This is a genomic window from Mycobacterium barrassiae (assembly GCF_025822765.1).
Taxonomy (GTDB): domain Bacteria; phylum Actinomycetota; class Actinomycetes; order Mycobacteriales; family Mycobacteriaceae; genus Mycobacterium; species Mycobacterium barrassiae.
On record NZ_JACKUK010000016.1, the window covers coordinates 56,943 to 113,573 of the forward strand.

The 56,631-nt window shown below is 65.5% G+C and carries 58 protein-coding genes (2 of these 58 running past the window's edge); 35 read left to right on the plus strand and 23 right to left on the minus strand.

From position 1 onward, the window contains the following. The 4 genes in view from H7J93_RS06125 to H7J93_RS06140 are tightly spaced (each overlapping or abutting the next) and all read left to right on the plus strand, a layout consistent with a single transcriptional unit that may run on beyond the window. Positions 1-534 carry the 3' portion of a class I adenylate-forming enzyme family protein gene (locus H7J93_RS06125; protein ID WP_267305406.1) on the plus strand. The gene continues 864 nt to the left of window position 1, outside the view, so 534 of the gene's 1,398 nt are visible here — the last part of the coding sequence; the start codon falls outside the window, past its left edge; it ends in the stop codon at positions 532-534. After that, positions 519-1,334, plus strand: a complete 816-nt coding sequence (locus tag H7J93_RS06130) for an acyl-CoA dehydrogenase family protein (protein ID WP_267305407.1) — start codon at positions 519-521, stop codon at positions 1,332-1,334. The genes H7J93_RS06125 and H7J93_RS06130 overlap by 16 nt, the downstream gene beginning before the upstream one ends. Beyond that, positions 1,321-2,418: an acyl-CoA dehydrogenase family protein gene (locus H7J93_RS06135; protein WP_267305408.1), complete on the plus strand. Its 1,098-nt coding sequence runs from the start codon at positions 1,321-1,323 to the stop codon at positions 2,416-2,418. Before H7J93_RS06130 ends, H7J93_RS06135 begins: the two co-directional genes overlap by 14 nt. After that, positions 2,419-3,186, plus strand: a complete 768-nt coding sequence (locus H7J93_RS06140) for an enoyl-CoA hydratase/isomerase family protein (RefSeq protein WP_267305409.1) — start codon at positions 2,419-2,421, stop codon at positions 3,184-3,186. It abuts the gene before it with no gap. Positions 3,187-3,257: 71 nt separating this feature from the next. On the opposite strand, the gene H7J93_RS06145 is transcribed toward H7J93_RS06140, so the two are convergent. Further along, a complete protein-coding gene (locus H7J93_RS06145) occupies positions 3,258-4,004 on the minus strand; it encodes an SDR family NAD(P)-dependent oxidoreductase (RefSeq protein ID WP_267305410.1) in 747 nt (248 codons plus the stop codon). Continuing rightward, positions 4,001-4,765 (minus strand): SDR family NAD(P)-dependent oxidoreductase, encoded by a 765-nt coding sequence (locus tag H7J93_RS06150; protein WP_267305411.1) that lies wholly within the window; start codon positions 4,763-4,765, stop codon positions 4,001-4,003. The genes H7J93_RS06145 and H7J93_RS06150 overlap by 4 nt, the downstream gene beginning before the upstream one ends. 95 nt (positions 4,766-4,860) lie before the next feature. Here H7J93_RS06150 and meaB point away from each other — a divergent pair, with 95 nt between their 5' ends. Next, positions 4,861-5,730, plus strand: coding sequence for a methylmalonyl Co-A mutase-associated GTPase MeaB (gene meaB, locus H7J93_RS06155; RefSeq protein WP_267305412.1), 870 nt, complete (start codon positions 4,861-4,863; stop codon positions 5,728-5,730). Here the strand turns inward: meaB and H7J93_RS06160 are convergent. The 3 genes from H7J93_RS06160 to H7J93_RS06170 form a co-directional block, all read right to left on the minus strand. Beyond that, positions 5,727-6,191, minus strand: coding sequence for a nuclear transport factor 2 family protein (locus H7J93_RS06160; protein ID WP_267305413.1), 465 nt, complete (start codon positions 6,189-6,191; stop codon positions 5,727-5,729). The genes meaB and H7J93_RS06160 overlap by 4 nt on opposite strands. Then, positions 6,188-6,772: a TetR/AcrR family transcriptional regulator gene (locus H7J93_RS06165; RefSeq protein ID WP_267305414.1), complete on the minus strand. Its 585-nt coding sequence runs from the start codon at positions 6,770-6,772 to the stop codon at positions 6,188-6,190. Before H7J93_RS06165 ends, H7J93_RS06160 begins: the two co-directional genes overlap by 4 nt. A gap of 103 nt (positions 6,773-6,875) precedes the next feature. After that, positions 6,876-7,532 carry a TetR/AcrR family transcriptional regulator gene (locus H7J93_RS06170; RefSeq protein WP_267305415.1) on the minus strand — a complete coding sequence of 219 codons (657 nt, stop codon included), beginning with the start codon at positions 7,530-7,532 and terminating at the stop codon, positions 6,876-6,878. A 53-nt stretch (positions 7,533-7,585) separates the two neighbouring features. Here H7J93_RS06170 and H7J93_RS06175 point away from each other — a divergent pair, with 53 nt between their 5' ends. The 5 genes from H7J93_RS06175 to H7J93_RS06195 all read left to right on the plus strand — a co-directional run bounded on the left by H7J93_RS06175 (position 7,586) and on the right by H7J93_RS06195 (position 11,387). Beyond that, positions 7,586-8,893, plus strand: coding sequence for a glycosyltransferase (locus H7J93_RS06175; RefSeq protein WP_267305416.1), 1,308 nt, complete (start codon positions 7,586-7,588; stop codon positions 8,891-8,893). A gap of 75 nt (positions 8,894-8,968) precedes the next feature. Beyond that, positions 8,969-9,670: a hypothetical protein gene (locus H7J93_RS06180; protein ID WP_267305417.1), complete on the plus strand. Its 702-nt coding sequence runs from the start codon at positions 8,969-8,971 to the stop codon at positions 9,668-9,670. Beyond that, positions 9,667-10,494, plus strand: coding sequence for a hypothetical protein (locus H7J93_RS06185; protein ID WP_267305418.1), 828 nt, complete (start codon positions 9,667-9,669; stop codon positions 10,492-10,494). The genes H7J93_RS06180 and H7J93_RS06185 overlap by 4 nt, the downstream gene beginning before the upstream one ends. Further along, positions 10,491-11,087: a cytochrome c oxidase subunit 3 gene (locus tag H7J93_RS06190; RefSeq protein WP_267305419.1), complete on the plus strand. Its 597-nt coding sequence runs from the start codon at positions 10,491-10,493 to the stop codon at positions 11,085-11,087. The genes H7J93_RS06185 and H7J93_RS06190 overlap by 4 nt, the downstream gene beginning before the upstream one ends. Before the next feature lie 3 nt (positions 11,088-11,090). Continuing rightward, a complete protein-coding gene (locus tag H7J93_RS06195; protein WP_267305420.1) occupies positions 11,091-11,387 on the plus strand; it encodes a cytochrome C oxidase subunit IV family protein in 297 nt (98 codons plus the stop codon). Positions 11,388-11,457: 70 nt separating this feature from the next. Here H7J93_RS06195 and H7J93_RS06200 read toward each other — a convergent pair whose 3' ends face one another. Together H7J93_RS06200 and H7J93_RS06205 are read right to left on the minus strand one after the other, a co-directional pair. Next, positions 11,458-13,068: an FAD-dependent oxidoreductase gene (locus tag H7J93_RS06200; protein WP_267305421.1), complete on the minus strand. Its 1,611-nt coding sequence runs from the start codon at positions 13,066-13,068 to the stop codon at positions 11,458-11,460. Positions 13,069-13,097: 29 nt separating this feature from the next. After that, positions 13,098-13,826, minus strand: coding sequence for an IclR family transcriptional regulator (locus H7J93_RS06205; RefSeq protein WP_267305422.1), 729 nt, complete (start codon positions 13,824-13,826; stop codon positions 13,098-13,100). A 136-nt stretch (positions 13,827-13,962) separates the two neighbouring features. Between H7J93_RS06205 and H7J93_RS06210 the strand changes: the two genes are divergently transcribed. The 10 genes from H7J93_RS06210 to H7J93_RS06255 all read left to right on the plus strand — a co-directional run bounded on the left by H7J93_RS06210 (position 13,963) and on the right by H7J93_RS06255 (position 24,678). Further along, on the plus strand, positions 13,963-14,856 hold the full coding sequence (locus H7J93_RS06210; protein WP_267305423.1) for an alpha/beta fold hydrolase: 894 nt from the start codon (positions 13,963-13,965) through the stop codon (positions 14,854-14,856). Continuing rightward, positions 14,853-16,541, plus strand: a complete 1,689-nt coding sequence (locus H7J93_RS06215; RefSeq protein WP_267305424.1) for a bifunctional 3-(3-hydroxy-phenyl)propionate/3-hydroxycinnamic acid hydroxylase — start codon at positions 14,853-14,855, stop codon at positions 16,539-16,541. The genes H7J93_RS06210 and H7J93_RS06215 overlap by 4 nt, the downstream gene beginning before the upstream one ends. Further along, positions 16,465-17,409 (plus strand): 3-carboxyethylcatechol 2,3-dioxygenase, encoded by a 945-nt coding sequence (locus tag H7J93_RS06220; RefSeq protein WP_499892191.1) that lies wholly within the window; start codon positions 16,465-16,467, stop codon positions 17,407-17,409. The genes H7J93_RS06215 and H7J93_RS06220 overlap by 77 nt, the downstream gene beginning before the upstream one ends. After that, a complete protein-coding gene (locus tag H7J93_RS06225; RefSeq protein WP_267305425.1) occupies positions 17,406-19,178 on the plus strand; it encodes an FAD-binding protein in 1,773 nt (590 codons plus the stop codon). The genes H7J93_RS06220 and H7J93_RS06225 overlap by 4 nt, the downstream gene beginning before the upstream one ends. Then, entirely contained in the window at positions 19,175-20,512 is a 1,338-nt protein-coding gene (locus H7J93_RS06230; protein WP_267305426.1) for an LLM class flavin-dependent oxidoreductase, read from the plus strand. The genes H7J93_RS06225 and H7J93_RS06230 overlap by 4 nt, the downstream gene beginning before the upstream one ends. A gap of 35 nt (positions 20,513-20,547) precedes the next feature. Further along, the gene (locus H7J93_RS06235; RefSeq protein ID WP_267305427.1) at positions 20,548-21,366 is read left to right on the plus strand and encodes a coniferyl-alcohol dehydrogenase; all 819 of its coding nucleotides are present in this window, start codon (positions 20,548-20,550) and stop codon (positions 21,364-21,366) included. Positions 21,367-21,376: 10 nt separating this feature from the next. Further along, a complete protein-coding gene (locus H7J93_RS06240) occupies positions 21,377-22,366 on the plus strand; it encodes a cyclase family protein (RefSeq protein ID WP_267305428.1) in 990 nt (329 codons plus the stop codon). A gap of 7 nt (positions 22,367-22,373) precedes the next feature. After that, positions 22,374-22,964 (plus strand): NADPH-dependent FMN reductase, encoded by a 591-nt coding sequence (locus H7J93_RS06245; RefSeq protein WP_267305429.1) that lies wholly within the window; start codon positions 22,374-22,376, stop codon positions 22,962-22,964. A gap of 101 nt (positions 22,965-23,065) precedes the next feature. Continuing rightward, the gene (locus H7J93_RS06250; protein WP_267305936.1) at positions 23,066-23,869 is read left to right on the plus strand and encodes an alpha/beta fold hydrolase; all 804 of its coding nucleotides are present in this window, start codon (positions 23,066-23,068) and stop codon (positions 23,867-23,869) included. After that, complete coding sequence (locus H7J93_RS06255) at positions 23,866-24,678, plus strand: SDR family NAD(P)-dependent oxidoreductase (protein WP_267305430.1); 813 nt, start codon at positions 23,866-23,868, stop codon at positions 24,676-24,678. Before H7J93_RS06250 ends, H7J93_RS06255 begins: the two co-directional genes overlap by 4 nt. Here H7J93_RS06255 and H7J93_RS06260 read toward each other — a convergent pair. Continuing rightward, positions 24,675-25,394, minus strand: coding sequence for an alpha/beta fold hydrolase (locus H7J93_RS06260; protein WP_267305431.1), 720 nt, complete (start codon positions 25,392-25,394; stop codon positions 24,675-24,677). The genes H7J93_RS06255 and H7J93_RS06260 overlap by 4 nt on opposite strands. A gap of 15 nt (positions 25,395-25,409) precedes the next feature. On the opposite strand from H7J93_RS06260, the gene H7J93_RS06265 reads away from it, so the two are divergent. Genes H7J93_RS06265 through H7J93_RS06305 form a run of 9 tightly spaced genes read left to right on the plus strand, consistent with a single transcriptional unit; the run spans position 25,410 to position 35,426 of the window. Beyond that, the gene (locus tag H7J93_RS06265; protein WP_267305432.1) at positions 25,410-26,156 is read left to right on the plus strand and encodes a TetR/AcrR family transcriptional regulator; all 747 of its coding nucleotides are present in this window, start codon (positions 25,410-25,412) and stop codon (positions 26,154-26,156) included. Further along, positions 26,153-26,347, plus strand: a complete 195-nt coding sequence (locus H7J93_RS06270) for a ferredoxin (protein WP_267305433.1) — start codon at positions 26,153-26,155, stop codon at positions 26,345-26,347. Before H7J93_RS06265 ends, H7J93_RS06270 begins: the two co-directional genes overlap by 4 nt. Positions 26,348-26,357: 10 nt before the next feature. Further along, positions 26,358-27,593, plus strand: a complete 1,236-nt coding sequence (locus tag H7J93_RS06275) for a cytochrome P450 (RefSeq protein WP_267305434.1) — start codon at positions 26,358-26,360, stop codon at positions 27,591-27,593. 42 nt (positions 27,594-27,635) lie between these two features. Next, on the plus strand, positions 27,636-28,811 hold the full coding sequence (locus H7J93_RS06280) for an amidohydrolase family protein (RefSeq protein ID WP_267305435.1): 1,176 nt from the start codon (positions 27,636-27,638) through the stop codon (positions 28,809-28,811). 59 nt (positions 28,812-28,870) lie between these two features. Beyond that, the gene (locus H7J93_RS06285; RefSeq protein ID WP_267305937.1) at positions 28,871-30,049 is read left to right on the plus strand and encodes a M24 family metallopeptidase; all 1,179 of its coding nucleotides are present in this window, start codon (positions 28,871-28,873) and stop codon (positions 30,047-30,049) included. After that, a complete protein-coding gene (locus tag H7J93_RS06290; RefSeq protein ID WP_267305436.1) occupies positions 30,046-31,182 on the plus strand; it encodes a M24 family metallopeptidase in 1,137 nt (378 codons plus the stop codon). Before H7J93_RS06285 ends, H7J93_RS06290 begins: the two co-directional genes overlap by 4 nt. A 9-nt stretch (positions 31,183-31,191) precedes the next feature. Further along, positions 31,192-32,160: an enoyl-CoA hydratase/isomerase family protein gene (locus H7J93_RS06295; protein ID WP_267305437.1), complete on the plus strand. Its 969-nt coding sequence runs from the start codon at positions 31,192-31,194 to the stop codon at positions 32,158-32,160. A 26-nt stretch (positions 32,161-32,186) separates the two neighbouring features. Further along, the gene (locus H7J93_RS06300) at positions 32,187-34,619 is read left to right on the plus strand and encodes a CaiB/BaiF CoA-transferase family protein (RefSeq protein WP_267305438.1); all 2,433 of its coding nucleotides are present in this window, start codon (positions 32,187-32,189) and stop codon (positions 34,617-34,619) included. 9 nt (positions 34,620-34,628) lie between these two features. Further along, positions 34,629-35,426, plus strand: coding sequence for an SDR family NAD(P)-dependent oxidoreductase (locus H7J93_RS06305; protein WP_267305439.1), 798 nt, complete (start codon positions 34,629-34,631; stop codon positions 35,424-35,426). 56 nt (positions 35,427-35,482) lie between these two features. On the opposite strand, the gene H7J93_RS06310 is transcribed toward H7J93_RS06305, so the two are convergent. Continuing rightward, complete coding sequence (locus H7J93_RS06310; RefSeq protein ID WP_267305440.1) at positions 35,483-36,316, minus strand: SDR family NAD(P)-dependent oxidoreductase; 834 nt, start codon at positions 36,314-36,316, stop codon at positions 35,483-35,485. A gap of 18 nt (positions 36,317-36,334) precedes the next feature. Next, positions 36,335-37,411 (minus strand): NAD-dependent epimerase/dehydratase family protein, encoded by a 1,077-nt coding sequence (locus tag H7J93_RS06315; RefSeq protein WP_267305441.1) that lies wholly within the window; start codon positions 37,409-37,411, stop codon positions 36,335-36,337. Positions 37,412-37,512: 101 nt separating this feature from the next. On the opposite strand from H7J93_RS06315, the gene H7J93_RS06320 reads away from it, so the two are divergent. After that, positions 37,513-38,316 carry a lysophospholipid acyltransferase family protein gene (locus H7J93_RS06320; RefSeq protein WP_267305442.1) on the plus strand — a complete coding sequence of 268 codons (804 nt, stop codon included), beginning with the start codon at positions 37,513-37,515 and terminating at the stop codon, positions 38,314-38,316. Between the two features lie 6 nt (positions 38,317-38,322). Beyond that, positions 38,323-39,915, plus strand: a complete 1,593-nt coding sequence (gene fadD12 / locus H7J93_RS06325; RefSeq protein ID WP_267305443.1) for an acyl-CoA ligase FadD12 — start codon at positions 38,323-38,325, stop codon at positions 39,913-39,915. A 1-nt stretch (position 39,916) separates the two neighbouring features. On the opposite strand, the gene H7J93_RS06330 is transcribed toward fadD12, so the two are convergent. From H7J93_RS06330 to H7J93_RS06355, 6 genes are all read right to left on the minus strand, one after another. Beyond that, positions 39,917-41,350 (minus strand): WS/DGAT/MGAT family O-acyltransferase, encoded by a 1,434-nt coding sequence (locus H7J93_RS06330; protein WP_267305938.1) that lies wholly within the window; start codon positions 41,348-41,350, stop codon positions 39,917-39,919. A 70-nt stretch (positions 41,351-41,420) separates the two neighbouring features. Continuing rightward, positions 41,421-42,506 (minus strand): phosphotransferase, encoded by a 1,086-nt coding sequence (locus H7J93_RS06335; RefSeq protein ID WP_267305444.1) that lies wholly within the window; start codon positions 42,504-42,506, stop codon positions 41,421-41,423. Positions 42,507-42,517: 11 nt separating this feature from the next. Beyond that, entirely contained in the window at positions 42,518-43,357 is an 840-nt protein-coding gene (locus H7J93_RS06340) for a mycofactocin-coupled SDR family oxidoreductase (protein WP_267305445.1), read from the minus strand. A 37-nt stretch (positions 43,358-43,394) separates the two neighbouring features. Beyond that, positions 43,395-44,594, minus strand: coding sequence for a cytochrome P450 (locus H7J93_RS06345; RefSeq protein WP_267305446.1), 1,200 nt, complete (start codon positions 44,592-44,594; stop codon positions 43,395-43,397). Between the two features lie 141 nt (positions 44,595-44,735). After that, entirely contained in the window at positions 44,736-45,554 is an 819-nt protein-coding gene (locus H7J93_RS06350; RefSeq protein WP_267305447.1) for an acyl-CoA thioesterase, read from the minus strand. A 58-nt stretch (positions 45,555-45,612) separates the two neighbouring features. Continuing rightward, complete coding sequence (locus H7J93_RS06355) at positions 45,613-46,338, minus strand: TetR/AcrR family transcriptional regulator (protein ID WP_267305448.1); 726 nt, start codon at positions 46,336-46,338, stop codon at positions 45,613-45,615. A 133-nt stretch (positions 46,339-46,471) separates the two neighbouring features. Between H7J93_RS06355 and H7J93_RS06360 the strand changes: the two genes are divergently transcribed. Beyond that, on the plus strand, positions 46,472-47,647 hold the full coding sequence (locus H7J93_RS06360) for an acyl-CoA dehydrogenase family protein (protein ID WP_267305449.1): 1,176 nt from the start codon (positions 46,472-46,474) through the stop codon (positions 47,645-47,647). A gap of 8 nt (positions 47,648-47,655) precedes the next feature. After that, complete coding sequence (locus tag H7J93_RS06365) at positions 47,656-48,438, plus strand: enoyl-CoA hydratase (protein ID WP_267305450.1); 783 nt, start codon at positions 47,656-47,658, stop codon at positions 48,436-48,438. A 14-nt stretch (positions 48,439-48,452) separates the two neighbouring features. On the opposite strand, the gene H7J93_RS06370 is transcribed toward H7J93_RS06365, so the two are convergent. Genes H7J93_RS06370 through H7J93_RS06400 form a run of 7 tightly spaced genes read right to left on the minus strand, consistent with a single transcriptional unit; the run spans position 48,453 to position 54,236 of the window. Further along, positions 48,453-49,244, minus strand: coding sequence for an acyl-CoA dehydrogenase family protein (locus tag H7J93_RS06370; protein ID WP_267305451.1), 792 nt, complete (start codon positions 49,242-49,244; stop codon positions 48,453-48,455). Positions 49,245-49,246: 2 nt separating this feature from the next. Further along, on the minus strand, positions 49,247-50,380 hold the full coding sequence (locus H7J93_RS06375; protein WP_267305452.1) for an acyl-CoA dehydrogenase family protein: 1,134 nt from the start codon (positions 50,378-50,380) through the stop codon (positions 49,247-49,249). Then, a complete protein-coding gene (locus H7J93_RS06380) occupies positions 50,377-50,811 on the minus strand; it encodes a nuclear transport factor 2 family protein (RefSeq protein WP_267305453.1) in 435 nt (144 codons plus the stop codon). The genes H7J93_RS06375 and H7J93_RS06380 overlap by 4 nt, the downstream gene beginning before the upstream one ends. Then, positions 50,798-52,021, minus strand: a complete 1,224-nt coding sequence (locus H7J93_RS06385; protein WP_267305454.1) for a metal-dependent hydrolase family protein — start codon at positions 52,019-52,021, stop codon at positions 50,798-50,800. Before H7J93_RS06385 ends, H7J93_RS06380 begins: the two co-directional genes overlap by 14 nt. Positions 52,022-52,023: 2 nt before the next feature. Then, positions 52,024-52,353, minus strand: a complete 330-nt coding sequence (locus H7J93_RS06390) for a hypothetical protein (RefSeq protein ID WP_267305455.1) — start codon at positions 52,351-52,353, stop codon at positions 52,024-52,026. Next, positions 52,346-53,689 (minus strand): aromatic ring-hydroxylating oxygenase subunit alpha, encoded by a 1,344-nt coding sequence (locus H7J93_RS06395; protein ID WP_267305456.1) that lies wholly within the window; start codon positions 53,687-53,689, stop codon positions 52,346-52,348. Before H7J93_RS06395 ends, H7J93_RS06390 begins: the two co-directional genes overlap by 8 nt. Before the next feature lie 7 nt (positions 53,690-53,696). Next, positions 53,697-54,236 carry a carboxymuconolactone decarboxylase family protein gene (locus H7J93_RS06400; RefSeq protein ID WP_267305939.1) on the minus strand — a complete coding sequence of 180 codons (540 nt, stop codon included), beginning with the start codon at positions 54,234-54,236 and terminating at the stop codon, positions 53,697-53,699. A gap of 260 nt (positions 54,237-54,496) precedes the next feature. Here H7J93_RS06400 and H7J93_RS06405 point away from each other — a divergent pair, with 260 nt between their 5' ends. Continuing rightward, positions 54,497-55,792 (plus strand): amidohydrolase family protein, encoded by a 1,296-nt coding sequence (locus tag H7J93_RS06405; protein WP_267305457.1) that lies wholly within the window; start codon positions 54,497-54,499, stop codon positions 55,790-55,792. Positions 55,793-55,885: 93 nt separating this feature from the next. Continuing rightward, positions 55,886-56,631: the 5' portion of an acyl-CoA dehydrogenase family protein gene (locus H7J93_RS06410; protein ID WP_083154687.1), read on the plus strand. It continues 421 nt past the right edge of the window; 746 of the gene's 1,167 nt are visible here — the first part of the coding sequence; the start codon lies at positions 55,886-55,888; its stop codon lies beyond the right edge, outside the window.

A 56,631-nucleotide genomic window follows, 5' to 3' on the forward strand; every position in this document is an offset into this window, starting at 1 on the left:
GTGGGGCGTGCCGTCCCGGGTGTCGACCTGCGAGTGGTGTCGCTGGAGACCGGCCAGGTGGTGGCGCCGGGCGAACCCGGGGAGATCCAGGTGCGGTCCGACACCGTGATGGCCGGGTATCTGCCGGATTCGGCCACCCCCGAAGCCTTTTCGGACGGCTGGTATAGGACAGGCGACGTCGGCTACCTAGACGCCGAGGGCTGGTTGCGGATCACCGACCGCTCAAAGGAAATGATCAAGGTGCGCGGCTTTCAGGTCGCACCTGCCGAGATCGAAGCCGTGCTGCACAGCCATCCGGCGGTCGAGGATTGCGCTGTGTTCGGCGTACCCGATCCGGCGAACGGCGAGGCGATCGTCGCTGCGGTCAAGACGTCCGCCTCCGTCGACGCCCAGGAGCTTGCTGCCCTCATCGGCGATCGGCTCGCCTCGTACAAACGACCCAGCCAAATCACGTTCGTGGACGAAATACCTCGTCTGCCATCAGGAAAGGTATTGCGTCGAGTGTTGAAGGAGCGTCTGTGGACGTCCGTCTGACAAGTGAACAACAACAGTTGCGCGACGCCGCGGCCAAGCTCGCCGACGATCTCGGCCCTGGCTCGGTCGCCGACCTCGACGACGAGAGTCGGCGCGTTCGGCTGGAGAAGGCCGTCGAGGACACGGGTTTTCGCACGCTGCGCTCCGATGGCGCATCCGGTGTCGAGGTGGCCATCGTCGCCGAGGAGTTCGCACGCGGCCTGGTCGACGTGCCGTTCATCGGACCGGTGCTTGCCGACGACCTGCGGCGTGCACTGGGGCACGAGCCGTCGGCCGCCCCGGCGGATGATGAAGCCGTCGACCTGACGAAAAGCCTTGCCGGAGTGATCGAATCGCCCCTCGAACTCGGCGAGTTGACGGAGGAGGACGCCGGCCGGTGGCGTGCACTCGCACTCACCGTGACCTGTGCCGACCTGGTGGGCGCCGCGCGCGGCGCGCATACGCTGGCGTGCGAGTACGCCAAGGTCCGCGAACAGTACGGCGCGACCATCGGCTCCTATCAGGCGATCGGCCACCTGCTGGCCGAGAGCCTTGCTCTCATCGAGGGATCGATCAGTGTGCTGCGCCACGCCGCGTGGGCGGTCGATGAACTGCCGAGCGCGGAGGCCATCGAGGTGGCGCGGGTGGCCAAGATCTACTGTGCGCGTGCGGCGCTGACCGTGTGCGAAACTTCGATCCAGGTGCACGGCGGTATCGGCAACACCTGGGAGTGCCTTGCCCACGTCTACCTACGGCGGGTGCTGTCCGCCACCGAGACGTGGCCCGTCAAGCTGGAGGAGCTGACCATTGGATTTCCGTGATTCGCCGGAGGAAGCCGCGTTCCGGGAACGGCTGCGCGCCTGGCTGATCGAACAGAAGGGCAAGTTCCCGACGTCGGGCGACGAATACTGGGCCGCCCAAGGCGAGTGGCACCAGGCGCTGTATCAGGCCGGCTTTTTCGGTACGTCGTGGCCGAAGGAATACGGTGGCCAGGATCTGCCTCCGGTGTACGACGTCATCGTCGACGAGGAGATCGCCAAGGCGGGGGCCCCCGCGCGCCCGAGCCTGGGGTATCTGGTCGTGGCGTTTGGCCATCATGGAAGCAAGGAACTGCAGCAGCGATTCCTGCCCGGCATGATCAACGGCACCGAGCGGTGGTGCCAGGGCTTCTCGGAGCCCGGCGCCGGTTCGGATCTCGCCTCGCTGACCACGACGGCCACCCGCGACGGCGGGGATTCCGGGGAGTACGTGATCCACGGTCACAAGATCTGGACGAGCTACTCCGATGTCGCCGACTGGTGTCTGTTGCTGGCGAGGACTGACAAGGATGTGCCGAAGCATCGCGGGATCTCGGCGTTCGTCGTTTCGATGCATCAGCCCGGTGTTGAGCAGCGGCCTCTGAAGATGATCAGCGGCGTCACCAAGGAATTCGGCCAGGTGACCTTCGACGGCGCGCGTGTCCCGGCCGAGAATCTGGTCGGCAGCCTCGGGGAGGGCTGGAAGCTCGCGATGACGGTCGTCAGCCATGAGCGCGAACCGTCGACGCTTGGCTTCTCCGCGCGCTATGGGAAACTGGTGCGCCAGTTGGCATCCCGGGTGGACGGCACGCCGCCCGAAGAGTTGGCATGGGCGTGGGTGCAGACCGAAATGCTCAGGTTGCACGTGCGCCGACGGCTCTCCGAACAACTCGACGGCATGACGCACGGGCCGCAGGGCTCGCTGGACAAGCTGTTGATGACCTGGGTCGAGCAGTCCGTCGGCCATGCGGCGCTCGCTACTGTGGGCACCAGTGATCCCGAACTGTTCGGCGCCTACATGTACAGCCGTGCGCAGAGCGTGATGGGCGGAACGTCACAGATTCAGAAGAACATCATCGCTTCGCGGATTCTCGGATTAGGAGTCTAGATGTACGGAATGCCGGACGAGATCGACGTCAAGGCCGACGGCGGCCTGCGGATCATCACGCTCAACCGCCCGGATGAGCTCAATGCGGTCAACGATCCGTTGCACGTGGGATTGGCCAAGATCTGGGAAGAGCTCAATGAGGACACCTCCGCCCGGGCCGCGGTGATCACCGGTGCGGGACGGGCCTTTTCGGCCGGCGGCGACTTCAACTACCTCGACGAGTTGCGCAACGACGAAGCGCTGCGTCAGAAGACGATCAAGCATGGGCGCGACCTCGTCATCGGTATGGTGCGATGCCGGATCCCGGTGATCGCCGCCGTCAACGGTCCAGCCGTCGGGCTGGGCTGCAGCCTGGCGGCCCTTTCGGACATCGTGTACATGGCCGAGAACGCATTCTTCGCCGATCCGCATGTGTCGATCGGGTTGGTGGCCGCCGACGGTGGGCCCTTGGTGTGGCCGTCGCAGATAAGTCTGTTGCACGCCAAGGAATTCGCGTTCACCGGCATCCGGATCAAGGCCGCGCGAGCGCTCGAACTGGGAATGGCCAACCACGTCGTTGCCGATCCGCTGGCCGAGGCGATCGCGTGCGCGACGAAGATCATGGAGTTGCCGCAGCAGGCGCTCGAGAGCACCAAGCGGCTGATGAACCTGCAACTCGAGAAGTCGGTGATGGCGTCACTGGACTACGCGAACCTCTCCGAATACGTGTCGTTCGGGACTGCCGACTTCAACAAGATCGTCGACGGGCTGATCGCGAAGGACAAGTAGCGGATCCCGCGAGAAGACGCGAACACACCCAATTTGGGGGCATTTTAGGGGGATTTCGCGTCTGCTCGCCGTTAAAAGGTGAGCTCTTCGGAACGCTGGATGGTGCCGGTGACACCGCCTGCGTCCTGCTGGGCCAGCCGCACCGCGGCGTCGGCCATCGCCTCCGGTGGCTCGACCATCTCGGGCGGGATCTCCATGCCGCCGCCTCCGGCCTGCCATCCCTCGGTGAGGACGACCCGCGACGGGCTCAGGCAGTTCACGGCGATGTTGTCGGCCTTGAGGTCGGCGGCCAAGCCGAGGTACAGGCGCTCGACCCCGGCCTTGGACACCCAGTAGGCGTTGGCGCCGTGCTCGATCATCCCGACGCCGGTCGTGGTGATCGCCACCAGCGAGCCGCCGCCGCGCGCTTTCACATGCGGTATGACGGCCTTCGTCACCAGGAACACCCCGGTGAGGTTGACGTTGAGGCACAACTGCCACCGCTTCAGCGGCGTCGACTCGATCGGGCCGAGCCCCAGCACCCCGGCGTTGGCGATCAGGATGTCGATGCCGCCGAACTCCGAAACCGTTGTAGCGACGGCATTCTCTACAGACTCCTCGCTGGAGACGTCGCAGTGCACCGGCAGGGCTCGGCCGCCGGCTGAGGCGATGCGCTCGGCGACGCCATGAATCGTGCCGGGTACCTTGCCCTCCTGCTCCGAACGCGCCGCGACGGCCACCGCCGCACCCTCGCGGGCCAGCGCCGTGGCGATCGTCGCTCCGATACCGCGGCTGGCTCCGGCGACGAAGGCCACCTTGCCTGCCAGCGATCCGGTCACTTCGGCGGGAACCGTAATGCTCCGTCGAGGCGAATGATCTCGCCGTTGAGGTAGTCGTTCTCGACGATGCTCTGGGCCAGTTGGGCGTATTCCGTCGACCGGCCCATGCGCTTGGGGAATGGCACCTGCGGACCCCAGTACTGCTCGAGTTGGTCGGCCGCCTTGCCGTACGCAGGTGTGTTGATGGTGCCTGGCGCAATGGTGACGACGCGGATACCCAACGGCGAGAGGTCGCGTGCCGCAACGAGTGTCATGCCGAGCACGCCACCCTTGGCTGCCGAGTAGGGGAGTTGGCCGATCTGCCCCTCAAAGCCGGCGATCGAGGCGGTGTTGATGATGACGCCCCTGCCGCCCTCGTCGAGCGGCTCCGACTTGGCGATCTCGGCCGCCGACAGGCGCATCACGTTGAAGACTGCGGTCAGATAGAACTCGATCGTCTTCTTGAAGCCATCGAGATCGAGCGGCGACCCGTCCTTACCGATGAGCCTGCCGCCACTGGCGGGGCCGCCGTGGGTGTCGACCGAGATGCGCAGCGGGGCGAGGGAGGCGGCTTCGGCGATGGCCGCATTGACCGACTCCTCGGACGTGGCGTCGGTGCGGACATAGCGCACACCGAGTTCACCCTCCAACTCCTTGCCCTTGTCGTCGGCCAGGTCGGCGACCACGACCTTGGCGCCAGCACCGTGCAGGCGCCGGACCGTCGCCTCGCCAAGGCCACCTGCGCCTCCGACAACAATCGCCGAGCTACCTGCGATTTGCATGTGATTCCCCTTCTTGCAACTGGCACTCTCGGACTGTGAGAATATCATTCTCATGTGTTCCGAGACAGAGATGCCTGCTCCGTAAGCTGTACGGAATGACCATCGACGAGCTCATCGAGGCGGCGCGCAGTGGGTCCACCCGCGCGGCCGGCCGACTGCTGAGCCTGGTCGAAAGTCCGAGGCGCGGCGAGGTGCTCGATTCGCTCGGCCCGGTCCAGGCCCCACGCGTGATCGGGGTGACCGGCCCGCCCGGAGCGGGGAAGTCGACGACGGTCGGGGCACTGGTCAGCGCGTACCGCGAACGCCAGATGCGCGTGGCGGTACTCGCGGTTGATCCGTCGTCGCCCTACAGCGGGGGAGCGCTGCTGGGCGACCGGATCCGAATGGCCGCGCACATCAACGACTCCGACGTGCTCATTCGATCGGTGGCGGCGCGCGGCCACCTCGGTGGGTTGGCCGCCGCGGTGCCGGCCGCCATCCGGCTGCTCGCCGCGTTGTCCTACGACCTGGTGGTGTTGGAGACGGTCGGTGTCGGCCAGTCGGAGATCGAGATCGCCGCCATCGCGGACCCGACGATCGTCATCCTCAATCCCGGTGCGGGCGACGCGGTTCAGGCGGCCAAAGCCGGCCTGCTCGAGGTCGCCGACATCGTGGTCGTCAACAAGGCCGATCGCGAGGGGGCCGACCAGACGGTGCGCGACCTGAAGGCGGAGACCAAGGCGCCGATCCTGAAACTCGTTGCCGCAGAAGGGCAAGGCATACCCGAGTTGGTCGACGCCATCGAGGTCCACCATCGCACCGACAGCCCGGAACGCCGAATTGCGCGCGCACGCGCGCAGATCCTGTCGCTGGCGCAGACGCGATTGCGGAGTCATCCCGAGCTGGATCGCCTCGCAGGACAGGTTGCCGAAGGTGGGTCGGATCCCTATGCCGCGACCGAGCAGTTGTTCACCGTCGACCCTTAGCCGATTGCGGGGACGTCGGTCGGGAACGGCTGCGTCGTCACAGTCCCGTCGGTGTTCCGCATCAGCGCGTCGTAACGACGGTGCAGGATCAACCACGTGTCGCCGTCGCGGACATACTCGTCGTGATACACGCCCGAGATGATCAAGTTGACGCCCTCGGCGCGTTGGCCGGTCTCCTGAACGAACCAACGGCCTACGGCGCGTTTGGAATTGAAATTGTCGACGACGACCACCCCGGACAGCATCGCCTGCAGAAAGACGTTCCAGCCGTCGAGCATCGAGGTGAAGAACGCGACCATCGCATCGCGTCCTTCGAAACGACCCAGCTCCGGTGCGTACCACGTGCCCTCGGCTGTGAACGTGCCCGCGACGCCGGCCGGGTCACGACGCGAGGCGGCATCGGCGTACCGGTTCACCAGGTTGCGAATCGCTTGATCATCCGTATTGTGCGGCAACATCATTCGGGTAGACCCAGCATGCGACTGGTCATCTGCTTCAACTGAGTGCGCAGGGTCTCACCGTCGACGTCGGCGAGCAGTGGGTGCATGACGGCGACGCTGATCGCACTCGAGAGCATCGCCGCATGCAGACGCGCCTCGACGCCGGCCTCCGTCCCGAGCAGCGCGGCGTACAGTCGCTCGATGAACCGCTGGAACGGTTGATACTCGGCCTGCAGCCGGATGATCACCGGATCGAACATCGGCACGCGGAACGCGTCGCGCCGGTCGATGGCCTGCTCGACCATCCGATCGAGCAGCACGGCGCGTGCTCTCACCGGATGTCCTTCGGCCTCGGCCGCTTCCAGCACATCTTCGAGCTTGCTCATCTCGCGCTCGGTGATGGCGATGACGATCTCTTCCTTGGTCTTGAACTGGCGGTACACCGCCGCCTTCGTCACGCCCATCGCGTCGGCGATCATCTGCAGCGACGTCCCGCTGACACCGTGCTCGGCGATCAGCTTCAACGCCGCATCCAGGACGCGGGTCTGCGCGGCGGTACGGGTGATCTCACTGAACTTGAGGTCATCCTGTGTGGATGTCACGGGTCGAGAGTAGCCGAGCAAGTTGCCGATCGGCTACTCACCGTTCTCCTGCGATTTGTGTGCGTTTCGGAGCGCTCACCGCTCGCGAACGCACACAAATCGCTCAGGGTGCGACGAGGACTGACTCGGCGAGCATCCGACGACACCACCGTCGGTAGTCATCGACGCTCCAGCCGTGGCGGCTGGTGAGCCGCAGGTATGTCTCGATGCTGCAGAACACCGTTGTCGTGGCGACGAGTTCATCGAATGGGATATCGGTGCGGATCCATCCGCGGGTGCGAAACACCTCGAGGACCCGCTGAGACTGCAGGTTGATGCTGACGAGTAAGTCGTTCAGGTACCGCTCGAGTTCGGGATCGCCGTTGGCTCCGCCGTACAGTGCGGGCGCGAGGGGCGCGGTGCGGATGTGGACATCGGTGACGGTGTCGACCACCAAATCCAGTGCCTCGTCGAAATCGTCGATCGTCAACAGGTGGCGCCCCACGTCGAGGTTGAGCACGTTCTCTTCGCCGGCCACACCGAAACCGGCGTACTGGATCGCGGCGATCAGCAGCGCCGCCTTGGGACCCTGACCCTGAACGGTCTCGGCTGACACCCCAGCCGATGCGGCAATCTTCGCCAGGGTCGTCCGCGCATAACCGTCGGTGGCGAACAGGTCCGCCGCCGCAGCGAGGATCCGCGACCGCGTCGCCTCGGCCTGTTGTTGGCGCAGCTCCGATCGATAGCGACGGGGACGGTCAGCTATTGACTTGGGTGACACAGTAATGAATACTACACCACAGTAGGCATTCGCCGGGGAGGCGGTGGGACGCGATGTCATCGATATTGATCGTCGGATTTTCCGCACACGGTCACGTAGCCCCCCTGCTGGCCGCCGCTGAAAACTTCGTGAAGCGCGGCGACGACGTTCGCTTCATCACCGGTGCGCTGTTCGCCGACAAGGTTGCCGCCTCTGGTGCGACGTATATACCTGTGCATCCGGACGCCGACTTCGACGAGCAACCGCTGAACGAGCGATTTCCCGAACGCGCCGCGCTTACAGGGCGGAAGGCCATTGCCTTCGATATCGAGCAGGTCTTCGCCAAGCCTGCCAGGCCCCAATACGAAACGATCATGGCCGCGCTCGCAGTACGCCCTGCCGACGTGGTCATCGCCGACATCGCTTCGCTCGGCGCGGCGTTCCTCCTCGGTCACCCGCGTCCGGACCGGCCACCGGTGATCATGTGCGGGGTCATCCCGGTTACCCTCCAGAGTCGCGACACCGCCCCGTACGGCATGGGACTGATGCCGGCCGTAATTGGGAACCGAGCGCGAAATGCATTGCTGACAGCCGTTTCTCGTCGCGTCCTGCGCGAGGGGTTTGCAGCCATCGACGCGGCCCACCGACAGGTGCATGGCATCGACATGCCCTTCACGTTCATGGATTGGGGCCGGCACGCTGAGGCCATCGCGCAGTTCTGTGTTCGGTCGTTCGACTACCCGATGTCCGACGCTCCGCCCAACCTCCACTTCATCGGGCCGCTGTCTCCCACGTGTTCGCAGACGCCGGTGCCGGACTGGTGGTCCGATCTGGACGGAAGCCGACCCATCATCCATGTCACGCAGGGGACGATTGCCAACACCGACTACAGCCAAGCCATCGCGCCGACGCTGCGCGCCCTGGCCGACGACGACGTTCTGGTCGTGGTCAGCACGGGCGGTCGACCCGTCGACACCCTGCCGCCGTTGCCTGCCAACGCGCGCGCGGCGACCTTCCTGCCCTACGACGAATTGCTGCCGCGCACTTCGGTTTTGGTGACCAACGGCGGATACGGCGGCGTTCAGTACGCCCTGCGATACGGTGTGCCGATCGTTGCGACCGGCGGTAAAGAGGACAAGCCCGAGGTCGGCGCGCGCGTCGCATGGTCCGGTGTCGGGCGACGTCTCAAAACCGAACATCCGACGCCGAAGGCGATGCGCCACAACATCCTCGCGGTCTTGAACGATCCGCGCTACCGCCAAGCCAGCGGGCGCATCGCGGTGGACATGGCCTCGGCCCCCGGGTTCGCCGGCCTGGCCGACATTGTCGACCGGCTCACCGGCCGACCCGCTGCCGCAGGAGCCGGGACCGCCCAGCATTGACCGCCTAGTTGCCGATCGGCTACCGTGCGAGTTGCCGATCGGCAACTGACGCTACGCATGGGATTAGGTCCGACGATGAAACGACGTGACGGCGAGTTGATCATGCTCTGGGCGTTGCCCGCGATGGTGATCATCTGGGTGTCGGCGTTCCTGCTGTTCCCCGGGTTCCTTCACCCGATGTCGCCGACCATGTCGGCCGAGGAGGTCGCCGGCTTCTACCGCGATGACACCGCGCGGATCCGTTACAGCATGATCCTGTTCAACTGGTTCGGCGTCGGTCTGATCCCCACCGTCATCCTGTTGGCGATGCAGGTACGCAAGATGGCGCACCGGACGCCGATCCTGTCCTTCTGCCTCATCGCTTGCGCGGGCGGGCCGCCGACATTGTTTCTCATCGCGAACATGTTCTGGCTGCTGGGATCTTTCCGGCCCGAGCGTTCCCCCGAACTCACCCAGTTGCTCAACGACCTCGCGTGGGTCACGTTCACCGTCCTGGTGCCCTACCTCATCGCCCAGTGCCTGGTGTTGGCGCTGGCGATCTACTGGGATCGCCAAGACCAACCGGTGTTCCGGCCGTGGGTGGCACACTTCAACCTGCTCGTCGCGGCCGCGCTGGTGCCGGCGGCGTTCGGTGCGGTGACGTTCGAGGGCCCGTTTGCATGGGATGGCGTGTTGACGTTCTGGGTCAAGAACATCGCGATCGCCGTCTGGATCGTGGTGATGGGGGTTGTTCTCGCTCAGAACATTCGCCGGGCGGAAGTTCGTGTGGCCGCATGAGCGCCCCGACGACCGAAGCGGCGCCGCCAAGCGATTCACGGCTGGGCCGTGTGGTCTGGAACTTCCGCTATCACCCCAAGCGCGAGTTGTGGTTCGCGTGGTGGGTGATGGTCGTCTTCTACCAGTTGTACGGTGTGCTGTTCTTCCTCGTGACGCGGGTGCAGCCACCGCCGAGCCCTGACTGGGACACGCCATTGGTGGTGCAGTGGTTCGCCGATCGCCACCTCGGCCTGCTCACCGGGTTCGGCGTCGTGTTCCTGATCTCGGGGATGTGTGCGCCGATGAATGCCCTACTCGCATATTCGATGTGGCGGATGTCGGTCAGTCGCGTCTTCGCGTACTCGTACCTGATCATGTATTCGCTCGCCGCCCTGCCCGGCATGCTTGTGATGGCGATCGCGATGACCGTCGGCGCACTGCGACCGGACCGGGACCCCGAACTGATCGTGTGGATGTATGACTTCGCGTTCCTGTCGTTCAGCGGAACGATGGGGGTCTTCCTGGTCGGTTCAGTGGTCTGGCTGGTGGCGATCCTGCTCGACAAGAACAACGTGTTTCCGAAGTGGTTCGCCTATCTGGGGCTGTGCAATGCGCTGACCGAAGTCGTCGTCGCACCGGCCTGGATTTTCCAGCGCGGCGCATTCGCGTGGAACGGTGCGATCGCGTGGTGGATCAACATGGTCGTATTCATCACCTACACCGCGGCGTTCATCGTGCTATTGCGAAAGATGATCGAGCGCGAGGATTTCTGCACCGGACCGCTGCCTGACCTGCCACCCAAAGGTGTGGCCGAACCTGCCGAATCCGTGGAGACGAGTCGATGACCGACCTCGCTGACGCCGAGTCGAAACGGCTCGAAAACAAGCCGCAACGGCGAGTGCCCGGTCAGCCGGACATGTGGTTGTTCGTGCTTTTCGAAGCTCTGCTGTTCACCGGCTACTTTTCCGTCTACCTGGCCCTGCGCACTCAGAACGAGGACCTCTTCCTGCAATCCCAGGCGGATCTGGACCTACGCATCGGAGTCTTCAACACCATCGTCCTGCTGACGAGTTCGTGGGCGATCGCCCGATGCGTCCGCGCCGCGCGCGACGGTCTGCACCACACGGCGATGACCTACGCATACGTCACCGTCGGTCTCGGCGTCACCTTCGTGATCTCGAAGGTCGTCGAATGGATCCTGGAAATCCGGATGGGGAACACGTTCACCAGCGATGAGTTCTTCCAGCACTACTTCTTCCTCACGTCACTGCACTGCATTCATGTATTGATCGGCTTCATCGTGCTGGGTGTGGTCGTGTATCAGTTGCGGAGTCCGGCGCGACGTTCCCAGGAGCTGGTCGAGACGGGTGCAACATATTGGCACACAGTGGATTTCCTGTGGGTTCTCATCTTCGCAATGCTCTACGTCGTGAGGTGATCGGTGAGCAACACGTTCAACAAGAGGCTGCTGATCGTCTGGTCGATCCTGACGATGTTGACGCTGGTTTACGTCTGGCTGGACAACTCTGCTGACGAGAAGGGCACATTGCACGCCAGCACCGTCGTCACCGTCAGTGCAATCGCGATCGCACTGATCAAGGTGCGCATCATCTTCCGCGAGTTCATGGAGGTACGCCACTCTCCGGTGTGGCTGTGCCGCCTCACCGACGGTTGGGTGGTGCTCGTCGCCTCTTGCCTGCTGGGTAGCTACTTCATCGGCTCAGCTGTCGCCGGCTGACTTCTTCCCGCGAGCAGACGTGAACCCCCCTTTTTCGCCGGCGTGTCGGGGGTTTTTGCGACTGCTCGCGCTAAGAGGTGACCCGCGCGGACACCGCCATCCCTGCGCGGTACCCGAAAACCATTGCGGGGCCGAGCGTCCCACCCGCGCCGCCATAGGCCTTACCCGTCGCGCCTGCCATCGCGTTGCCCGCAGCGAACAGCCCCGGAATGGCCCCGCCGTTGACGTGCAACACCCGGCCGTCGCGATCGGTGCGCGGCCCACCCTTGGTACCCATCGCCCCGATGGATACCGGTACGGCGTAGTACGGCGGCGTGTCGATGGGCCCGAGGGTCTTTCCCGCGGGCGTGGTGGCCTTGTCGTCACCCCAGTACCCGTCGTAAGCGCTTGCGCCGCGGCCGAAATCGGGGTCCTGCTCATGCGCGACGTTCTCGTTCCACGCCTCGAGCGTCGCCGCAAGTCCGGCTGCGTCGATACCCGTCTTCTCGCCCAGCTCCGTCAAGTCGGCCGACGGGGTGAACCAGTCCGGCGCCTCGTCGCCGGGCAGGATGCCGAGGAACCCGTACCGCTTGAGGTGCTGTGAGTCGAAGACGATCCACGCGGGATCGTTGGCGTAACCCTGCTTGGGGTCGAGGTAGTGGAACGGGCCCGCCATCGAGTTGTATTCACCGGCCTCGTTGAGGAATCGCCGGCCCGCGCGGTTGACGATGATGCTTCTGGGCCTGGTGCGTTCGAGTCGGACGCTGCGGCTGCGTGGCTGACCTTCGAACGTGTCGCCGGGCAGCTGGACGATCGGCACCCACCACGCCTCGCCCATATTGGCCAGGTCTGCGCCGTGCGCCATGGCCATCCGCAAGCCGTCGCCGGTGTTGTTCGGCGGTGACACCGCGCCCCGCATCGGGCCCCGCAGATACGCCTCGACCAGCTTCGGGTCCCACTCGAACCCGCCCGTGCCCAGCACTACACCGCGATGCGACCGGACGTTGAACTCCTTGTCGCCCTGAATGATCCGGACGCCGGTGATTCCCAACGCGTCGGCGAAAAGCTCGACGGCGCGGGCATTGGTCTGCGGGACCACCCCCCGGTCGAGCAATCCTTTCAACAGTCCGGCGATCAGGGCGGTGCCCGCCACGCAGTAGTCGCCCGATTCGTCGTCGACCGATGCGTGGATGCGCGCCCGTGTCTCCGCGTCGATGCCGACGTTGCTGAAGTCGGCGGGAAACGACGTGATGCGCTCACTCCACTCGTCGAGCCTGGACCGATCGAACGGTTTGGCGTTCAGCGACCGGCCGCCTCCCGGGCGGCCGCCGGGGAGTTCAGGCTTGTAGTCCGGAAAGCCCTCGGCCACCTCGAACTGCAATTCGCTGTGGGCCTCGACGAAATCGAGCATCTCCGGCCCGGTGCGAACGAACGTCTCCACCAGGTCGTCGTCCATATACCCGAGCGACTGCGCGCGCAGATAGCTCATTGCGTCCTCGACCGTGAGCTCACCTTCGGAGGCGCGGTTGTGCGCCGGGATCCAGATGATGCCCCCGGAAACCGCTGTGGTGCCGCCGACGGTCGCGGCCTTCTCATACACCTCGACGGTGGCCCCGTTGACGGCGGCAGTGAGCGCTGACGTCAGCCCGGCGCCGCCACTGCCGAGCACGACCACGTCGACCTCGTGATCCCAATTGGTCACGTGCTCAATCCTTTCGGCTGAGGCGATCCTCAGGACAGGACCGCGGACAGTTCGTTGGCCGCCTTGATCACCGCGTCTTTACCGCGCATCACCACATCCTCGCGATGGGAAATGAGATTGATGCATGTCGGCGGTGACGGCGGCTGTCTGCGCACGGGAACGGCCAACCCGTAAGTGTTCGGCTCGATCTCACCGTGGGTGATGACCCAGCCCTGCTCGCGGGTCTGCGGGACGAGATCGCGTTCGCCGGGCCGCGGCGGCATGCTCGCCAGCAGCGCGATGCCGGCCGCACCGCGGTCCAGCGGGTAGCGGCTGCCCTCGTGAAAAGCGAGTTGGTAGTACACGTTTGTCGGCACGATCACCGCGATGGCCACCTGCTGGTCGCCCTCGGCCACGAGCAGCGACACCGTGCTGCCGAGTTCGTCGGCCAGCGCGCGCAGCGTAGGCAGACTCAACTGGCGCACATGATTGTCGAACGATGCACCGAGCACCGCCAGCGCAGCGGCCGCCCGGTAGCGGCCGTCCTCTCCCTTGGCCACGAGGCGGTACGCCGACAGCGTGGAAAGCAAGCGGTACGCGATCGTCCGGTGCACGCCGATATCGTCGGCGACCTGTTGTGCCGTCAGCCCCGACCGGGACGTGGCGACCAGCTGCAACGCGGCCAGACCGCGCGCCAATGTCTGTGAGCCGGGCGCACCTGTCGGCGCGGCATTGGCGCTGGCCCCGCCGACCGAATCAGACCCAACCGAACCAGACATCCGACTTCCTGACTTCCTTGACATCTACCACTCAGGAGAGTGATGCTCTGACTATAGTGCACGTATACGTGCGATAAATGAGCACAGTGCTTACAAAATACGAGAATTCAATTCTCGTCGTCAAGAGAGGTGACGAGTGCCGGAATCGTCCCGACGACTGGCAGACGCGGATTTCGAGAGTGTCTGGAGCGACCTCCAAGGCGTCGCGTTCTCGCAGGGGTACCTCGACGCGGGCGGAGTGCGCACGCGTTATGTCCACGCCGGTGATCCGGACAAACCGGTGCTCGTCTTTCTGCACGGTTCGGGCGGGCACGCCGAGGCCTACGTCCGAAATCTGGAGGCGCATGCCGAGCATTTCTCGACATGGTCGATCGACATGCTCGGGCACGGATATACGGACAAGCCCGGACATCCGTTGGAGGTAGAGCACTATCTCTCCCATCTGATGGCATTCCTCGACGCGATCGGTGCACAGCGCGCCCACATCAGCGGTGAGTCGCTCGGCGGCTGGGTGGCCGCGCGCGCCGCCGTCGACCAGCCCGACCGGGTCGATCGACTGGTGCTCAACACCGCGGGCGGATCGCAGGCCGACCCCGAGGTGATGAAGCGCATCGTCACGCTGTCGATGGCGGCCGTGGAGAACCCGACGTGGGAAACGGTCCAGGCGCGCATCAAGTGGTTGATGGCCGACAAGTCCAAGGATTACGACGACATCGTCGCCAGCCGCCAACGGATCTACCGCCAGCCGGAATTCGCCTCCGCGATGAAAGACATCATGGCGCTGCAGGATCCGGAGATCCGCGCGCGAAACTTGCTCGGCCCGAAGGAATACGGGTCGATCACCGCGCCCACGATGGTGGTGTGGACCAGCGATGACCCGACGGCCGACGTCGACGAGGGACGCCGAATCGCGTCGATGATCCCCGGTGCCCGGTTCGAGCTGATGCCCGGGTGCGGGCACTGGCCACAGTACGAGGACCCCAAGACGTTCAACCGGCTCCACCTCGACTTCCTGCTGGGACGCCTATGAGCACCGAGCGGGTGGACGTCGTCATCGTCGGTGCCGGACCTTCGGGGCTGACGCTGGCGAACATCCTTGGGCTGCAGGGCGTCCGGACGCTCATCGTCGAGGAGCGCGACACGCTCATCGACTACCCGCGTGGGGTCGGTCTCGACGACGAGGCGCTGCGCACCTTCCAGTCCATCGGTCTGGTCGACCGCGTCCTGCCGCACACCGTGCCGAACCAGATCCTGCGCTTCTTCGACGCCAAACGCCGGTTGCTCGCCGAAATGGCGCCGCCTGACGCGCGTTTCGGCTGGCCCAAACGCAACGGCTTCGTCCAGCCGATGGTCGACTCGGAACTGTGCGGCGGGTTGGAGCGATTCGACCATGTCGAGGTTCGGTGGGGGCACCGGATGGAGAGCTGCGTTGAAACCGACGACGGCGTCACCGTCGGATTCGCCGATGGCAGGGATCCGGTGCACGCCCGCTACGTCGTCGGATGTGATGGCGGCCGTAGCGCCACCCGCCGCTTGATGGGGGTGTCGTTCGATGGAACGACGTCGTCGACCCGCTGGCTGGTGGTCGACGTCGCGAACGATCCGCTCGGTCATCCGAACAGCGAGGTGGGAGCCGATCCCGCCCGCCCATACGTGTCGATCTCGATCGCGCACGGCATCCGCCGCTTCGAGTTCCTCATCCACGACGACGAGTCCGACGAACTCGCCGACGATCCGGCGTTCGTCAGACGCATGCTCGCACAACGTGTTCCGCATCCAGATCGGGTCGACATGATCCGCCATCGCGTGTACACCCACCACTCGCGCATCGCGGGCTCGTTCCGCGAGGGCCGCCTCTTGCTGGCCGGCGACGCCGCACACCTGATGCCGGTATGGCAGGGCCAGGGCTACAACAGCGGCATCCGCGACGCCGCCAACCTCGGGTGGAAGCTCGCCGCGGTGGTCAACGGCCAAGCCGGCGACGCCCTGCTGGACACCTACGACGTCGAGCGTCGCAAACACGCGCGCGCGATGATCGACCTGTCCACGATGGTGGGACGGGTCATCTCGCCGACCAACCGACGGGTGGCAGCCCTGCGCGACCGGGTGATTCACGGCGCGTCGCTGGTGCCAACCTTGAAGCGTTATGTGCTGGAGATGCGGTTCAAGCCTATGCCGCGTTATCAGCAGGGGGCGGTGTGCCATGCCGACTACAGCGCGCCCAACTCGCCGACCGGCACGCTGTTCATCCAGCCCCGCGTCGACACCCGAACAGAACAGAACGTGCTGCTCGACGATGTCTTCGGTCCCGGCTTCGCCGTGCTGTGCTGGAGCAACAACCTGCGCGCCGTTCTCGGCGACGAAGCGTTCAACCGTTGGAAAGCGTTGGGGGCCAGATTCGTCGAGGCGCGGCCCATGACCCAGCTGCAGTGGCCCGGCCACGATGACCCCGATGTGGTCGTCGTCGGCGACCGGACGGGCGCGCTGAAGTCCTGGTTCGACGTCTACACCGACTCCGTGTTGTTCGTGCGGCCCGACCGCTGCATCGCAGGTGCCTGCATCGCGCAGCGCGCGCCCGAAATGAGCGAATCGCTTTTCGGCGTCCTCTGTCTCACCCAGGAAGGAGGCTCGAGTTCAAATGGCGACACTGGCCCTGTGCTGCATGTCGCACAGTCCGCTACTGAACCTTCCGGGACCGTCACAGGATCTTCTTGACGACATCGAGTTGGCCCTGGCGGCGGCGCGCGACTTCGTCACCGACTTCGATCCCGAACTGGTCGTGGTGTTCTCACCCGACCACTACAACGGGTTCTTCTACCGGACCATGCCGCCGTTCTGCATCGGCACCGCCGCGCAGGGGGTCGGCGACTACGGCACCTACGCGGGCCCGTTGGCCGTGCCCGAGGACATCGCCGCCGACTGCGCACGCGCAGTGCTCGAATCGGGTGTGGACGTGGCGCTTTCGGCCAGCATGGACGTCGACCACGGCACGGTTCAGCCGCTGCAGAACCTGTTCGGCGACGCGACGTCCAAGCCGGTTATCCCGATCTTCATCAACTCCGTCGCCACCCCGCTCGGACCGTTGCGGCGTGTCCGTGCGCTCGGCGCCGCTGTGGGTACCTACCTGGCGACCCTGGGCAAGCGCGTCCTCGTCGTGGGATCCGGCGGTCTGTCGCACGATCCGCCGGTGCCGACGCTGGCCACCGCACCGCCTGCGGCGTTGGGGCGCATCGTGCACGGCGAACCGATGACACCGGAGCAGCGGCAGGCGAGGCAGGTGGCGGTGATGGATGCGGCGCAGGCCTTTGCGCACGGCGACAGTCCACTGCAACCGCTGAACCCCGACTGGGACCAGGCGTTCCTGGAGTTGGTCGATTCGAATCGACTCAGTGACGTGGACGGCTGGTCGAACAGCTGGATCGAGCAGCAGGCCGGTCACTCCGCACACGAAATCCGCACGTGGGTGGCGGCATTCGCGGCGCTGGCCGCCCACGGTCGCTACGAGACGGGACATCGGTTCTACCGCGCGGCGCCCGAGTTGATCGCCGGCTTCGCCGTCAGGACGGCGGTGTGCAACCCATGACCACCGAAACGTTCGACCACACCGTCGATGTGCTCGTCATCGGCTCCGGCGGTGGCGGGATGACCGCGGCGCTGGCTGCCGATGCGTTCGGTCTCGACACCCTGGTAGTCGAGAAGTCACCGCAGTTCGGCGGCTCCACCGCGCTGTCGGGCGGGGGCATCTGGGTGCCGGGCGCGCCGTCGCAGCGCGCTGCGGGCTACGCGCCCGATCCGGACGGCGTGTTCGAGTACCTGCGGCGCATCACTGGCGGGTTGGTCAGCGATGCGCGGCTACGCAAATACGTCGACAGCGCACCGGAGATGATGGAGTTTCTCGAGAAGCGCAGCCGGTGGTTCGAATTCGTCTGGAAGCCCGGCTATGCCGACTACTACCCGGAGCTGCCGGGCGGCTCGGAACTCGGCAGCACGATCAATGTGCCCGCGATCGACCTGCGCAAGCTGGGCGATGAGGAGCAGAACCTGCTGCAGCCATTGGCCCTGGCGCCCAGGGGAATCTGGTTCGCCCCCAAGGACCTTCGGCTGTTCTATCAGGTGCGCCAGAACTGGCGGGGCAAGGCCGTTCTGGTGAAGCTGATCTGGCGGATGTTCCGGGCGCGGGTGTTCGGTGACCGGATGGCCGCGATCGGCCAATCACTGGCGGCCAGGATGCGACTTGCGCTCAAGGAGCAGAACATCCCGCTGTGGCTCAGTTCGCCGATGACCGAACTCATCACCGACGTCGATGGGACAGTGACCGGCGCGGTGGTCGAGCGTGAGGGCCGTCAGCTGCGCATCGGTGCGCGGCACGGCGTCATTCTTGCGGCCGGCGGCTTCGATCACGACATGGAGTGGCGCAGGCAGCATCTGCCGGTGCTCGAGAAGGACTGGAGCTTCGGCAATCCCGCGTCGATGGGTGACGGGATCCGGGCAGGGGAGAAGGTCGGCGGTTCGACCGATCTGCTCGACGAGGCGTGGTGGTTTCCCGCCATGTGCTGGCCCGACGGCAGGCTGCAGTTCATGCTCAACGAACGCATGATGCCGTCGCAGTTCGTGGTCAACGGCGAGGGCAAGCGGTTCATCAACGAAGCCGCGCCATACATGGACTTCGCACACGCGATGATCGAGGGCCAGAACTCCGGTGTCTCCCATATCCCGTGCTGGCTGATCACCGACATCCGCTCGTTCCACCGTTACATCGTCGGTGGGCATCTGCCGATTCCCAAGGTGCCCTTCGCGCCGGTGCCGACCGGATGGAAGGTGCCGAAGGCGTGGCTGGAGTCCGGAGTCGTGGTGGAGGGCAACAGCTTCGAAGAGCTGGCGACGAAGATCGGCGTTCCGCCCGCGCAGCTTCGCGCGACCGCCGACCGCTTCAACGACCTTGCGCGCAGAGGCCACGACGATGACTTCAACCGCGGTGACTCCGCCTACGACAACTACTACGGCGACCCGACCCTGCCCAACCCCAACCTGTACCCGCTGCAGAAACCGCCGTACTACGCGTTCCAGATCATCCTCGGCGACCTCGGCACCTCGGGTGGGCTGCGCACCGACGAGCACGCCCGGGTGCTGCGCTCCGATGACAGTGTCGTCGAGGGGCTGTACGCCGTCGGCAACACCTCCGCCGCGGTGATGGGACGCAGCTACGCAGGCGCAGGCGCGACCATCGGGCCCGCGATGACCTTCGGGTACGTCGCGGCCAAGCACATCGCAGACCAGTTGCCCGACACAACCGTTCAGTCGGGTACCCAGACCGATTCGACACTCGATTCCGATCGAAAGGTAACGAAATGAAGATCTCGCTGTTCTACGAATTCCCGCTGCCGCGGCCGTGGAGTGAGGACGACGAGCACAAGCTCTTCCAGGACGGCCTCGATGAGGTGGAGGCCGCAGACAAGGCCGGCTTCTCGACGGTGTGGCTCACCGAGCACCACTTCCTCGAGGAGTACTGCCACTCGACAGCACCCGAGATCTTCCTGTCCGCAGCGAGCCAGCGCACCAAGGACATCCGGCTCGGCTTCGGCATCATGCACCTGCCGCCCGCGGTCAACCACCCCGCCCGCGTGGCCGAGCGAGTCGCCACCCTCGACCTGATCTCCAACGGCCGGGTGGAATTCGGCACCGGTGAGTCGTCCTCGGTGGGCGAGCTCGGTGGGTTCGGCATCGATCCCGCCGACAAGCGCGCGATGTGGGAAGAGGCACTGGAGGTCTCGATCCGCTGTATGACCGAGGAGCCGTTCACCGGTTTCAAGGGCCAGCACATCGAGATGCCTCCGCGCAACGTCGTCCCCAAGCCGCTACAGAAGCCGCATCCGCCGGTATGGGTCGCGTGCACCCGGCCCGCTTCGGTGTCGATGGCCGCGCAAAAGGGCCTCGGTGCACTGAGTTTCGCCTACACCGGCCCCGGCCCGCTGGCCGAGCGTGTTAACGGCTACTACAAGGAGTTCGAAGAGAGTGCCGTGCCCGTCACACCGCAGATGAACCCCAACATTCTCGCCATCGGCGGCGATCTGTCGATGATGGTGGCCAAGACCGACGAGCAGGCCATCGAGCGCCTCGGAATGGGTGGCGGTTTCTTCGCGTTCGGGATCATGCACTACTACATGACCGGCATGCACACGCCCGGCCGGACCGGGGTGTGGAAGCGCCACCTCGAAGAGATCGAGAAGGATCCGAGCATCGTGTACGGCCCCGGCCGTGGGCCGATCGGCAGCCCCGCGACCGTGCGGGAGTTCCTGCGCGGCTACGAGGAAAGCGGCGTCGACGAACTGATCCTGCTCCTCACGCCGCGCCGCCACGACGAGACGATGGAATCCATCGAGCTCATGGGCAAGGAGGTACTGCCCGAGTTCATCGAGCGCGACGAAAAGGCCAGGGCGGAAAAGGCCAAGCGCCTCGAGCCCGTCCTCGAGCGCGCCGAGGCACGCCGGCCGAAGTCGAAGGCGCCGCTGTTCGACGAGACATATGCGTTCGGCGGTCTGCCCACGGGCCGCGAAAACTACACTGCGAACGAGGTGTCCCTGGCGATGGATGAGATGACCGCGGGTATCGAGGCGGCCGCGGCGCAGCTCAAGTCGGGGGAGGGGTGGACGAGCAGGAATCCTTCCGCGGACGCGAGGAGCGAATGACGGAGGCGGACGCGAAGAGCAGCACTGAATGACCCATGGTCCAGACTGACGAGCTGTGGCGCTACGACGGCCGTCGGGCCGTTGTGACCGGATGCGCCTCGGGCATCGGCGCCGAAGTGGCTCGGCAGCTGTCCGATCTCGGTGCCGAGGTGGTCGGTCTCGATATCCGAGAACCCGACTTCGACATCGGGGAGTTCATCGCCCTGGACCTCCACGATCCGGAGTCGATCGACGCCGCGGCGGCGTCGATCGGCGGCCGCGTCGACGCCTTGTTCAACGTCGCCGGGGTGTCGTCAGGCATCCGGGACCCGCTACGGGTGGTCACCATCAACTTCCTCGGCACTCGACGGTTCACCGAGGCGGTGGTGCCGTCGATGCCGGCGGGGTCGGCCATCGCCTGCGTGTCCTCACTGGCCGCATCCGCCTATCGGCAGAACGCCGCGGTCACCGCCGGTCTGGTGGGCACCAAGACGATGGCCGAGGGGATCGAATGGTGTGAACGCCATCCCGATGCGGTCGCCGAAGGCGGTGGTTACCGGCTGTCCAAGGAGGCGATCATCCTGTACGGGATGGCCAACGTGGTCGCTCTGGGCGCCAAGGGCATTCGTATCAACTGCACCGCACCCGGCGTCACCGACACCCCGATCCTCGACCAGTTGCGGTCGGCGTACGGCCAGGAGTTCCTGGATTCCTTCCACACTCCTCTCGGCCGCGCCGCAACACCTGACGAACAGGCCAGCGTCCTAGTCTTCTTGAACAGCAAGGCAGCCAGTTACATCACCGGACAGGTGATCTGGGTGGACGGCGGCACCATCGGCGAGACGGATCTCGCCGACTCGGTGTCGCGACGATGAGAGGCGAACTATGGCCAGCATGAAGGACTTCCGCCGGGTCGCCGACGACGTGCGCAACTGGGGTCGTTGGGGTGACGCCGACGAGCTGGGCACGCTCAACTTCATCACCAGCGAGAAGGTCCAGCAGGCGGCCGGTCTGGTCAAGCACGGCAAGGTCTTTCCGCTCGGGGTGGACTTCGGCTCCTCCGGGCCACAGGGCGCGTTCCACTTCAGGCAGAACCCGCTGCACGTGATGACCATCGACGGCGGCGATGCGAGCACCCTGGCCCAGTACGGTCCGTCATGGCTGAAGAATCCGGCGGCGACCCAGCTCAGCGAGTTCGCGGTCAGCGGCCCGATGCGGTTCAACGACGACGTCATCATCATGCCGTTGCAGGCCGCGACCCAGTGGGATGCCCTGTCGCACGTGTACTACGAGGACCAGCTGTACAACGGCTTCCCGGCGAGCTCGGTGACCAGCCTGGGCGCCTATCACTGCGGCATCGACAAGGTCGACAGCAAGGGCATCACGTCCCGCGGCGTCCTTCTCGACATCGTGCGTCTGCGCGGCGTCGAGACCTTCTGTGATCTCGGCGATCCCATCACGCCTGCGGAACTCGACGAGGCCGCTCGCAACCAAGGCGTCACCGTCGAACGTGGCGATATCGTCCTGGTCCGAACCGGTTGGTGGACAAGGTTTCTGCAGACCGGCGACGGTGGCGAACCGGGCGCGGGTCTGGACTGGACGTGCGCGTCGTGGATGCACGATCACGAGATCGCCGCGATCGCGGCCGACAACCTGATGGTGGAGAACCCGGTGTCGGGCGTCGACGGTGCCTTCCTGCCCATGCACATGCTGTGTCTGCGCGATATGGGGCTGATGCTCGGGGAATACTGGGATCTGACCGCGCTCGCCGCCGACTGCGCGGCCGACGGTGTCTACGAATTCCAGCTCATCGCACCGCCGTTGCGGGTGACCGGCGCCGTCGGTTCACCGATCAATCCGATCGCCATCAAGTAGGGGGGTCATGTCGACACGCACCACCACCGGCGGCGCTCCGCTGGTCGTCGGACTCGGCGGAACGTTGCGCGCCAACTCGTCGACGGAACGTGCACTTCGCTACTGCCTGGACTCGGTCGAACGTCAGGGCGGTCGCACCCGATTCTTCAGCGGACCGGATCTCGACCTGCCGATGTACGCGCCGCATGAACTCGAACGCACCCCGCAGGCGCTGGAACTGGTCAAGGCGCTGCGCGACGCCGACGCCGTCGTCGTCGGATCACCCGGCTACCACGGGGCGATCTCCGGTCTGGTGAAGAACGCTCTCGATTACATCGAGGATCTTCGAGAAGATCCACGCGTGTACCTGGACAACACCCCGTGGGGCTGCATCAGCTGCGCGTACGGCTGGCAGGCGGCGGTGAACACGCTCGGGCAGCTGCGTTCCATCGGGCACGCGCTGCGGGCGTGGCCGACGCCGCTCGGGGTGGCCATCAATTCGGCCGACAAGATCTGGGATGAGGCAGGCGACTTGGCCGACACCGCGGTGCGCGACCAACTCGACATGCTGGCCTCGCAGGTGCTCACCTTTGCCCGCACCGCCTGGGAAACCACGTGAACGCCTCCAGCGCGAACAGACACAAAGAGCACGGAGGTGCCGGCGTGTCGGGACAATTTGCGTCTGCTCGCGCAGAGAGAAAGTCCATTCTGGTCGACGGTATGGCGACGGGGTATCTCGAAGCGGGACAGGGCGATCCGGTTGTTCTGCTGCACGGTGGTGAGTTCGGCGTCAACGCCGAGATCGCCTGGGAGAACAACATCGCCGCACTCGCGCAACGGCATCGCGTGCTCGCCCTGGAGATGCTGGGGTTTGGCGAGTCCGCGAAGGTCATCGACTTCAACGACGGCCGCGGCATGCGGATCCGTCACATCGCGCGGTTCTGCGAAGCGGTCGGCGTCGAATCGGCCCACTTCGTCGGGAATTCGATGGGTGCGGTCAACCTTTTCGTCGACTCGACGTCGGACTCGCCGGTGCTGCCGGTGCGCAGCATGGTGATGATCTGTGGTGGCGGCGAGATCCAACGCAACGAGCACTCGGCCGCCCTCTACGACTACGACGCCACCGTCGAGGGGATGCGCAGGATCGTCGAAGCCCTCTTCTACGATCCGTCCTATCCCGCCGACGACGAGTACGTGCAGCGGCGATACCAGTCGAGCATCGCCCCCGGTGCCTGGGAAGCGCTGGCGGCAGCGAGATTTCGCCGACCGGGACTCGAACCGCCGCCGCTACCGTCGAGCAAGCGGGCCTACGACCGCATCACGGTGCCGACGCTGGTGATCGAAGGTGGCGGCGACAAACTGCTGCCGCGCGGCTGGGCGGCTGAGATCGCCGGCCAAATCCCCTCCGGCCGTTCGGCGGTGATCCTCGATGCGGGACACTGCCCGCAGATCGAACAGCCGGCGGCGGTCAACGACCTGCTGCTGGCTTTCCTGGCCGAGCAGCGCGAAGGAGCGGCGACATGACAGACGAACTGGCGGGCAAGGTCGCGATCGTCACGGGCGGCGCGTCCGGTCTCGGCGAGGGGCTGGCACGCCGATTCGCGGCTGAGGGCGCCAAGGTGCTGATCGCCGATGTGGACACAGACAGCGGTGCGGCGCTCGCGGCGGACATCGGCGCCAACGCGCTGTTCGTCGAGGCCGACGTGTCCGACATCGAGCAGGTGAGCGGGCTCGTATCGACAGCCGTCGACCGCTTCGGGGGCCTGCACGTCATGGTCAACAACGCGGGGGTGTCGGGCACGATGCACCGCCGCTTCCTCGACGACGACCTCGCGGACTTCCACAAAGTGATGGCCATCAACGTGCTCGCGGTGATGGCCGGCACGCGTGATGCCGCCCGGCACATGTCCAAACACGGCGGCGGCTCGATCATCAACCTCACGTCGATCGGCGGAATCCAGGCCGGCGGCGGTGTGATGACCTATCGGGCGTCCAAGGCCGCTGTCATCCAGTTCACCAAGTCCGCGGCGATCGAGTTGGCGCACTATGAGATTCGGGTGAATGCCATCGCGCCCGGCAACATCCGCACGGCGATCGTGCGCAAGTCGGCGGCGGGGGAGGATCTCGAGAAGCTCGAACAGTTCGAGGCCAAGATCCGTGAGCAGATGCGCAACGACCGCCCACTCAAGCGTGAAGGCACCATGGAGGATGTCGCCGAAGCGGCGCTCTACTTCGCCACGGATCGTTCGCGGTACGTCACAGGCACCGTGCTCCCCGTCGACGGTGGCACGGTGGCGGGCAAGGTGATCGTGCGTAAGCCGAAGAGTGACTAGCGGCCGTCCACGCGGTCGACATGCTCGCAGACCAGCCGGGGGTATCGGCCGCGGTCGGGACGGAAGATGTCGTGGGGTGAGTCGTTGAACTCGACGAGATGTGCGTCCGGAAACAGCGCGCGGTAACGCGACCATTGCTCGTCGCCGACGAGGAAGCGTTCGCTACTGCGCACCGCGAGCAGTGGAAGTTGCTGTCGGGCAAGGGGTTCCCACAACGACCGCGGCTGCGCGGCGCCGAACGTCTTGTTCGCGGCGTCCTCGTCGAGCCGCTCACTCACCGGAGTGCCGCGCCAGCGGCCGCCGAGCAGCCGACGCGAGATCTCGGGCGTCAGCACCTTCTCCTCTGGCACGTAGTCGCCGATCGCGATCGACCTGACCCGCTCGACGTTGTCGATCACCCATGTCAGCGCATAGGCGGTACCTCTGGAGAACGTCGCCACGTGCACCGGGCCGTCGGTGACGGCGTCCACCACCGCCCCGATGTCGGTGCTCAACGTCGCGGCGTCGTAGCCGTTCGCCGGGGAGCTACTTCGGCCATGTCCCCTGAGATCGACGACGACAGTCCTGCGGCCGAACAGCGACAGGATTTCGGCGTAGTCCTCGGCGACGCACGTCATGCCCGGCACGAACACCACCGGCGCGCCGCGATCATCACCGCCGGAGTCGAGGTAGTGGATGCGTGCATCGCCGTTATCGATGAACCGCGAATCAGCCATGGTCAGGGGCACTCTATGCGTCCGCCGACGGGTCCGGGACGCCTATCCGCCAAGAATTTAAATCAGTCGCTTGACTTAACTGCTGTGACGGGGTTCACTGGGCGGGTGACCACAGCCAGCAGGCCTGTTCGCACCGAACGGGCCTCCATCACCCGCGAAGCGATCCTGGCCGCGGCCGAGCGGCTGTTCGCCGAACACGGGGTCTACGCCGTTTCCAACCGCCAGGTCAGCGAGGCGGCCGGGCAGGGAAACAACGCCGCCGTCGGGTATCACTTCGGCACCAAGGCCGACCTCGTCCGGGCCATCGAACAGAAGCACCGGGTGTCGATCGAGCGGCTGTTGGCCCGGATGGTGGCCGACACCGGCGAGTCCACGGAACTGCGCGACTGGATCGCGTGCATGGTGTGCTCGCTCACCGAACATCTCGATCAGCTCGGCAACCCGACGTGGTACGCGCGCTTTGCCGCCCAGGCGCTCGCCGACCCCGCCTACCAGAAGATCGTCGTGAAGGACGCGCTCGCGTCGCCGTCGCTGGTGAGCGTCGTCGAACGCATCACGCGCTGCCTGCCCGACCTGCCGATGACCGTTGTCACCGAACGCAACATCATGGTGCGCAACCTGATGATGCACACCTGTGCCGATTTCGAGCGCGCATTCGCCGAAGGGACGGCCACGCCCCGCACCACGTGGAGCTCGGTGGCCTCAGGTCTCATCGACGCCATCGTCGGGCTGTGGCGGGCGCCCATCACGGAGCGACCGTGAAGGTGAGCGTCGATCAGGACAAGTGCGTGTCCTCCGGCATGTGCGTCATGAATGCCGGCGAGGTGTTCGACCAGCGCGACGACGACGGTGTCGTGGTGCTGTTGATCGAAGAGCCGGGTCCCGACCTGGCCGAGGAAACCCGAAAGGCGGCCGCGGCGTGTCCAGCCCTGGCCATCCACATCGAGGAATGACGGAGATTTGATGTCAGACACCCTTGCCGCAGAACAGGTTTCGGCCGACGTTCCGGAGTATCCGATGGAGCGTGACGCGCGGTGCCCGTTCGCACCTCCGTTGCCGATTCTCGAGATGGGCGAGTCCAAGCCGCTGTCGCGAGTGCGGATCTGGAACGGCACCACACCGTGGCTCATCACCGGGCACGAGGTGGCGCGGGCGTTGTTCTCCGACTCGCGTGTCAGCGTCGACGACCGTCGCGAAGGCTTCCCGCATTGGAACGAGCACATGCTCTCCACCGTGTACAAGCGGCCGCGGTCCGTCTTCACCTCCGACGCCGAGGAGCACACCAGGTTTCGCCGGATGCTGTCCAAGCCGTTCACATACAAACGTGTCGAGGGCCTGCGCACCGCCATCCAGGAGGTCACCGATCAGTGCATCGATGAGATCCTCGCGGGCCCGCAACCCGCCGACATCGTCGCGAAGCTCGCACTTCCCGTGCCCACCAAGGTGATCAGCGAGATGCTCGGCGTCCCCTACGAGGACCATGAGTTCTTCCAACACCACGCCAACGTCGGGCTGGCGCGCTACGCCACCGCCGAAGAAGGCCAGAAGGGGGCGATGAGCCTCCACAAGTACCTGATCAACCTGGTCGAGAAGAAGATGGAAGAGCCTTCCGAGGATGCCGTCTCCGATCTGGCCGAGCGGGTGACCGCAGGAGAGATCAGCGTCAAGGAGGCCGCCCAGCTGGGCACCGGCCTGTTGATCGCCGGCCACGAAACGACCGCGAACATGATCGGCATCGGCGTGCTCGCCTTGCTCGAGAACCCCGAACAAGCGGCGCTCCTTCGTGATTCGAACGATCCGAAGTTCATCGCCAACGCCGCCGAAGAACTGATGCGCTACCTGTCGATCATCCAGAATGGCCAGCGCCGCGTGGCCATCGAGGACATCGAGATCGCCGGCGAGACCATTCGCGCGGGTGAGGGCATCATCATCGATCTCGCGCCTGCGAACTGGGATGCGGCGGCCTATCCCGAGCCCGACCGGCTCGACTTCACCCGTGATGCCGGCCAGCAGCTCGGATTCGGTTACGGCAGGCATCAGTGCGTCGGGCAGCAGCTCGCGCGCGCCGAACTGCAGATCGTGTTCCACACCCTGCTGCGACGAATCCCGACGCTCGCGCTGGCGATCCCGTTCGACGATGTGCCCTTCAAGCACGACCGCCTCGCCTATGGCGTCTATGAACTTCCGGTGACCTGGTAGCACCGACAGACTTTGGCCCACAGCCCGATTGGAGTACCAACGATGTCCACCCCAACAGTGCAGAGCACTCTCTACCCGCCCGAGGGCTTCGGCGCACCCAAGCACCGTCAGGGACACTCGACCGGCACCGTGGTCGGGTTGCCCGAGGGCACCGAGATCTTCTCCGCCGACAACCACATCTCGGTCGCCGACGACATCTTCTACGACCGCTTTCCCGAAGAACTCAAGGGTGCGGCGCCGCGCATCTGGTATGAGGACGGCGCGTACATGGTCGGCATGAAGGGCAAGGCGTGGACCGGTGGGGACTTCGGCCGCGTGCTGATGCAGTACGACGATCTCGCCGGCGCCGCCTCGAACAACATCGAGGCACGGATCCGCGAGCTCAAAGAGGACGGCATCGACAAGGAACTGGCGTTCCCCAACGCGGTGCTGGCTCTGTTCCACTACCCGGACAAGGCGCTGCGCGAGCGGGTGTTCCGGATCTACAACGAGCACATCGCCGACCTCCAGGAGCGCTCCAAGGGCCACTTCTACGGCGTCGGGTTGATCAACTGGTGGGATCCGAAGGGCACCAGGAGCACCCTGGAGGAGCTGAAGTCGCTGGGGCTCAAGACGTTCCTGCTGCCGCTGAACCCGGGCAAGGACGACGAGGGCAACATCTACGACTACGGCAGCACCGATATGGACGCCGTCTGGGACGAGATCGAGGAGGCCGGGCTGCCGGTCAGTCACCACATCGGTGAGACGCCGCCGAAGACTCCGTGCCAGAACAACAGCGTCGTGGTCGGCATGATGGTGAATGTCGACTCGTTCCGCGAGCAGTTCGCCAAGTACGTGTTCTCCGGGATTCTGGATCGGCATCCGAAGCTGCGCATCGGCTGGTTCGAGGGCGGGATCGCCTGGGTGCCAACGGCTCTGCAGGATGCCGAGCACATGCTGGCTTCCTACCGGCACATGTTCAACCATCAGCTGGAGCACCCGGTCAATCACTACTGGGCCAACCACATGAGCGCGTCGTTCATGGTCGATCCGCTCGGCCTGCAGCTGGTCGACCGCATCGGCGTCGACAACGTGATGTGGTCATCGGATTACCCGCACAACGAGAGCACATTCGGGTATTCCGAAAAGTCGCTGGCATCGGTCGTGGAGACGGTGGGTCCGGAGAACGCGGTGAAGATCGTCAGCACGAACATCAAGAACTTCCTGGGTGTCGCGTGACGACATTCGCCTCCCGTTCCGCACTGCTCGACATCCCTGACCTACCGGATCGCGCCAGGATGTACCGCGAATGCGGTGCCCGGCTGCGAGACGCCATGAAGGACAAGGGCGTCGACGCGCTCGTGTTGCTCGGTAACGGCAACGTGGTGTACGCGACGGGCGCGAGCTGGCCACTGCTGGACGCCGGCCTGTCGCACGTCGAGCGACCGATTGCGGTCGTCCTCGCCGACGACGAGCATCCGCACCTCTACATGCCGTTCCGCGAGGGCAGCTCCTTCGAGTCCGAACTGCCCGCCGATCATGTCCACGGTCCGCTCTACCTCGAATTCGACGAGGGTGTCGAGCATTTCGCGAAGGTGCTGGCCGGCCTGGTGCCTGCCGGCGCCTCGGTCGCGGTCGACGAACTGACCGGCGCGATGCGCAGGGCGACGGACCGGCTGTTCCCCGGCGGCCCACCATCGGACGCCGCGCAGGTGGTCGGACCCGCGAAACTGGTCAAGACCGTCGACCAGATATCGGCGATCCGCAAGGCGTGTCGCATCACCGAAGAGGCCGTCGTCGACGTGCAGCGTTCTCTCGCCCCCGGCGTGCGGCAGATCGACCTGTCGGCCGCATTCGTCAGGCGCGCGTTCGAACTGGGCGCGACGGCCAACATGCTCGAGGCCATCTGGCAGGTGATGCCGACAACCAAGAACAGCGGCTCGGTTTGGACCACCACCGGTGATCTTGCGCTGCCGCTGCTGACGACCGAGAAGGAACTGGCGAAGGGCGATGTGCTCTGGACCGACGTCAGCATCACCTACGAGGGGTACTGCTCCGACTTCGGCCGCACCTGGCTGGTGGGCGAGGAACCGTCCCCCCGGCAACAGGCGCAATTCGACAAGTGGCGCGAGATCCTCGATGCGGTCCTCGCAGTCACCAAGGCGGGGGCGACGTCCGGTGATCTGGCGCGTGCAGCCATCGCCGCCAACGGCGGTGCGAAGCCGTGGCTGCCGCACTTCTACCTGGGTCACGGCATCGGCACTAACGCCGCCGAGATGCCGATGATCGGAACGGATCTGGGCCAGGAGTTCGATGACAACTTCGTCTTCCCGGCAGGCATGGCGCTCGTACTCGAGCCCGTCGTCTGGGAGGACGGCACCGGCGGTTACCGCAGCGAGGAGATCGTGATCATCACCGAAGACGGGTACCAGTCCATCACCGACTATCCCTACACGCCGTACGGGGTGGCCTCGTGAGCGACGAGATACTGCCCGACGACCCGGCCCTGCGCACGAGCCGCCGCGATCGTGCACTGGCCCAGATGGAAGCCAATGACCTCGACGTCCTCGTGCTCGGACGCCAAGCCAACGTCCGCTACCTGACCGGGGCTCCGCAACTGTGGGTGGCGGGCACCCGTCCGTTCGCGCCGATCTGCGTCGTGGTCCGGGAGACCGGCGAGATCCACCTCAACAGCAGCTGGGATGAGGGGATGCCGGAGGAGATCGGACACGACCACCTCTACGGCCTGGCGTGGAACCCGATGACGATCATCGAGGTCCTGAAGAACATCAAGGGTGCCGCCGAGGCAAAACGTGTCGGAACCGACGCGCTCTCACCGACTTTCGGCCAACTCCTGCCGATGGCCTTTCCCAACGCCGAACTCGTCGACGGCGAGGTGGCGATGCGCGCGGCCCGCCGGATCAAGACCGCCGAGGAGATCCGTACGCTGCGCGGGGCCCTCAAGGTCGCGGAGGACGCCCTTGCGGCCGCGGTCGCCGAGCTCGCACCGGGGGTCAGCGAACAGGCGCTCACCGGTGTGATGCTGGAGGCGATGGCCGCCGGCGGCGTCAGCACATCGGCCACGCAGGACGGCGCGTGGATAACGCCGCGCGAGCAGTCCTGGCGAGTGGGCAAGCGTGATCGCAAGGTTGCCGACGGTGACCTGGTGGCGTTCGCGGCCGGTGCGCTCGCCAACGGCTACGTTGGCGAGGTGGGAGGTACCTGGCCGGTGGGCAACGTGAAGGGTGCCGACGCCTTGTTCGGGCGCTCGAACCGACTGTGGGACAGGCTGGTTGCCGCATGTCAGCCCGGAGCGCCCGCCAGCGACCTGTTCGCCGCGTACGACGCCGCGGGTGAGTCGCTGCCCCCGATGCCGGTCGCACACGGCCTCGGCCTTGGATTCGATCCGCCGGTGATCTCTCCCGACCTGGTGAAGACCTCGGCCGACGAGCGCCTGGACCCGGGTTCGGTGCTGGCCGTCACGGCGTACGTGTGGGAGCCCGGCGTCGGTGCGGTGTTCCGCCGCGACGCCGTGCTCGTCACCGACTCCGGACCCGAAGTGCTCACGGCAAGCCCATCACCGGCGCAGGCCGCCGCCGGAATCAGCTGAGGAGAATCAATGTCTGACAACGGAAGTCGGCCGTCGCCCGAAGAGCTGATCCTCTACGAGAAGGACCCGAAGACCAAGATCGCGACGATCACCTTCAACCGTCCCGAGTACCTGAACGCGCCGACGTCGTTGGCGCGGCTGCGCTACGCCGATCTGCTGCGGGCGGCCACCGTCGACAACGACGTCAAGGTCGTCGTGATCCGTGGCGTCGGCGACAACCTCGGCAGCGGGGCCGACCTTCCGGAGTTCATGGAGGGCTACGACAACACCGACCTGCGGCTCGCCGAGTTGCGTCTCGAGGACGAAGGCGTCGGCGAGGTGAAGTATCCGCCGGCGGGCACCTTCCGCAGCGGTGCGACGATCAGTGCCTGGTACGCGAACGTGCAGGCGGGCAACCGCCCGCTGCAGGAACTGAAGAAGATCAGCATCGTCGAGGCCAAGGGCTACTGCTACGGCTGGCACTTCTATCAGTGTGCCGACGCCGATCTGGTGATCTCGTCCGACGACGCCCTGTTCGATCATCCGTCGTTCCGCTACTACGGGTGGGGACCGCGGATGTGGACCTGGATCCAGATGATGGGGCTGCGCAAGTTCCAGGAGATGGTCTTCACCGGACGGCCGTTCACCGCCGCCGAGATGTACGACTGCAACTTCCTCAACAAGGTGGTGCCGCGCGATCAGCTCGAGGCCGAAGTCGAGAAGTACGCCCGGGCGTGTGCGCGTAACCGGCCCGTCGACACCGTCTTCCAGCAGAAGATCTTCTTCGAGGTCTACAAGCAGCACCAGGGCGAGTACATGGGCAGCCTGCTGTCCGCGTTCTTCGAATCCATGGGAAGCGGTGTGGCCAACGACGATACGGATGACCTCGACATGATGGAGGCCATCGACAGCGGATTGGCGGGTGCCGTCAACGACAACGACAGCAAGTTCCCGCCCGACTTCCGGCTGAGCAAGTCGAATCGCAAGAAGGACAAGTAACAGACGGCGCGCACGCGAGGAGCACAATGGTTAACGCGCCGCTGACCGGCTACACCGTCGTCGACCTGTCCGTCGGCATCGTGGGTGCCTACTGCACCAAGCTGCTGGCCGACGCCGGCGCCACGGTGATCAAAGTCGAGCCGCCCGAAGGTGATCCACTGCGCCGGTGGTCGGCGTCGGGTGCCGAGATCGCCCCGGGTGACGACGGCGCGTTGTTCAGCTATCTGGCCTGTTCCAAACACAGCGTGGTCGCCGACCCGGAAGCCGACATCGACTACGTCAACGGGTTGCTCGACGGCGCCGACGCGGTCGTGTGGTCGCGCGGTTCCAGCGTCGCCGAACACGTCGTGTTCACACCTGCCGCGATCCTGTCAGCGCACCCCCACCTGACCGTTACGTCGATCACTCCGTTCGGGTTGGACGGCCCCTGGTCAGACCACCCCGCAACGGAATTCACGCTGCAGGCGTGGTCCGGGGGGATCGTCGGCCTCGGCCGCGGTTCGGCCGACCGGGCGCCGGTATATGTCGGCGGGCAGGTCGGTGAATACCTCGCGGGTGCGTACGCCAGCGCCGCGACGCTGGCCTCGCGGTTGCGGGGTGGCGCGGAACTGGTCGACGTGTCGATGTTGGAGACCCAGATCCTCGGCCTCACCTACTACCCGGTGGCCTATTACGAGATGCTCGGCAGGCCGTGGCGGGATGCCCGGCGGTTGACCGTGCCGGGGATCGCCCGCGCCAAGGACGGCCTGATCGATATCGGATGTGGCACCGCGCAGCAGTGGTTCGACCTGTGCGCGATGACCGGCCACCAGGACTGGATCGACGAGGACTCGCCGCTGTCCATCACGGAGCAGGCCAACGAGAAGGCCGACGAGCTCTACGCGTGGGTGCAGAGTCACACCGTCGACGAGATCAGGGACCTGGCGACAGCGTTCCGCATCCCGAATGCCCCGGTCGCCAACGGCGCCAACATCGTCGGCCTCGACCACTTCGTGGAACGCGGGTCCTTCGTCTCGAACCCCCGCGACGGATTCGACCAGCCCGGCCCGCCCTACCGGACGACACCGGCTCTCCTGGACGCGCCCGCGCCTGCGCCGCGGCTGGGCGAACACACCGACTTGTATCGCCGAAATAGCGTTCCGGGCGGCGAAAGCGAACATCCAGCGACCCGGAATGCTATTTCGGCGAGGACGGGGTTGCCGTTCGAGGGGTTACGCATCCTCGACATGACGACCTTCTGGGCGGGGCCGTCGTGCACACACATCCTCGCGATGCTGGGCGCCGAGGTCATCCACGTCGAGTCGACTCGGCGGCCCGACGGCACCCGGCTGATCGCCGGCATACCGGTCACCGAGGAGCTGTGGTGGGAGAAGTCGCCCATCTTCTCGGGACTGAACACCAACAAGAAGGGGTTGACGCTCGACCTGCAGAGCGCCGCCGGCCGCGATCTGCTGAATCGGCTCATCGCCACCTGCGACGTGATCGTCGAGAACTTCACCCCGCGGGTGGTGGACCAGATCGGGCTGGATTTCGCTGCCGTGCAGGCTAGCCGGGCCGACGTGGTGATGCTGCGGATGCCCGGCTTCGGGCTGGACGGTCCATGGCGGGACAATCCGGCGTTCGCCTACGTGATCGAGGCGGCGTCCGGAATCAGTTGGCTGACCGGCTATCCCGACCGCAACCCGTACGAGCCCTATTCGGTCGGCGATCCGAACGCCGGCATCCATGCCCTCAATGCGCTGCTGATCGCCCTGGAGCATCGGCGTCGCACCGGGCAGGGTGTCCTGGTCGAGGCCGCGATGGTCGACGCCGCGATCAACGTCGCCGCCGAACAGGTCATCGAGTACTCGGCCTACGGTGCGCTGCTCGAGCGCGACGGCAACCGTGGGCCGACCGCGGCGCCGCAGAACCTCTACCGCACCAACGAGATCGACGAGTTCGGCCGCGCCGACTGCTGGGTCGCCGTCGCCGTGGCGACCGACGAGCACTGGGCGGGCCTGTGTGAGGCCGTCCACAACGGCGACTGGGCTGCCGATCCCGAGTTGAGCACCGCGGCGGGCAGGCGCGCCCGTCATGACGCCATCGACGGGTACCTCGCCGCATGGTGTGCGGACCGCACCGGCGACGAGATCGTCGTCGCGCTGTGGGAGCACGGTGTGCCGGTGGCCAAGGTCTTGCAGCCGCACCGCCAGACCGAGATTCCGCAACTGGCCGCCCGCGGCTTCTTCGAGGACGTCGGGCATCCGGTCAACACCCGTACGCCGCACAGCACGCTGCCGTTCCGGATGTCGCGTGGTCCGGAGCGCGTCCACGTCGAGCCCGCCCCGCTGCTCGGCCAGCACAACCACGAACTGCTGACCGAGCTCGGGCTGACCGCAGACGAGATCGCCGACCTCGAGGCCAGTGGTGTGATCGGCAATGCCCCGGCGATGGGGCCAAGCAAGGCGAAGACGGGCTAGCCTCGACCGGTGGCCATCGATCCGTCCAACATCCTGCTAACCGGTCGTGTCGCGGTGGTGACCGGCGGGGGAGCAGGGATCGGACGTGGTGTCGCAGCGGGTCTGGCGGCCTTCGGGGCCTCGGTCGCGATATGGGAACGCGACCCGGATACCTGCGCCTCGGCCGCCGAAAGCATTGGCGCACTGGGGATCGTCGTCGATGTCCGCGACAGCGAGCAGGTCGACGCGGCGCTGCAGCGCACTGTCGACGAACTCGGCGAGGTGTCGATCCTGGTCAACAATGCGGGCGGCACCTTCAAGGCGCCGCTATTGGAGACCAGTGAGAACGGGTGGGATGCGCTGTACCGGAGCAACCTTCGCCACGTGCTGCTATGCACCCAGCGGATCGCGAGGCGGCTGGTCGCGGCAGACACCGGGGGCAGCGTCATCAACGTGACGTCGATCGAGGGCGTGCGGGCGGCGCCGGGCTATGCGGCATACGCGGCGGCGAAGGCCGGCGTCGTCAACTTCACCAAGACCGCCGCCCTGGAGCTCGCGCCGCACGACATCCGGGTCAACGCCCTGGCCCCCGACCTGACCGTCACCGAGGGTCTCATGCAGCTGTCACCGGGGCTCGACCCGGCCAACCAGCGGATGATTCCGATGGGCCGCGCCAGCCATGTCGACGAACTAGCCAGCGTCGCAGTCTTTCTCGCTTCGGACATGTCGGGCTACATCACCGGGCAGACCATCCACGTCGACGGCGGCACGCAAGCGTCGAGCGGCTGGTACCACCATCCGGAGACCGGCGAGTATCAGCTCGGCTAGTGGCGGGTTGCCGCTAACGGGTTGATTACCCGCACCACATGCGTGCAATCAACCCGTTAGTGCGTCCAGCCCTCGGCGATCTGGTCTTCGAAGGCTCGGTCGATGCGCTCGAACCTGCGCTGGATCGACGCTCGTGCGGCCTGATGCGGGACGATGTAGAGCCGGTTGGCCAGGATCGCGTCGGCCGTCAGGCGCGCGACGTCTTCCGCCCGCACTTCCGGATCGGTTGACGCCGACGGCAACTCCTGTGGGGGCGCGGACGACGACGGCGGCCCATAGTCTGCGCTCCGGACGCGCTCGCTGTTGGCCATCAGGTCGGTCGCGACGATCATCGGGCACAGCACCGAAACACCGATGCCGTTGGCCCGCACCTCGCGTTGCAGCGTCTCAGCCAGCGCGACGACACCGTACTTGGCCACGCAATACGGACCGAGACCTACGTTGGGGATCAGCCCGGCGAACGACGATGTGAACACGATATGACTGTCGTCCTCCTGCGCGATCAGTCGCGGCAGAAACGCCTCGACGCCATGGATGGGCCCCCACAGATCGACGTCGATCACGAAGCGCCAGTCGTCGTGGCTGGTGTCCACGATCGAACCGGCGTACGCGATGCCGGCGTTGTTGAACACCACATGCACGGTGCCGAACACGTTGAACGCCTCGTCGGCGAGATGAACGACATCGTCGAGCTTGCGGGTGTCACAGACCACGCCGTGCACTTCGACCCCGTCGTTGCGCAGCGCCGAAATCGCCTCGGTCAGCCCCGCCTCGTTGATGTCGGCCAGCATCAGGCGCGCGCCGCGTCGGGCGAACTCCTTTGCGGTCGCCAGGCCGATTCCGCTGGCCCCTCCGGTGATGACTGCTGAGCGCCCAAGGTAGTTGTCCACGGCGCGAACACTATGCGGTCAGGCGGAGTCGGTCGGCCGAATCCACGTGGGGTCGCCCAAATGGGTGCGAATCGCGCCCCACGGATCGGCGTACTGCCCGGGCGCCTTCCAGTACACCCCGCGGCGTTTCATGACCTCCCGCACGATCGGCGTGATGAGGCGCGCCGGATGACGCTTCCATCCGAATTTGTCGGCGAGTTCGGCCATCATGTCCGACCACGAGTAGTGCTGGAACTGCAGTGCTTCCTGCGCGCGGGTGGTATCCATCCAGTCGGTCACGAACCAGTCGGTGGCGCTTTCGGGGTCACCGAATCGCCCGGGTGCGAACGCGCCGGGCATTCCCAACGCCGCGACGAGGTTCGACGAGAGGTCGCCGTAACAGGTGCGGTGCGAATCGTCGCCGGCGATCAAAAGGATCTCGCGCGCCACGTCCGCAGTGGTCGCGGCCGCGCAGGCCCACGCGACATCCCGGACGTCGACGGTCTGCACCCGGTTGTCGCTCGGCAGCGCGCTTTGGAACAGCATGGCGTCGGTGCTGAGCGGCAGCGCCGACAGATCGCTTGTGAGCACACCACCGAACCGCAGGACCACCCACTCCAGGCCCGACGATTGCACGATCTCCTCGGCTTCCGCCTTGGTGCCGCTGTAAATATCGCAGGGCCGCATCGGGTCGTTCGCGGTCAGCGGTGACGGAGTCAGGTGCGGATTGCGAGGGCCGAACACCGCATTGCTGGACGCGTGCACGAACCGGGGCGGATTCTGCTGCGCCTCGGCGATGCGGACAAGCGTCGCGGTCGCGTCGACGTTGACTCGCCGCGCCACCTTGGGGATCCGATAGATTGCGGGGGCGATGATCGCCGCCAGGTGGATGATCGCGGTCGGAGCTACCTCGGACACCAGGCGCTGGACCTGATCCGCGTCGGTGAGGTCGGCCCATCGGAACTCGGCGCCGGCGGGAAGCTTCGCCGCGGCCTTGCGGTTGGCCAGCGTATCGAGATCGGCGACGACCACCCGACGGCCGTCGGCCGCGAGGCGTCGCACGGTTGCGGAGCCGACCAGGCCGAAGCCGCCGGTGACGAGCACAACGTCGGTCATTCGGCTCCCTACCTGCGGATATGACATTCTCTTTTTACGAAAGTATCATACTCGGATCACCGGCCTGGTAGCTGGCCGCCAGAAGTGGGAACACGGACGCCATGAGCAACGGGGTGGACAAGCCAGAGGTCGCCAAATGGGATCCCGGGTTCACCCGGCAGATCGTCAACCGGGTCGGCCCACTCATCAAGCGGTACTTCCGCGCCGAGGTCCGCGATCTGGATCGGATGCCCGGGGCCGGCGGCGCCCTTGTCGTGTCCAACCACTCCGGTGGCATGTTCACCCCCGACGTGCTGGTCTTCGCGCCGGAGTTCTACAAGCGGTTCGGCTTCGACCGTCCGGTCTACACACTCGGCCACGACGCGATCTTCGTCGGTCCGGTCGGGGACTTGCTGCATCGCGCAGGCGTCATCGAGGCGAACCCGGACAACGCCGCCCAGGCACTTCGGGACGGTGCCGTCGTGTTGGTGTTCCCGGGCGGCGACTACGACGCGTACCGTCCGACCTTCACCGAGAACGTCGTCGACTTCAACGGCCGCAAGGGTTACGTGAGGACGGCCATCGAGGCCGGGGTGCCGATCGTGCCGATGGTCTCGATCGGTGCGCAGGAAACCCAACTGTTCCTCGCCCGCGGTGACTCGCTCGCCCGGCGGCTTGGGCTCAATCGGCTGCGGGCCGACATTCTGCCGATCAGCGTCGGCTTTCCGTTCGGCGTCTCGATCTTCTTCCCGCCGAACGTGCCGTTGCCGTCCAAGATCGTAACCCGGGTGCTCGATCCCATCGATATCGCGGCCGAGTTCGGCGACGACCCCGATCTCGACATGGTCGATCTCCACGTTCGGGCCGTGATGCAGAAGGCGCTCGACGAACTCGCCCGCGAACGCCGCTTTCCTGTGCTTGGCTGACGGATCGTGGCCGACACTCTAGGACTTCTGCAGACTCTCTGGCGCGCACGACTGGTCGCCCCGATGCGTCCGGACCGCTATCTGCGGATGGGCGCTGCGGTGCGCAGGGCCGGGATGACCGCCACCGTGGGATTCGCCATTGCCGCGCAGCGCTGCCCCGATCGGCCCGGGCTGATCGACGAGCGCGGTACGTTGACGTGGCGCGAGCTCGACGACCGTTGCGACGCGTTGGCGGCCGCGCTCCAGGAGATGGGACCCCCGAAAACCATTGCGGTGATGTGCCGTAACCATCGGGGCTTCATCGAGGCGCTCGTCGGTTCGAACCGAGTCGGCTCCGACGTGCTGCTGCTCAACACCTCGTTCGCGGGCCCTGCGCTGGCGGAGGTCGTCGAACGCGAGGGCGCCGACGTCGTGATCTACGACGAGGAGTTCACCGCGATCGTCGACCGGGCGCTCGAGGGTAGGCCCGACACCACGCGCATCCTGGGCTGGACCGATCGCAGCGATTTGCCGCTGACGGTGGACAACTTGATCGAAGGCCACCACGGCCAGCGGCCCAAGCCCAGCGAGCGCAAGAGCGACATCATTCTGCTCACCTCGGGGACGACGGGAACACCCAAGGGCGCCAAGCGTTCTGCAGGCAGCGGTGGTACGGGTGACCTGAAGGCGGTGCTCGACCGCACGCCGTGGCGTGCCGAGGAGCCGATCGTCATTGTCGCGCCGATGTTCCACGCGTGGGGCTTCTCGCAGTTGTTGTTCGCGGCACTGCTGGCGTGTCCGATCGTCACGCGGCGCAAGTTCGATCCCGAAGCGACGCTGGACCTCATCGACCGCTACCAGGCGACGGGCCTCGCGGTGGTCCCGGTCATGTTCGACCGGATCATGGATCTGCCCGACGAGGTGCGCAACCGCTACAGCGCCAAGTCGTTACGCTTCGCCACCGCGTCGGGATCGCGGATGCGCCCCGATGTGGTGATCAAGTTCATGGATCAGTTCGGTGACGTGATTTACAACAACTACAACGCCACCGAGGCGGGAATGATCGCGACCGCGACACCGCAGGATCTACGAGCGGCGCCCGACACCGCGGGAAAGCCGGCTGACGGCACTGAAATTCGTATCTACGACGACACCTTCAACGAGGTGCCCGCGGGGGAGACGGGGCGGATCTTCGTCCGCAGCGGCACCCTCTTCGACGGCTATACGTCGGGGAACACCAAGGACTTCCATGACGGCTTCATGTCATCGGGGGACGTGGGCTACCTCGATGCGGCGGGCCGACTGTTCGTGGTTGGCCGCGACGACGAGATGATCGTCTCCGGTGGCGAGAACGTGTACCCGATCGAGGTCGAGAAGACGCTGGCGGCGCACGACGACGTGGCCGAGGCAGCGGTTCTCGGAGTGGACGACGAGCAGTACGGGCAACGGCTCGTCGCGTTCGTGGTGCTCGAGGCTGGTGCGTCGACGACACCGGAGGAGCTCAAGCAACACGTGCGGGAGAATCTCGCGAATTACAAAGTGCCGCGCGAGATCACGGTGCTCGACGAGTTGCCGCGGGGCAGCACCGGAAAGATTCTGCGCAACGAACTGCGCCCGTGACTTAGGTTGCCGCGGGCGCGGGCGCCATCGCGGTGTCGACGGCGCGCAGCGGTGGCAGCCCGGCAGCCGACCGGATTTCTGTCAGACCGTGGATCATCGCGTCGGTGGCCTCATGGATGTCGTTGAACGTCTGATCGTCGGACAGGATCGAGATGTCCACCTGGTCGACGTAGCTCCACACCGTCATGTTGAACGCACTGCCCGCCGAGAGCACACCGATCGAGTAGATCTCGCTGACCGGCGCGCCGCCGATGTGGCCACGCTCGCGTGGACCGGGCACGCTGGACACCGCGACGTTCATGAGCCTGTTGTGTGCGGCGCGCTTGGCCTGCCACCGCAGCACCGCCGGGGTCAGCGGCGGCGGCAGGTATTCCATCAGCTGACCCTGCAACTTCGGTCCGAGCAGTTCGTAGTTCTCCTTCGCCCGGGCGGTCGACAGCGAGGTCAACCGCACCCGCTCGAGCGGATCGTCGATGTGGACCGGCAACGACACCGAGAGTCCGCCGATCTCGTTGCCTGTCACGCGATCCGGTGACAGGTCGGTGCTGACGGGCACCGACGCCATCAGCGGTCGGTCGGCGCGCCCGTCGTACCGCAGGAGCAGTTCGCGGAGGCCGCCGGCGGCGGTGGCCAGCACGATGTCATTGAACGTGACGTCCAGCCGCTTGGCCGTCTCCTTGACGTCGGCCAGCGACAGCGACGCGGTGGCGAAGGTCCGCCCGGGGGAGATGACGTGGTTGAGGAACGTCGGTGGGGTCTGGAACATCTTCGCCAGATCGGGATGGTCGCTGCGCTCTTTGGCGCGTCGCCGCAGCCGGGCGGCTCCTTTGGCTGCATCGCGCGCCAGTCGGGGTAGCGCAGCGACGTGTGCGACGTGGTCGCGCATCGCTTCCTTGACCAACTCGTTCGACGACGGCGGCTCGCACGTCGCGTACTCGTCGCATTCGTCTTGCGCCGACCCCGTGAGGTCCATCAACCGGGCGAGCAGATTGGCCGACGCCACCCCGTCGGCCAGGGTGTGGTGCACCTTGCCGATGAGCGCGAAACGGTCGTCGGCCATGCCCTCGGCGAAGTGGAACTCCCACAGGGGCCGTGTGCGGTCCAGCGGTGTGCTCGCAATCCGGCCGATCACCTCGTCGAGTTCACGCCTGCCGCCCGGCGCCGGCACTTGCACGCGGCGCAGGTGATAGTCGAGGTCGACCGGGCAGTCCTCCAACCACATCGGGTGGTGCAGTTTCAGTGGGATGTCGATGAGCCGGTACCGCAGCGGGTCGAGCAGGTGCAGGCGGCGGGCGATGGTCCTGCGGAACACGTCGAAGGTGAACTCACCCTCGTAGTCAGCCGCGTGGACGATCGCCACCTTCAGCGTGTGGGTATGGAGATTCGGCGTCTCGCTGTACAACAGCATCGCGTCCATACCATTGAGTCGCTTCAGATCCCACCCCCGTTCGGACGGGTCTATGCAACCACCGTCCGGCCATGATCGGGGGCTTTCTGCGAATGACCTATGTGCTGATCGCGTCCAGCGCCGCGCGCGTCTCCAGATCGATGAACGCCGCCGAATACCGCTGCGCCAGCGTGACCGAGATGGCCGCGGTCTGCCAGGCATCACCGCCCGACGACGTCGCCATCCAGATCGCCAGCCCGTGGGCTACCGACGCGCGGTAGCGCAGCCACACCTCGTCGGCGCTCGGCATCTCGTCGGCGGGCAGCGCGAGCGCGTTGCGGTACTCCTCGAGCAGGTCGCGCTCGGCCGTGCGGCGGTCCTCGATGGTCAGCGCGCCCTGCAGAAAGTAACCGAGGTCCAGCGACCAGTTGCCCCGGCGGGCCATCTGCCAGTCGAGGAACCCGACTTTGTCGCCGGGGGAGTCGTCGGGCAGCACGTAGGTGTTGCCGATGTGGGGATCGCCGTGCAGCAACGTCTGCACAGAGGTGGTGAGGGTGCCGATGTAGCGCGCCCAGATGTCGATGAAGAGCTCGGTTCCGTTGAGCGCGAGAATCTCCGGCGCCACGGTGTCGCCCAGCCGTTCATGGGCGATGTGTAACGGCGCATATTGCATGCCCTCGAATGCGACGAACGGTTCGAGCCAGCCCAGCGCGGGCTCGGCGGCCACCCGTTCGCCCCAGAACCGACTGTGCATCCTGGCCAGGCCGCGAACCCCGTTGGCCACCTGGTCGACGGTCATCGGCCGGGTCGAGTCGCGTGGATCGGCACCGCGCGCGACGACGTCCTCCATGATCATCACGAAGTCCGAGCGGTCCTCGTCGATGAGCGCGGTGTACACGGTCGGATGGTCGAGCGGCAACTCGACCCCGCAGGTGAACAGCCGCGGCTCGTGATAGAGCCCGCTGGTCAATGCGACGAGCTCGGCATGGTCGGGGTCGACCGCCTTGGCGAACACCGTCGCCGGTCCAGAGCCCTCCGCGTACATCAGCGCCAGGCGTGCACGCCGGTTGGTGCCGTCGTCGCGCAGTGCGACGCGCACATCGTCCACGACGGCACCCGGATGATGACGCGACAGCGCCACCGTCATCCAGTCCGGGGTGATGTCATCCCAGCCGCGCGGCAGCGACAGCTCCGCGACAGTCACAGTGAGGTGCCCTACTTCAGGCAGCTGCCGCCGTCGACCGGCAGCGTCACGCCGGTGATGTAACGCGCCTCGTCGGATGCGAGGAACAGCACCGCGTTGGCGATGTCCTCCGGCTCGACCCAACCGATCGGCAGCGTGTGCATCAGCTGGCCGACGACCTTCATGTCGTCCGGGCCCGGGTTCTCCAGGTCGGGGCGGAAGAGCTTCATCGTCGGCTCATTCATGAACAGCGGGGTGTTCACGTTCGTCGGATGCACCGAGTTGACGCGGATGTTCTGTGCGCCGAGTTCGACGGCGAAGGTCCGCATCAGGCCCACCACACCGTGCTTGGCGGCGACGTAGTGGCCGGTGTGCGGGTAGGCCTTCAGGCCGCCGACCGAACTGGTCAAGATGATCGAGCCGCCGCGGCCACCCGCAAGGATATGTGGCACACCGGCTTTCACGGTCTTCCATACGCCGCCGAGGTTGACGTCGATCATGGCGGTCCAGTCTGTTTCGCTGGTCTTGTCCAGCGTCTGACCGCCGTTACCGATGCCTGCGTTGGCGACGATGACGTCTAGCCGGCCCAACTGCTCGACACCGGTGTCGACCGCCGCCTTCAAGGCGTCGTAGTCGCGGACGTCGACCTCGGCGGTGTAGATGCGGCGGTTGTGGCCCTTCACCAGATCTGCGGTCTCGGCCAGATCCTCGGGCGTCGACGGCTCGATCAGCTCGACGGTATCGACCTTCTTGCAGATGTCGACGGCGATGATGTCGGCGCCCTCCTGCGCCAACCGCACCGCATGCGCGCGGCCCTGTCCGCGTGCCGCGCCGGTGATGAACGCTACCTTGCCTTCTACGCGACCTGCCATGTCTTTCAGTCCTTTTGGTGTTGTTGGGTTATCGAATTCACGAAACAAAAGTGGGCATGGATTCCCAGCCGCGGACCGCCGTGGTCGGAGACGGACGCGCGTTCGCCCAGTCGACCTCCCACGTCGGGAACCGTTTGAGGATCTCCTCGAGCGCGATACGGCCTTCCAAGCGCGCCAACGCATTACCCATACAGAAGTGCGTGCCTGCGCCGAATGTCAAGTGCGAGTGTTGCTCTCGGTGGATGTCGAAGACGTCGCCATCCGGCGGAAAACGGTGGCGGTCCCGGTTGGCGGCACCGACGAGAAGCAGCATCGCGCTTCCCTCCGGCACGGTTTGGCCGTAGTGCTCGGTGTCGCGTGCTACGTATCGCGCCATCTGCAGCGCCGGTGGCTCCCAACGCAGGATCTCTTCGATCGCCTGAGGAATCAGAGTCGGGTTCTCCACGAGTTCGCGGCGCTGGTCGGGATAGTCGGCCAGGGTCTTACCCGCCCACCCGATCAACCGCGTCGTGGTCTCGGCGCCAGCGGTGGCGACCACGGTGAGGTACATGAGCAGTTCATCGCGGCGCAGCCGTCGCACGGTGCCAGTCTCGTCGGTGAACTCGACATTGAGCAGATCGGTCATGATGTCGTCGGAGGGATGCTCGGTTCGGTAGTCGATGAACTCGGCGAACACCTCGCCGGACGCCATCAGCGTCCGCTCTCCCTGGAGCGTGGCCTCGCCGTGGTCGGCCACCCTGCGCTGATGTTCTTCCGGGATGCCGAGCAGCATGCCGATCACGCGCATCGGCATCTGCTCGCCGAGATCGTTGACGAAGTCGAACTTGCCTGTGCCCACCAACGGGTCGAGGCACCGGGCGGTGAACTCGCGGATCTGTGGCTCAAGTGCGGCCACCTTGCGCGGCGTGAACATCCGCGACAACAGGTTGCGCTGGATGTTGTGCAGCGGCGGATCCTCGAAAATCAGTGTGCCGGGCGGGATCTCCATCCCCGACTTGATGATCTCGAGCAGTGCGCCCTTGCCGGATATGAACGTCTCGTGATCGATCAGCGCCTTGTTGACGTCCTCGTAGCGACTCAACGCATAGAAGTCATGCTTGTCGTTGTAGTACAAGGGTGCTTCTTCGCGAATGCGTGCGAACACCCGGTGCGGGTTCATATTGAGTTCGACGCTGTATGGGTCGTAATACAACTCGTCTGCAGTCTGCACGTCGGAGTTCTCAGCACTGATCGTCACGGGGTCGCCTCTCGCTGGACCAGGGATGTGTAAGACAAATGACTGTCCTTTGTCTCACAACTCTGGCATCGGCGACTCAATGGTGTCAACCACAGACTCGTTTCGGGCAATTTATACTCTCCGCTTAACAGAACGTGCTTCTCAATCTCGTTGCGCGAAGCGGACGAGAGCCTCCTGGCCATACGAGGCGACCAGTGAGCCGTCGCGGGTGAGCACGTCGCCCCGACCGAAGCTGCGGCCGTGTGCCAGCAGGGGACTGTGCTGGCGCAACAGCAGCCAGTCGTCGGTGCGGAACGGCCGATGGAACCACACGGTGTGCGAGGTGACCGCGGAGGCGAACGTCGTGCCGTTACCGCGCTGGTCGGCTCCCTCGATCGGACGCAGGGCGGTACCGATCAAGGTCAGGTCGGTGGCATAGGCGGCCAGCGCCGGCGCCAGTGCGGGGTCCACGTCCGGGGTGCGCATCCAGACCTCGAATTCCGGCGGGCCGACGGTCGGCGCGTTGAGGTCGACGGCCGCTCGCGTCTCCCACGGGATCAGGTCGAGTGGGATCTCGTGCTCCGGGCCGAGCACCGGTCCGACGTCTGCGATCTCCTGGTGTTCGGGTCCGTCTTCGAGGACATGCATGCTGATCGAGGCGGTGGCGATGACGCCCCGACTCTGCGATGCGGTGATCGTGACCGTGCCGAACGACCGCCCCTCATGGGCGCGAACGGCCTGATAGCGAACCGGCTCGTCGGCCGTGCCTTCCCGGGTGAACACCGTGTGCTGCGATTTGACCGCCTTATCCGGGCAGGTCAGCCTCGCGATCTGGAGGAACTGGCCCAGGAGTTGGCCGCCGAACACCCGGTAGTACTCCAGTTGCTGATTGCGGCCCTCGAACTCTGCCGTTTCGCCGTTTTGCGTCGACGGTCGGGTGATGTCCAGGCAGCCGAGTAGATCGGTCCAGAGATCGGGCACTCGCCCAGTGTAAGTCAGATTCTCTTCGACGAGAACGTAGTTCTCGGTTTGATTCGAGCTAGCTGGCGGCGAATCCGTGAGCGCAGAAGTCCCAGAGTTCTTCCGCGGTGATGGGGTGCGACGCAGCGTCGGTGGAGTCCTCGCCGGTGGATTGCGCCGCGTTGAACATCACCGTCTGCATCGTCATGGCCGCCATCCGCTTCGGATTGATGCCTTCCCGCAGCTGACCTGCGGCGCTGGCCTCCTCCATGAGCTCGGTCAGCAGTGCCAAAAGCGGTGCGTGGGCGATCTTCACCTCGGACGGATGAGAGACCAGAAGTCGTGGAGCGAAGTCGGTGAACAGGGGCCGCTTGGCGGTGGGATCCGGGCGCGACGACTCGAACAGCAGCTGAATGGCGACTTTCAGGCGCTCGATCGGCTCATCCGGGCCGCTGGTGGCCGCCCGGATCTGGTCCGCGGAGCGGGCAAGGGCGTCTTCGAACAGCGCCAGCAGCAACTCGTGCTTACCGTCGAACTGCAGGTAGAAGCTTCGCAGCGACTGACGCGAGCGGTCGACGACCTCTTGGACGGTGAAGTCGGTGCTGCCCTTTTCGATGATGATCGCCTGGGCGGCATCGAGGAATCTCTGAACGCGTTGCGCGGCCCGGAGCTTGGCGGTTTTGATCGATCGCTCGACCGCGCGCTGCTTCCAGGCGGGTTCTTCGCTGGGAATGGTCACGGGCGGCTCGGATGCTGCCCGATTTGGGAGAACATGGACTGACTGTACCGGAGAACGCCTTGCCATTGCGGTCCTCGACCCCCTCGCGGCCAACGTGTCAGAGATTGTAACTTTCTCACCTGGAGAATAGTATTCTCCTTTTACTGGTAACAGTAGTCTTACCAAAAATTTGATCCGTGCTCGTTTGAGGGAGCGTCGTTTGCAGCTGACGTTCGACGCTGACGTCGAGGCCTTCCGTGCGGAGTTCATCGCCTTCCTGGACGAGCATCTGCCCGCGGACCTCGAGGCGCTGGACCGTTCGCGCTCCAGCAGCGATGTTCCGGACTGGGCCAGGCGCTGGCAGCGGCTGATGTTCGACAACGGCTGGCTGATGCCGGGCTATCCGCCCGAGTTCGGCGGCCGCAATGCCACCATCCTCCAGCAGTACGTCCACCAGGAGGAGTTGGCACGTCGCAGGTGCTATCTCACATTCAACCCGCAGGGCGTCGGCATTATCTCCGCGTCGCTCATCTCGTTCGGCACCCCCGAGCAGCAGCGGCGCTGGGCCGTCCCGATATTGCGCGCCGAGATGACGGCGTCGCTGGGGATGAGTGAGCCGGGTGCGGGATCCGATCTCGCCTCCCTGCGCACCCGCGCCGAACTCGACGGCGACGAGTTCGTGGTCAACGGGCAGAAGGTGTGGACCTCCGGCGCCCATGACGCCGACGTGCTTCTGACATTCGTTCGCACTGATCCGAATGCCCCCAAACACAAGGGCATCAGCGTGCTGCTGATTCCGACCGACCTGCCCGGTGTGGTGCGGCGTCCGTTCGCCTCGGTGTGCGATGTGGGCGACCTCGATTTCAACGAGGTGTTCTTCAACGACGTCCGGGTCCCGGCCGAGAACCTCGTCGGGCCGCTGAACGGTGGCTGGCAGGTGGCCAACGGCTCGCTGGGCCACGAGCGGAACATGTTGTGGCTCAGCTACGCCGACCGGTTGGAAGAACTCATCGAGGACTTTCGCCCCGCCACGGCGCTCGACCGTGACCGCTACGCCAGGCTGGCCATGGACAATCAGGCGCTCCGCCTGCTCGGCTCGGTGGCACTGGCACGCGCCGCGCGCGGCGACGAGGACGCCGCGGCGCTTTCCGTCCTCAAGCTCTTCGGCTCCGAAGCGTCGCAGTCGGCAGCCGAGTACGCGCTCGCCGCGGCGGGCGCCGACGGCCTGGACTGGCCCGGTTTCTCCGGTACCTACAGCGCGCAACACCTCGACCTCTACCGGAGCGCCTGGTTCGAGCGATACGTGCGGACGTTCGGCGGCACCATCGCCGGCGGTACCTCCGAGATTCAACGCAACATCATCGCCCAGCGACTGCTGGGCCTACCCCGCAATTAGGAACAACCGTGTACATCGAATACGAAGTCGCCGACAAGATCGCCACCATCACCTTGAACCGGCCTGAGGCCGCCAACGCGCAGAACATCGAGTTCCTCGACGAACTGGACGCCGCGTGGACCCGGGCGGCCGAGGACAATGACGTCGCGGTGATCATCCTGCGCGCCAACGGAAAACACTTCTCGGCCGGACACGACCTGCGCGGCGGCGGACCCGTCCCGGACAAGATTACGCTCGAGTTCATCATCCAGCACGAGCACCGCCGCTATCTCGAGTACACGCTGAAATGGCGCAACGTGCCCAAGCCGTCGATCGCGGCCGTGCAGGGCCGCTGCATCTCCGGCGGCCTGCTGCTGTGCTGGCCGTGCGACCTGATCATCGCCGCCGACGATGCGCTGTTCTCCGATCCGGTGGTGCTGATGGGCATCGGGGGAGTCGAATACCACGGCCACACCTGGGAACTGGGCCCGCGCAAGGCCAAGGAGATCCTCTTCACGGGTCGGGCGATGACGGCCGACGAGGTCGCGAGCACCGGAATGGTCAACCGGGTGGTGCCGCGCGACCAACTCGATTCCGAGACCAGGGCGCTGGCCGAGCAGATCGCCAAGATGCCGAGTTTCGCGCTGCGCCAAGCCAAGCGGGCCGTCAACCAGACCCTCGACGTGCAGGGCTTCTACGCGGCCATCCAATCGGTGTTCGACATCCACCAGACCGGCCACGGCAACGCGCTGAGCGTGAGCGGCTGGCCGGTGCTGGTGAACCTCGATGACATGAAGGCGAACATCCAGTAGCAGCTGCAGGGCAGCTAAAGGTGGGCGAGGCGGGGAACCGAGCCGCGGGCCCGCAGCCCCGCCCCGGCCCTGCGCGTGAGTTCCTTTGAGCTACCGAGCAATCCGTCGAGAACCAGTGCGCGCTCGATGTGGTGGTGCAGCTCGTGCTCGGCGGTGAAGCCGATGCCGGCCAGCACCTGCTGGCAGTGTTTGGCCGCGGTCAGCGCGGCTTTGCCTGCGGCGGCCTTGCCCAGCAGCGCGGTCAGGTCGGGGTTGTCGTCGCCGGGCAGTGCCAGCGTCGCCTCTGCGCCTTCGATCGCCACCAGGGTCTCGGCCAGTCGGTGCCGGACCGCCTGGAAGGACGCGATCGGCTTACCGAACTGGACGCGGTCCAGCGCGTGTTGGCGCGCCAGCGACAGCATCGCCCGTGCCGAGCCCACCAGCCACCAGCCGACGGCGCGACGGGCATCGGGCAGCCGTGGATGCCCGCCCTCCTCGACCCGCCGCAACGGCAGCCCGCCGAGCGTCGAGCTCTCGTCGGCCGTGACGTAGTCCCATACCACCCAACCTCCGCCCGCGTAGGGGAGCGCGGGGGTCGCGCCCTCGTCGGGGCTGGAGGCCAGCAGCACCACATCGTTGAGAACGGAGGCGTGCGAACCTGTTTCGCCAAGCAGGCGGAATACCAGAGGGATCGCCACCTCGGACATGTCGGACAGCATCTCGGCCCAGCCGAGCTCGGCGAGTGCGGCGTCGAGTTCGGCGCCGGACGTCGACAGCATCGTCTTGCGCAGGCCGTCTTCGAGCAGTTCGAGCGATTCGTTGTCCACGATCACTCCTTCCCGAGGTCCAGCAGGCGGCGGGCGATGATGTTGCGTTGCACCTCGGCCGTGCCGCCGTAGATGGTGGCCGCCCGGGAGTACAGGTACTCGGTGCGCCATTCGGTGTCGTCGAGCTCGATGACACCGGGTAGCAGATCGCGGACGGTGTCGTACAGCTTTTGTTCGGCGCCGGCCAGCAACACCTTGTCGATCGAGGTGTCCGCTCCCAGCTTGTTGCCGTCGGCGAGCCGAAGCTGGGTGGCCCGTGACCGGCAGCGCAGCGTATGCAGTGCCAGGTAGGTCTCGCCCAACTCCGAATCCGCGCTCTGGCCAAGGCTTTTCACCTCGCCGACCAGTGCGTCCAACCGTGAGTACAGGTAGGCGATGCGCTGCCAGAAGCACGTTGAGCGCTCATAGGGCAGCAGGTCCATCGCGACCTGCCAACCGTCGCCGGGGTTTCCGAGCATCCGGTCGGCGGGCACGACGACGTCGTCGAAGTAGACCTCGCAGAACTCGTCGACGCCGTGCATTGTGCGCAGGGGGCGGACGTCGACGCCCGGACTGTCCATGTCGACGAAGAAGGCGGTGATGCCCGAATGTCCCGGCCCAGTTCGGGTGAGCAGCACGCAACGCTTCGCGTACTGGGCGAAGCTGGTCCACACCTTCTGGCCGTTGATCACCCACTCGTCGCTGCGCTGTTGGGCGCGGGTGCTCAATGACGCGAGGTCGCTGCCCGAGCCCGGCTCGGAGAAGCCCTGGCACCACGTCTCCTCGCCCGACAGCAGGCGCGGCACCATCTCGGCGGCGAGTTCGGGTCGCGCGTAGTCGATCATCGTGGGGGTCAGCACTTCAAGCATCGAGTACGGACCCGGGTCGTCGAGCCGTCGGCCGACGACCTCCTCGCCGACGATGGCGCGCAAGATCATCGGCCCGCCGAGGCCGCCAGCGGATTCCGGCCAGCCCCATCGCATCCAGCCCGCGTCGTAAAGCTCCTTCAGCACGCGGGCGTGCTGCGTGTGCTTGGCGTTTAGCGAGTGGTCGCCGGGGGGCGGGGTCAGGTCGTGGCTGTCCAGCCACGCGACCAACTGCGAGCGAAACTCGGCGACTGTCGCGAACTCGGTACCAGCCGTCAGTTCGCTGGTCATCCGGCCTCCGGCCGACCGATCGCGTGCGGTCGACCCGAGTCGTGCTCGCCGCTGCGGCGAATGAACGTCATGGCCCTGGTTTTCAGCCGCCAGCCGTCGTCGGTGCGGACGTAGGTGTCGTTGTAGTAGCCGATGCGCATGTCGTGTTTGGAGTGCTCGATGAAACACAACGGCTGTGTGCCGGTGGCCTTGTCGGGATCGCCGGCGTCAAGGGTCACCAGCGACGTGCCCGTCATGAACAGGCCCTTGGGGGCGGCCTCGACGAGTTCGGGGAAGCGCGCCAACGTATACGTGGAACCGAACGCGCTGTACGTGCCGTCCGGCGTGAACACCGAGATCAGGCCGTCGATGTCGCCCTGCGTGATGGTGACCGCGTACTTGGCGAGCAGCTGCTGGATCTCGACGAGGTCGTCAGTTCTAGATGGCGTCATTCTTGAAGACCTTACCGCCCTTCATTACAAAACTTACATCCCGTGTAACGGTGATATCCGCCAGCGGATCCCCGGGCACGGCGATGATGTCGGCGAGGTATCCCTCGGCGATGCGGCCGAGGTCCGGCTTGTCGATCAGATCCGCGGCGACGACCGTCGCCGCCCGCAGCACGGCGTCGGCAGGCATGCCCCAGTCGAACAACGTGACAAGTTCATCGGCGTTTTTTCCGTGCGGAATCGCGGGCGCGTCGGAGCCGACGGCGATCTTCACTCCGGCCTCATATGCCGCCTGTATCGAGGTACGCGCCTTCGGGAACATCTCGGCGGCCTTGTCCTGCAACTCCTTTGGAGCCCTCGACACATCCATCGCCTCGGCCAGTCGACGGGTGGTCACCAGGAACCGGTCGTTGTCCACCAGCATCTTGATGGCCTCGTCGTCCATCAGGAAGCCATGCTCGATGCAGTCGATACCGCACGCCACGGCGTGCTTGACGGCCTCGGCCCCGTGGGTGTGCGCGGCGACTTTCAGGCCGCGGCGATGCGCCTCGTCGACGATCGCCCGCAGTTCCTCATCCGAATAATGTTGTGCGCCAGCCTCGCCGGTCAGCGACATCACTCCGCCGGACACACACACCTTGATCACCAGGGCGCCGTGTTTGATCTGGTAACGGACGGCTTTTCGGACCTCGTCGACGCCGTTGGCGATGCCCTCCTCGACCGTCAACTCGAGCGCACCGGGCATGAACGCGGCGAACATCGTCGGATCGAGATGCCCACCGGTCGGAGTGATGGCGTGACCCGCCGGCACAATGCGCGGACCGTCGATCCATCCCGCGTCGATGGCCTTGCCGAGCGACACGTCGAGCAGGTAACCGCCCGTCTTGACGAACAATCCGAGGTTGCGCACCGTGGTGAACCCCGCATGCAGGGTGCGCCTGGCGTTACCGATGGCGCGCAGCACCCGGGTCGCGGGATCGTCCTGCACCTGGGACAGGCCGGGGGTCTCGCCCCGCCCGCCCATCAGGAGGTTGACCTCCATGTCCATCAGGCCGGGCAGCAGGATGGCATCGCCCAGATCGATGATCTGATCGTCGGGGCCTGCCGTTCCGCCGACGCCGACGATCCGATCGTCTTCGATGCGAACGATTCCCGGCCGGACGATCTCGCCGGCGTCGACGTCGAGTAGACCCGCGGCCTTGAGGGTCACCACTGTTAGACCACCGGCTCCTTGATACAGGTGACGTAGGTGGCGCCGCTGTCGAGAACCCGCGGTTGCTTCCACACCTCGATGGGGAACGACACATTCACCAGCGACTGCATCATGTGGATGAGAGCCTTTGCGTCGTCGGGCATTCCGTCCAGCGGGAACCTGGAATCGCAGTATTCCATCACAGCCTCGAGGCGTGGGAATGCGGTGTCGTAGAACTCCTGCATCTCTTCCATCGTGGAGGCCAGCCGCTTCTGGTAGCGATCCTCCTCGTTGGGCAGGCACCAATCGGAGAACCGTTCGAGGTCGGCGAACTCGGGTGGCAACTTAGGCATTGATGGCGTCCTTCTTGCTGGGGTTCGACGTGGCGTGACCGTTGGTATCGCCGTTGGTCAGGCCCTTTTCCTTCTTGTACGCGTTGACGTAGTCCCATGCCGTCTTGTGCAGGTGACGCAGCAGAATCTCCTGATCGCACAACGGGAAGTCGGTGACGACCCGGGTACCGATCTGCGTCTGGGTGGCCTCCAGCGTGTTGGCGTCCTGGAACGCATACTCCTTGAACGTCACGGCCGCGAGCTCGTGGGCGAGCCGCTCACGGGTGTTGGTGGCCGGCACGAAGTACAGCGTGCACTCGAAGATGTGCTTGTCCACATCGGTGGGCCAGTAGTGGTAGGTGAGGTACCAACCCGGAGCCCACAGCAGCAGGGTGAAGTTCGGGAAGAACTCGAACGAGTCCTGACCCCACGAGTGGTGGCGCGACGGGTTGACCGCCGGCGGCAACTCGTCGGGCAGGATGCCCTTGATCTTGGGCCGGTCCCATGGCCCGAACAGACCGCTGTGCAGCACGCGCTCGATCGGCTTGACCATGTTCTCGTCCTTCGGCGGGCTCATGCCCCCCCAGGACGAGATCATCGAGTGCTGACCCTTGATGTCGTAGTGCAGAGCCTCGAAACCGTAGCTCGCCAGCTTCTCGGCTTCCTCCTTGACCGCCTGCTTCATGTGCAGGATCGGCGCGTGGTAGAACTCGACGAACGCGTCGATGAACAGCTTCCAGTTCGCATTGACTTCAGCTCGGTAGCTGTAGGTTTCGGTCATCTCGTGGAAGGGATAACCCTCCAGACCCTTCCCGAACTCGCCGAGGTACTCGGTCAATGGCTCGGCGTCGTTGTCGAAGTTGATGAAGATGAACCCTTCCCACACCTCGCAGCGCACGGGCACCAGCCCGTAGTCGCCCTTGTCGAGGTCGAAGAACTCGTCCTCCTGCTGGACGAAGGTCAGGTCACCCTCGAGGCTGTAGCGCCAGGCGTGGTACTTGCAGGTGAACTGGCGGCACGTGCCCGAGACCTCCTCGCCCGGATAGTCGTTCCACACCAACTTGTTTCCACGGTGGCGGCACAGGTTGTAGAAGGCGCGAACCTTCTCCTGCTTGTCCTTGACGATGATGACCGACGTGCCCTTACCTGCGGACGGCATCTCCTTGGTGAAGTAGCTGCCCTTCTTGGGCAGCCGCTCCACGCGGCCGACGTTCAGCCAGCACTTGCGGAAGATGGCCTGCTGTTCGAGCTTCCACTGCTCGGGGTCGATCGAATCGGTGTAATCGACCGGCGCAGTTCCTAGTTCGGGCCAGTTCTCAGTCCAACTGCCTGCCGCCGGCTTGGGGAAAAATGCCACGGTTTGTCTACCTCTCTACGTGTTCTTCTGAGTCGGGTTCGACACCGAACGTGTTGATAGCCATGGCGAGTGCGCCATAGCAGCCGATAGTGAAGACGAGATCCATCCGTTGGCGCTCGTCGAGGTGCTCCGAGAGCGCCGCCCATGTCGCATCGGAGATCACCGAGTCGTCCTCGAGTTCATCGACGGCCGCGATGACCGCGCGATCGAGATCGTCGGTGGCCTCGCCGCGCTGGATGCCTTCGATGACCTCAGGGGTCAGGCCGGTCTCGCCACCCATGCGGACGTGGTGGCGCCATTCGTACTCGCAGTGGCGCCGGTGGGCGACTCGCAGCACCGCCAGCTCGCGCAGCCGGTCCGACAGCGTCGACCCGTAGAGCAGGTGAAAGTTGAAACGCAGGAAGGCGCGGGTCAGCTTGGGGTGGCGGACGAGTGTGGCGACGAGGTTGCCCGCGGCTTCGGGGTTACGTCGCTCGACCGGCATGTTCTCCAGCGCCCGATCGACAGCGTCGTCCCACTGGTCAGCGGGGAGCGGTGAGACACGCACCGACGACTTCCTCTCGTTCACGAGAATTAGATTCTCATATTTCGCCAATAGATTTCCACCTTTCCCCCAGATGGTCAATCCCGAACGTCAGATGTGCCGGTCAGTGGCCTGTCACTTAGCGCCAACGGCGCAGCAAGAAGGCCATGCGGGCGGTTTCGGACATTGATTCTCGCCGCAAGAGAAGCTAGTTTCCTCAGATAGAGAACACCACTGGGTAACTAGTGTTGGGGCCATCACAGGTTGCGACGGAGGGAACAGGCATGAACAAAGAAGACATGATCCTGATCAGCGTTGATGATCACATCGTCGAGCCGCCGGACATGTTCAAGAACCATCTGCCGAAGAAGTACCTGGATGAGGCTCCGCGGTTGGTGCACAACCCCGACGGATCGGACACCTGGCAGTTCCGCGACATCGTGATCCCCAACGTCGCCCTCAATGCAGTGGCGGGCCGGCCGAAGGAGGAGTACGGCCTGGAACCCCAGGGACTCGACGAGATCCGCCCCGGCTGTTACCAGGTCGACGAGCGAGTCAAGGACATGAACGCCGGCGGCATCCTCGGCTCGATGTGCTTCCCGTCGTTCCCGGGGTTCGCCGGGCGACTGTTCGCCACCGAGGATCACGAGTTCTCGCTCGCGCTCGTGCAGGCCTACAACGACTGGCATGTCGAGGAGTGGTGCGGGGCCTACCCGGCGCGGTTCATTCCGATGACTCTGCCGGTGATCTGGGATCCGGAGGCCTGCGCCAAGGAGATCCGCCGCAATGCCGCACGCGGTGTGCACTCGCTGACGTTCACGGAGAACCCCTCGGCGATGGGCTATCCCAGCTTCCACGACTTCGACCACTGGAAGCCGATGTGGGACGCGCTGGTCGACACCGACACCGTGCTGAACGTGCACATCGGGTCGTCGGGCCGACTGGCCATCACCGCCCCGGATGCGCCGATGGACGTGATGATCACCCTGCAGCCGATGAACATCGTGCAGGCCGCCGCGGACCTGCTGTGGTCGCGGCCGATCAAGGAGTACCCCGACCTGAAGATCGCGCTGTCCGAGGGCGGCACCGGCTGGATCCCGTATTTCCTGGAGCGGGTGGACCGCACCTATGAGATGCACTCGACGTGGACGGGCCAGGACTTCAAGGGCAAGCTGCCGAGCGAGGTGTTCCGGGACCACTTCCTGACCTGCTTCATCGCCGACCCGGTGGGCGTGACGACGCGTCACCAAATCGGCGTCGACAACATCTGCTGGGAAGCCGACTATCCGCACAGCGACTCGATGTGGCCCGGCGCGCCCGAACAACTCGACGAGGTGCTCAAGGCCAACAACGTGCCCGACGACGAGGTCAACAAGATGACCTACGAGAACGCGATGCGGTGGTACCACTGGGATCCGTTCACCCACATCTCCAAGGAGCAGGCGACCGTCGGCGCGCTGCGCAAGGCGGCCGAAGGCCACGACGTCAGCATCCAGGCGCTGTCGAAGAAGGAGAAGACCGGCGCCACCTTCGAAGACTTCGCGGCCAGGGCCAAGGAACTGACCGGCAACAAAGACTGAGTACCACAGCGATTTCGGCGTGCTCGGTAACGCTCAGCGAGACCCAGCACGCCGAAATCGCCATGCAATGGAGGAGAACGCGTGTCCGGCGGTATGAGTTTCGAGCTGAGCGAGGATCAGCAGACCATTCGTCAGGCCGTCGCCGAGTTGTGCAGCAAGTTCGACGACGAGTACTGGATGCGGAAAGACCTTGCGCACGAATTCCCGCAGGAGTTCTACGACGCGATCGCCTCCGGCGGCTGGCTGGGCATGACCATCCCGGAGGAGTACGGCGGACACGGGCTGGGCATCACCGAGGCCACGCTGCTCCTCGAAGAGGTCGCGCGGTCCGGGGCGGCGATGAACGGTGCCAGCGCCATTCACCTGACGATTTTTGGCATGCAACCGGTCGTCAAGCACGGGTCCGACGAACTGAAGGCCGCGACTCTGCCGCGCATCGTCAACGGCGATCTGCACGTCTGCTTCGGCGTCACCGAACCCACTGCCGGGCTGGACACCTCGCGGATCACGACGTTCGCGAAGCGCGAGGGTGACAAGTACCGGATCAACGGCCGCAAGGTGTGGATCTCGAAAGCGCAAGAGTCCGAGAAGATCCTGTTGCTCACCCGGACCACGCCGTACGACCAGGTCACCAAGAAGACCGACGGCATGACGCTGTTCCTGACGGATCTCAACCGCGACCACGTCGACATCCGGCCGATCAAGAAGATGGGCCGCAACGCCGTCAGCAGCAACGAGGTGTTCATCGACGATCTCGTGGTCCCTGTCGGGGATCGCGTCGGCGAGGAAGGCAAGGGCTTCAAGTACATCCTCGACGGGTTGAACCCGGAGCGGATGCT

Bases quoted from the DNA above. Each gene is read 5' to 3' on its own strand.
- H7J93_RS06315 (WP_267305441.1), bottom strand. From the start codon at position 37,411: ATGACCGACGTTGTGCTCGTCACCGGCGGCTTCGGCCTGGTCGGCTCC.
- H7J93_RS06220 (WP_499892191.1), top strand. From the start codon at position 16,465: ATGGCGACACTGGCCCTGTGCTGCATGTCGCACAGTCCGCTACTGAAC.
- H7J93_RS06250 (WP_267305936.1), top strand. From the start codon at position 23,066: ATGGCGACGGGGTATCTCGAAGCGGGACAGGGCGATCCGGTTGTTCTG.
- H7J93_RS06160 (WP_267305413.1), bottom strand. From the start codon at position 6,191: ATGATGTTGCCGCACAATACGGATGATCAAGCGATTCGCAACCTGGTG.
- H7J93_RS06320 (WP_267305442.1), top strand. From the start codon at position 37,513: ATGAGCAACGGGGTGGACAAGCCAGAGGTCGCCAAATGGGATCCCGGG.
- H7J93_RS06340 (WP_267305445.1), bottom strand. From the start codon at position 43,357: ATGGCAGGTCGCGTAGAAGGCAAGGTAGCGTTCATCACCGGCGCGGCA.
- H7J93_RS06255 (WP_267305430.1), top strand. From the start codon at position 23,866: ATGACAGACGAACTGGCGGGCAAGGTCGCGATCGTCACGGGCGGCGCG.
- H7J93_RS06275 (WP_267305434.1), top strand. From the start codon at position 26,358: ATGTCAGACACCCTTGCCGCAGAACAGGTTTCGGCCGACGTTCCGGAG.
- H7J93_RS06230 (WP_267305426.1), top strand. From the start codon at position 19,175: ATGAAGATCTCGCTGTTCTACGAATTCCCGCTGCCGCGGCCGTGGAGT.
- H7J93_RS06390 (WP_267305455.1), bottom strand. From the start codon at position 52,353: ATGCCTAAGTTGCCACCCGAGTTCGCCGACCTCGAACGGTTCTCCGAT.
- H7J93_RS06265 (WP_267305432.1), top strand. From the start codon at position 25,410: ATGCGTCCGCCGACGGGTCCGGGACGCCTATCCGCCAAGAATTTAAAT.
- H7J93_RS06215 (WP_267305424.1), top strand. From the start codon at position 14,853: ATGAGCACCGAGCGGGTGGACGTCGTCATCGTCGGTGCCGGACCTTCG.
- H7J93_RS06185 (WP_267305418.1), top strand. From the start codon at position 9,667: ATGAGCGCCCCGACGACCGAAGCGGCGCCGCCAAGCGATTCACGGCTG.
- H7J93_RS06190 (WP_267305419.1), top strand. From the start codon at position 10,491: ATGACCGACCTCGCTGACGCCGAGTCGAAACGGCTCGAAAACAAGCCG.
- H7J93_RS06375 (WP_267305452.1), bottom strand. From the start codon at position 50,380: ATGACCAGCGAACTGACGGCTGGTACCGAGTTCGCGACAGTCGCCGAG.
- H7J93_RS06245 (WP_267305429.1), top strand. From the start codon at position 22,374: ATGTCGACACGCACCACCACCGGCGGCGCTCCGCTGGTCGTCGGACTC.
- H7J93_RS06285 (WP_267305937.1), top strand. From the start codon at position 28,871: ATGTACCGCGAATGCGGTGCCCGGCTGCGAGACGCCATGAAGGACAAG.
- H7J93_RS06355 (WP_267305448.1), bottom strand. From the start codon at position 46,338: ATGGCAAGGCGTTCTCCGGTACAGTCAGTCCATGTTCTCCCAAATCGG.
- H7J93_RS06380 (WP_267305453.1), bottom strand. From the start codon at position 50,811: ATGACGCCATCTAGAACTGACGACCTCGTCGAGATCCAGCAGCTGCTC.
- H7J93_RS06260 (WP_267305431.1), bottom strand. From the start codon at position 25,394: ATGGCTGATTCGCGGTTCATCGATAACGGCGATGCACGCATCCACTAC.
- meaB (WP_267305412.1), top strand. From the start codon at position 4,861: ATGACCATCGACGAGCTCATCGAGGCGGCGCGCAGTGGGTCCACCCGC.
- H7J93_RS06295 (WP_267305437.1), top strand. From the start codon at position 31,192: ATGTCTGACAACGGAAGTCGGCCGTCGCCCGAAGAGCTGATCCTCTAC.
- H7J93_RS06205 (WP_267305422.1), bottom strand. From the start codon at position 13,826: ATGTCTGGTTCGGTTGGGTCTGATTCGGTCGGCGGGGCCAGCGCCAAT.
- H7J93_RS06240 (WP_267305428.1), top strand. From the start codon at position 21,377: ATGGCCAGCATGAAGGACTTCCGCCGGGTCGCCGACGACGTGCGCAAC.
- H7J93_RS06405 (WP_267305457.1), top strand. From the start codon at position 54,497: ATGAACAAAGAAGACATGATCCTGATCAGCGTTGATGATCACATCGTC.
- H7J93_RS06280 (WP_267305435.1), top strand. From the start codon at position 27,636: ATGTCCACCCCAACAGTGCAGAGCACTCTCTACCCGCCCGAGGGCTTC.
- H7J93_RS06180 (WP_267305417.1), top strand. From the start codon at position 8,969: ATGAAACGACGTGACGGCGAGTTGATCATGCTCTGGGCGTTGCCCGCG.
- H7J93_RS06300 (WP_267305438.1), top strand. From the start codon at position 32,187: ATGGTTAACGCGCCGCTGACCGGCTACACCGTCGTCGACCTGTCCGTC.
- H7J93_RS06175 (WP_267305416.1), top strand. From the start codon at position 7,586: ATGTCATCGATATTGATCGTCGGATTTTCCGCACACGGTCACGTAGCC.
- H7J93_RS06150 (WP_267305411.1), bottom strand. From the start codon at position 4,765: ATGCAAATCGCAGGTAGCTCGGCGATTGTTGTCGGAGGCGCAGGTGGC.
- H7J93_RS06225 (WP_267305425.1), top strand. From the start codon at position 17,406: ATGACCACCGAAACGTTCGACCACACCGTCGATGTGCTCGTCATCGGC.
- H7J93_RS06235 (WP_267305427.1), top strand. From the start codon at position 20,548: ATGGTCCAGACTGACGAGCTGTGGCGCTACGACGGCCGTCGGGCCGTT.
- H7J93_RS06140 (WP_267305409.1), top strand. From the start codon at position 2,419: ATGTACGGAATGCCGGACGAGATCGACGTCAAGGCCGACGGCGGCCTG.